This window comes from Nostoc sp. DedVER02, assembly GCF_034530675.2.
Classification (GTDB): domain Bacteria; phylum Cyanobacteriota; class Cyanobacteriia; order Cyanobacteriales; family Nostocaceae; genus Nostoc.
Genome location: NZ_JAVRCP020000023.1, coordinates 57,672 through 115,216 on the forward strand (window position 1 = coordinate 57,672; position 57,545 = coordinate 115,216).

At 41.3% G+C, this 57,545-nt stretch carries 41 protein-coding genes (1 of these 41 only partly in view); 27 read left to right on the plus strand and 14 right to left on the minus strand.

What is annotated here, in order from left to right; genetic code table 11:
- From RMZ41_RS21475 to ssuD, 4 genes are all read right to left on the minus strand, one after another.
- Positions 1–462: the start of a D-2-hydroxyacid dehydrogenase gene (locus tag RMZ41_RS21475; RefSeq protein ID WP_322641096.1), read on the minus strand. The gene continues 486 nt to the left of window position 1, outside the view; the window shows 462 of its 948 coding nt (coding positions 1–462); it begins with the start codon at positions 460–462; its stop codon lies off the left edge, out of view.
- 238 nt (positions 463–700) lie between these two features.
- Entirely contained in the window at positions 701–1,471 is a 771-nt protein-coding gene (locus tag RMZ41_RS21480; RefSeq protein WP_322641097.1) for an ATP-binding cassette domain-containing protein, read from the minus strand.
- A gap of 109 nt (positions 1,472–1,580) precedes the next feature.
- Entirely contained in the window at positions 1,581–2,408 is an 828-nt protein-coding gene (locus tag RMZ41_RS21485; RefSeq protein WP_322641098.1) for an ABC transporter permease subunit, read from the minus strand.
- Between the two features lie 138 nt (positions 2,409–2,546).
- The gene (gene ssuD, locus RMZ41_RS21490; RefSeq protein ID WP_322641099.1) at positions 2,547–3,698 is read right to left on the minus strand and encodes an FMNH2-dependent alkanesulfonate monooxygenase; all 1,152 of its coding nucleotides are present in this window, start codon (positions 3,696–3,698) and stop codon (positions 2,547–2,549) included.
- An 880-nt stretch (positions 3,699–4,578) separates the two neighbouring features.
- Here ssuD and RMZ41_RS21495 point away from each other — a divergent pair.
- The 14 genes from RMZ41_RS21495 to RMZ41_RS21560 all read left to right on the plus strand — a co-directional run bounded on the left by RMZ41_RS21495 (position 4,579) and on the right by RMZ41_RS21560 (position 24,033).
- The gene (locus RMZ41_RS21495) at positions 4,579–6,333 is read left to right on the plus strand and encodes an iron uptake porin (protein ID WP_409875720.1); all 1,755 of its coding nucleotides are present in this window, start codon (positions 4,579–4,581) and stop codon (positions 6,331–6,333) included.
- 719 nt (positions 6,334–7,052) lie between these two features.
- Positions 7,053–8,672 (plus strand): FAD-binding protein, encoded by a 1,620-nt coding sequence (locus RMZ41_RS21500; RefSeq protein ID WP_322641101.1) that lies wholly within the window; start codon positions 7,053–7,055, stop codon positions 8,670–8,672.
- Positions 8,669–8,998, plus strand: a complete 330-nt coding sequence (locus RMZ41_RS21505; protein ID WP_322641102.1) for a ferredoxin family protein — start codon at positions 8,669–8,671, stop codon at positions 8,996–8,998. The genes RMZ41_RS21500 and RMZ41_RS21505 overlap by 4 nt, the downstream gene beginning before the upstream one ends.
- A gap of 19 nt (positions 8,999–9,017) precedes the next feature.
- Positions 9,018–10,073, plus strand: coding sequence for an ABC transporter substrate-binding protein (locus RMZ41_RS21510; RefSeq protein WP_322641103.1), 1,056 nt, complete (start codon positions 9,018–9,020; stop codon positions 10,071–10,073).
- 251 nt (positions 10,074–10,324) lie between these two features.
- Positions 10,325–11,812, plus strand: coding sequence for an amidohydrolase family protein (locus tag RMZ41_RS21515; protein WP_322641104.1), 1,488 nt, complete (start codon positions 10,325–10,327; stop codon positions 11,810–11,812).
- A gap of 103 nt (positions 11,813–11,915) precedes the next feature.
- Positions 11,916–13,397 (plus strand): amidohydrolase family protein, encoded by a 1,482-nt coding sequence (locus tag RMZ41_RS21520; protein WP_322641105.1) that lies wholly within the window; start codon positions 11,916–11,918, stop codon positions 13,395–13,397.
- Positions 13,398–13,579: 182 nt separating this feature from the next.
- Positions 13,580–14,932, plus strand: coding sequence for an acyl-CoA dehydrogenase family protein (locus RMZ41_RS21525; RefSeq protein ID WP_322641106.1), 1,353 nt, complete (start codon positions 13,580–13,582; stop codon positions 14,930–14,932).
- Positions 14,933–14,988: 56 nt separating this feature from the next.
- Positions 14,989–15,810, plus strand: coding sequence for a class I SAM-dependent methyltransferase (locus tag RMZ41_RS21530; protein ID WP_322641107.1), 822 nt, complete (start codon positions 14,989–14,991; stop codon positions 15,808–15,810).
- Between the two features lie 291 nt (positions 15,811–16,101).
- Positions 16,102–17,196: an aliphatic sulfonate ABC transporter substrate-binding protein gene (locus RMZ41_RS21535; protein ID WP_322641108.1), complete on the plus strand. Its 1,095-nt coding sequence runs from the start codon at positions 16,102–16,104 to the stop codon at positions 17,194–17,196.
- A gap of 37 nt (positions 17,197–17,233) precedes the next feature.
- Complete coding sequence (locus RMZ41_RS21540) at positions 17,234–18,097, plus strand: TauD/TfdA family dioxygenase (RefSeq protein ID WP_322641109.1); 864 nt, start codon at positions 17,234–17,236, stop codon at positions 18,095–18,097.
- Between the two features lie 367 nt (positions 18,098–18,464).
- Complete coding sequence (locus RMZ41_RS21545) at positions 18,465–19,544, plus strand: aliphatic sulfonate ABC transporter substrate-binding protein (protein ID WP_322641110.1); 1,080 nt, start codon at positions 18,465–18,467, stop codon at positions 19,542–19,544.
- Positions 19,545–19,631: 87 nt separating this feature from the next.
- Positions 19,632–20,720, plus strand: a complete 1,089-nt coding sequence (locus RMZ41_RS21550) for a sulfonate ABC transporter substrate-binding protein (RefSeq protein ID WP_322641111.1) — start codon at positions 19,632–19,634, stop codon at positions 20,718–20,720.
- 593 nt (positions 20,721–21,313) lie between these two features.
- The gene (locus RMZ41_RS21555; protein ID WP_322641112.1) at positions 21,314–21,598 is read left to right on the plus strand and encodes a hypothetical protein; all 285 of its coding nucleotides are present in this window, start codon (positions 21,314–21,316) and stop codon (positions 21,596–21,598) included.
- Positions 21,599–21,834: 236 nt separating this feature from the next.
- Positions 21,835–24,033 (plus strand): CHASE2 domain-containing serine/threonine-protein kinase, encoded by a 2,199-nt coding sequence (locus tag RMZ41_RS21560; RefSeq protein ID WP_322641113.1) that lies wholly within the window; start codon positions 21,835–21,837, stop codon positions 24,031–24,033.
- Between the two features lie 72 nt (positions 24,034–24,105).
- Here the strand turns inward: RMZ41_RS21560 and RMZ41_RS21565 are convergent, their stop codons facing one another.
- A complete protein-coding gene (locus RMZ41_RS21565) occupies positions 24,106–25,566 on the minus strand; it encodes a TM0106 family RecB-like putative nuclease (RefSeq protein ID WP_322641114.1) in 1,461 nt (486 codons plus the stop codon).
- Positions 25,567–25,775: 209 nt separating this feature from the next.
- Here RMZ41_RS21565 and RMZ41_RS21570 point away from each other — a divergent pair, with 209 nt between their 5' ends.
- The 8 genes from RMZ41_RS21570 to RMZ41_RS21605 all read left to right on the plus strand — a co-directional run bounded on the left by RMZ41_RS21570 (position 25,776) and on the right by RMZ41_RS21605 (position 33,256).
- Complete coding sequence (locus tag RMZ41_RS21570; RefSeq protein WP_322641115.1) at positions 25,776–26,234, plus strand: HIT family protein; 459 nt, start codon at positions 25,776–25,778, stop codon at positions 26,232–26,234.
- Between the two features lie 97 nt (positions 26,235–26,331).
- Positions 26,332–27,525 carry an aminotransferase class V-fold PLP-dependent enzyme gene (locus tag RMZ41_RS21575; protein ID WP_322641116.1) on the plus strand — a complete coding sequence of 398 codons (1,194 nt, stop codon included), beginning with the start codon at positions 26,332–26,334 and terminating at the stop codon, positions 27,523–27,525.
- Positions 27,526–27,603: 78 nt separating this feature from the next.
- Positions 27,604–28,686: a glycosyl transferase gene (locus RMZ41_RS21580; RefSeq protein ID WP_322641135.1), complete on the plus strand. Its 1,083-nt coding sequence runs from the start codon at positions 27,604–27,606 to the stop codon at positions 28,684–28,686.
- Between the two features lie 117 nt (positions 28,687–28,803).
- The gene (locus RMZ41_RS21585) at positions 28,804–29,217 is read left to right on the plus strand and encodes a secondary thiamine-phosphate synthase enzyme YjbQ (RefSeq protein WP_322641117.1); all 414 of its coding nucleotides are present in this window, start codon (positions 28,804–28,806) and stop codon (positions 29,215–29,217) included.
- A 258-nt stretch (positions 29,218–29,475) separates the two neighbouring features.
- The gene (locus RMZ41_RS21590; protein WP_322641118.1) at positions 29,476–30,225 is read left to right on the plus strand and encodes a hypothetical protein; all 750 of its coding nucleotides are present in this window, start codon (positions 29,476–29,478) and stop codon (positions 30,223–30,225) included.
- A gap of 405 nt (positions 30,226–30,630) precedes the next feature.
- On the plus strand, positions 30,631–31,419 hold the full coding sequence (locus RMZ41_RS21595) for a Nif3-like dinuclear metal center hexameric protein (RefSeq protein ID WP_322641119.1): 789 nt from the start codon (positions 30,631–30,633) through the stop codon (positions 31,417–31,419).
- 347 nt (positions 31,420–31,766) lie between these two features.
- Entirely contained in the window at positions 31,767–31,985 is a 219-nt protein-coding gene (locus RMZ41_RS21600; protein WP_322641120.1) for a hypothetical protein, read from the plus strand.
- A gap of 959 nt (positions 31,986–32,944) precedes the next feature.
- Positions 32,945–33,256: a DUF6679 family protein gene (locus tag RMZ41_RS21605; RefSeq protein WP_012408115.1), complete on the plus strand. Its 312-nt coding sequence runs from the start codon at positions 32,945–32,947 to the stop codon at positions 33,254–33,256.
- A 106-nt stretch (positions 33,257–33,362) separates the two neighbouring features.
- On the opposite strand, the gene RMZ41_RS21610 is transcribed toward RMZ41_RS21605, so the two are convergent.
- From RMZ41_RS21610 to dnaG, 3 genes are all read right to left on the minus strand, one after another.
- Entirely contained in the window at positions 33,363–35,030 is a 1,668-nt protein-coding gene (locus RMZ41_RS21610) for an MBL fold metallo-hydrolase (RefSeq protein ID WP_322641121.1), read from the minus strand.
- A gap of 833 nt (positions 35,031–35,863) precedes the next feature.
- On the minus strand, positions 35,864–36,331 hold the full coding sequence (locus tag RMZ41_RS21615; RefSeq protein WP_322641122.1) for a DUF29 domain-containing protein: 468 nt from the start codon (positions 36,329–36,331) through the stop codon (positions 35,864–35,866).
- A 134-nt stretch (positions 36,332–36,465) separates the two neighbouring features.
- Complete coding sequence (dnaG, locus tag RMZ41_RS21620; RefSeq protein WP_322641123.1) at positions 36,466–38,409, minus strand: DNA primase; 1,944 nt, start codon at positions 38,407–38,409, stop codon at positions 36,466–36,468.
- 178 nt (positions 38,410–38,587) lie between these two features.
- Here dnaG and RMZ41_RS21625 point away from each other — a divergent pair, with 178 nt between their 5' ends.
- The 3 genes from RMZ41_RS21625 to RMZ41_RS21635 all read left to right on the plus strand — a co-directional run bounded on the left by RMZ41_RS21625 (position 38,588) and on the right by RMZ41_RS21635 (position 44,674).
- The gene (locus RMZ41_RS21625; protein ID WP_322641124.1) at positions 38,588–39,940 is read left to right on the plus strand and encodes an N-acetylmuramoyl-L-alanine amidase; all 1,353 of its coding nucleotides are present in this window, start codon (positions 38,588–38,590) and stop codon (positions 39,938–39,940) included.
- Between the two features lie 271 nt (positions 39,941–40,211).
- Positions 40,212–42,800 (plus strand): BsuBI/PstI family type II restriction endonuclease, encoded by a 2,589-nt coding sequence (locus RMZ41_RS21630; protein ID WP_322641125.1) that lies wholly within the window; start codon positions 40,212–40,214, stop codon positions 42,798–42,800.
- A 239-nt stretch (positions 42,801–43,039) separates the two neighbouring features.
- Positions 43,040–44,674 (plus strand): alpha-D-glucose phosphate-specific phosphoglucomutase, encoded by a 1,635-nt coding sequence (locus RMZ41_RS21635; RefSeq protein WP_322641126.1) that lies wholly within the window; start codon positions 43,040–43,042, stop codon positions 44,672–44,674.
- Positions 44,675–45,006: 332 nt separating this feature from the next.
- Here the strand turns inward: RMZ41_RS21635 and RMZ41_RS21640 are convergent, their stop codons facing one another.
- The 3 genes from RMZ41_RS21640 to RMZ41_RS21650 form a co-directional block, all read right to left on the minus strand.
- Positions 45,007–46,872 (minus strand): tetratricopeptide repeat protein, encoded by a 1,866-nt coding sequence (locus RMZ41_RS21640; protein ID WP_322641127.1) that lies wholly within the window; start codon positions 46,870–46,872, stop codon positions 45,007–45,009.
- A 318-nt stretch (positions 46,873–47,190) separates the two neighbouring features.
- On the minus strand, positions 47,191–50,397 hold the full coding sequence (locus RMZ41_RS21645) for a PAS domain S-box protein (protein WP_322641128.1): 3,207 nt from the start codon (positions 50,395–50,397) through the stop codon (positions 47,191–47,193).
- A 167-nt stretch (positions 50,398–50,564) separates the two neighbouring features.
- Positions 50,565–51,866 carry an adenylate/guanylate cyclase domain-containing protein gene (locus RMZ41_RS21650; protein ID WP_322641129.1) on the minus strand — a complete coding sequence of 434 codons (1,302 nt, stop codon included), beginning with the start codon at positions 51,864–51,866 and terminating at the stop codon, positions 50,565–50,567.
- A gap of 108 nt (positions 51,867–51,974) precedes the next feature.
- Between RMZ41_RS21650 and RMZ41_RS21655 the strand changes: the two genes are divergently transcribed.
- Positions 51,975–53,585 (plus strand): DEAD/DEAH box helicase family protein, encoded by a 1,611-nt coding sequence (locus tag RMZ41_RS21655; protein ID WP_322641130.1) that lies wholly within the window; start codon positions 51,975–51,977, stop codon positions 53,583–53,585.
- Positions 53,515–54,729, plus strand: coding sequence for a DUF790 family protein (locus RMZ41_RS21660; protein ID WP_322641131.1), 1,215 nt, complete (start codon positions 53,515–53,517; stop codon positions 54,727–54,729). Before RMZ41_RS21655 ends, RMZ41_RS21660 begins: the two co-directional genes overlap by 71 nt.
- 92 nt (positions 54,730–54,821) lie before the next feature.
- On the opposite strand, the gene cas6 is transcribed toward RMZ41_RS21660, so the two are convergent.
- The 3 genes from cas6 to RMZ41_RS21675 form a co-directional block, all read right to left on the minus strand.
- Entirely contained in the window at positions 54,822–55,961 is a 1,140-nt protein-coding gene (gene cas6 / locus RMZ41_RS21665) for a CRISPR-associated endoribonuclease Cas6 (RefSeq protein WP_322641132.1), read from the minus strand.
- Between the two features lie 411 nt (positions 55,962–56,372).
- Positions 56,373–56,642: a type II toxin-antitoxin system Phd/YefM family antitoxin gene (locus RMZ41_RS21670; protein ID WP_322641133.1), complete on the minus strand. Its 270-nt coding sequence runs from the start codon at positions 56,640–56,642 to the stop codon at positions 56,373–56,375.
- Between the two features lie 74 nt (positions 56,643–56,716).
- Positions 56,717–57,046 (minus strand): Txe/YoeB family addiction module toxin, encoded by a 330-nt coding sequence (locus tag RMZ41_RS21675; protein WP_322641134.1) that lies wholly within the window; start codon positions 57,044–57,046, stop codon positions 56,717–56,719.
- Positions 57,047–57,545 lie beyond the last annotated feature (499 nt).

Below are 57,545 nucleotides of genomic sequence, written 5' to 3' on the forward strand. Positions count from 1 at the left end.
AGATGCGATCGCTTGACCTATATTCCCTGTACCGAGAATTAATAAAGTTGCGTCTGCTAACTCTTCAAGAAACACTCCTCTTACCCAAGTGTGTGCATCCTGCAAAGTCTGCAATTTTCTCAGATTCTTGGCGTGATAGAGCATGAATGCCAATACAAATTCCGAAATGGGAATCGCATGAACCCCTGCGCCATTGGTGAGAACAATGTCTTTTTGTAAAAAAGTTGGTGTCAGGATGTGATTCACGCCAGCACTTGGCGACTGTTGCCAACGCACTCTGGGCGCTGCTGTCAGAACTTTTTCAAGGGTAGAAGCTTTCAGATAAAATCCGTTGACATAAACTTCTGCATCACTGACATCACCATCAAGATTACCTTCACTATCCACCTCTACAACATTTATATCAGATGGTAGATGTGGTCTAATATCACCAATGAGATGATCGGGTAAAATTAGTTTCATAATTTTCTACTCTCCCATTTCATTATGAACATTAAACTATACTCAGCGATAGCAATTCTAAATAACCCCTAAAATCTCTCTTTATTTTCTTTGCGTTCTCTGCGTCTCTGTGGTTCGTTAAAAAATTATTTTTCACAACCCCAATAAAATGCCTTATTAATAATCTTCATTCTCGAAGTAGCCTATTTTACCACAGCTACCCCAAGCATTATATTGATCAACAAAAAAAAGTTAAATCTCAACTACTCAACTGCAACAATTGGTTATCGGACTGAGTACTTTCATTACTCATTACTCGGTGGAGAACTGCTTCTCTAATATTGATAAATACTTCACTACTTCTATCTCGCGGGCGTGAAAGTTTCACAGAGAGATCGAGAGAAATATGTCCTTCATCGATCACTATCACTCGGTCTGCCAAAGCCACAGCTTCTTCTACATCATGAGTCACCAAAAAAGCAGTAAATCTTCGTTCTAACCATAAGTTTTCAATCAAATGCTGCATCTCTAAGCGAGTTAGAGCATCTAATGCTCCCAAAGGTTCATCTAACAACAACAAGCGGGGCTGACTGACTAACGCTCTTGCCAATGACACTCGTTGTCTTTGTCCACCAGATAAAACATAAGGCCACTCATCAGCCCGATCTTTGAGTCCGACTTTATCGAGTACCCATAAAGCTTTTTCTCGCCAATTACCTTCCAAGCCCAACCCCACATTCTGAACAACGCGCTTCCACGGTAGCAAGCGGGGATCTTGAAACATCACTGTTACAGAACGGCTGAGTCTCCGTAGTGGTTCTCCATCCAGTAGTATTCCGCCTGAAGTTGCTTTATCTAACCCTGACACAAGACGTAATAAAGTACTTTTCCCACAACCACTTCGTCCGACGATAGCGACAAATTCACCTGCTTCAACTTCTAAATTTAGTGAGTTTAAAACAGTTTTTTTACCAAAAGATTTCGTCAAATCCAAAATACTTAGTTGCGTACCCTGTACATTAGAAATCACTTGCAAAACTTCCTTTTTTTTAGAACAATAATGAGACGTTAAACAAAGCAAATCAAATTCAAAATCAATAGAAGTTAAAATTCAAAAAGTCTTGATTCTGAATTCTTCTTCAAGACCTTTGATAATTGGGGTTCCAAGCCAAGAATTTTGTTTCTAATCCTCTGGCAACCGCATCTGCTAATTTACCAAGCAATGCATAGATCAAAATACTCAAGACCACAACATCCGTTTGCATAAACTCACGGGCATTCATTGCCATATAACCAAGTCCCGAATCTGCTGCGATCGTTTCTGCCACAATTAGCGTCAGCCACATAATCCCTAAAGAAAAACGGACACCGACGAGAATTGAAGATAATGCTCCTGGAAAAATGATTTGCCACAGAAGTTGTGGGGTTTTCAATCCATAAACTTTTCCCATTTCAATCAGTCCCGGATCGACACTGCGGATACCATGAAATGTATTCAGATATAACGGGAAAAATACCCCCATAGATACTAGAAATAATCTAGCTTGATCGCCAATACCGAACCAGAGAATTACTAGGGGAATTAATGCCAAATTAGGAATAGTGCGGAGCATTTGTAGGGAACTATCTAATAACTTTTCTGCTATCCGGGAAAAGCCATTGAGCAATCCCAAACCAAACCCAATACTGCCACCAACGATAAAACCAGATATTGCCCGTCCAGCACTAATTCCTATATGTTGAAAAAGTTCTCCGGTGGAAGCTAACCTAATAGCTGTAGCGATTACACCACTAGGAGCAGGTAAAATTCTGCTTGAAAGTAAACCCGTTCTAGAAGCAAATTCCCAAAGCACTAGCACTAGAACGGGCACAATCCAGGGAACTATTTTATCTATTTGCGGGTTCTCTAATACCTCGCTCAGGGATATATGATTGTTTCTTTTGGTGTGTTTAAGGCTAAGAGTCATGTGATTTTAGATTTTAGATTGTTCCAAAGGATGAATCTAGCAGCATCATCAACATAATTCGTAATTTGCTCTTTAATTACGAATTACGTTAGCGTAGCGGTAGCGAGTCCGCGAGCGTCATTACGAACTACGAATTATTTATGAGGCACTCGTTAATTGTTTAGCAAATTTGTCATTGGTAACTATTTCGCTAACAGTACTCAAGACTGGTGGCGCTAGTAGCGGTGCAGTTTCCCTTTGCAAAGGTAAACGTGGAAATAATAATTCCGCTGTGCGATATGCTTCTTCTAAATGGGGATATCCAGAGAAAACAAAGGTTTCTATCCCTAAATTGTGATATTCCAGCATCCTCGCAGCAACAGTTTCGGGATCTCCAACTAAAGCCGTACCAGCACCACCCCGCACTAATCCAATTCCTGTCCATAGGTTGGGACTAATCTCTAGATTTTTTTGACTACCGCTATGTAGTTGGCTCATCCGTCGTTGTCCTTCGGAATCAGAATTAGCCAAGCTTTCCTGAGCTTTGGCGATCGCATTCTCATCCACGTATTTGATTAGCTCATTGGCTGCATCCCAAGCCGCAGACTCGGTTTCTCGCACAATTACATGCAAGCGAATCCCAAAGCGGACTGTTCTACCTTGTTCGGCTGCCAATCGTCTAACCTCGGCAATCTTTTGAGCAACTTGTTGTGGAGGTTCACCCCAAGTCAGATAAACATCTATATGTTTAGCAGCAACCCGCTTCGCAGCCGCAGATGAACCACCAAACCACAAGGGTGGATAGGGTTTTTGAACTGGTGGAAATAGGAGTTTACCACCTTTGATATCGAGGTAGTTTCCTTTAAAATCCACTGTTTCCCCACTGACAATACCCCGCCAAACTGTAAGAAATTCATCGGTTAAATCATAGCGATCGTCATGACTCAGATGTAAGCCATCGCCAGCTAGTTGCACCGGATCTCCACCTGTCACCACATTAATCAACAATCTTCCTTTAGAAATCCGATCAAATGTTGCTGCCATCCGTGCAGCAGCACCTGGAGAAGTAATTCCTGGACGAATTGCCACGAGAAACTTCATCTGCTTGGTGACAGATATAAAAGCGGCGGCAGTTATCCAAGCATCTTCACAAGAATTCCCTGTGGGTAACAATGCACCCGTGTAGCCTAAATTATCTACAGCTTGGGCAATTTGCTGCAAATAATCAGGTGTGGCAACACGAGAACCAATATCTGTGCCTAAATAGCGTCCGTCATGAGATCCAGTAGGAATAAACCAGAGAATTTGCATGTTGGTCAGGGTATGGGAGTACAATATACGATTATCCTATCGAATTACCGTATTTTATAGACAAAATTCTACCCGATATTCTCTAAAAATCAAGCCTAATTTAACCATTAGTAAAAAACGGCTGTCTGGATAACCAACTCCTTGGTTGCCAATTGTGACACTTTTGTGGTGAGAATTGCTGTGTTGGAAAATACAACTTTTCATTGAGTAAGCAAAATTTCTCAGCGATAGGCAGGGGGTAGGAGGAATACCTTTGTAGCGATCGCCTACAGGACGCTATGCGATCGCAGTTGCTTGGGTTGAGTTGACCTAGCCAAGAATTTCGATATATTTTTCCTTTCTAGATAAATACTAGGTCTTGCATTGTACCAAGCTCTATGCAAAGATAATTTTACGCAAAATCCGGTAAATCTATCGACTTATAGGTTTATAGGTTTTTCTTAACAATTGAGACTGTCAAATCTAGCTGCTTACAAATTAGTGTACTCAGCTAATATTAATTGTCAGATAATAGCTTGATTTCAATTCAAGCTTTAGTCAATATCAGTAGATATTGACTAAAGCTTGCTGCGCTGCCTTATCGATATCACTCCAATACAATCGCAAACAAAATTCTGAGTTATGAACTTTCTTTTGAGAATTTACTACGAGCTTTGCAGTCTAAATTCAGTTTATTAGTACTGCTTGCGATACTTATCGGAGATTTGTACTTTTCTCAATCGGGGAAATTTTACTAACTTTATTAGCTAATAACTTAGCACAAAGTTTTAGTCAAAATTTCCTGAGAATTCTGCTGTCCAATTTAGAGATAATTTATTCGTTTTTCAGGTTGAGGAGTTCAAGGGTAATGTCGAATTTACGCTCAAATTATAGATGGATAATGTTCCTGCTTTCGTTGCTAGATATTCTAGCTATTATGGTTTTTTATCCAGCCAAAAGTCACGCTGAACTACCTAAATCTGATTTACCTGCTGCTGAAGTAGAAGTTAACAAAACTCCAGAAACAGCTGAAAATCAAACAGTAGATAGTAAAAAGACTACAAACCTAGAACGAGTAACACCTGTCTCACAATTGTCAGATGTTGTATCGCCAACTGGTAAAAAACCAGCAAATAATTCTGCGGGACAAGTGACATCTGTCTCACAATTGTCAGATGTTTTGCCGACAGATTGGGCATTTCAAGCATTACAGTCACTAGTAGAGCGCTACGGTACAATTGCGGGATATACAGATAGCACATTTAAAGGGAATCGCGCCCTAACGCGATATGAATTTGCAGCTGGGTTGAATGCAGCTTTAGATCGCCTCAATGAATTAATAGCGACTTCAACGACAGATTTAGTCAAACAGGAAGACTTGGATACGATCAAAAAACTACAAGAACAATTTTCTCCAGAACTTGCTCAATTTCGGGGACGCTTAGATAGCTTGGAAACACGGACTGCGAAGTTAGAAGCAACTCAGTTTACAACCACAACCAAACTTATAGGTCGAGCGCAGATTGTTCTTGGCTCAGTTTTGGCTGGCAATAATGTCCTTACCAAAAGACCCGCACCTCGCAATGCCACACTCCAAGGTTCAACTTCTTTACGCTTAAACACCAGTTTTAACGGTAAAGATTCATTAAGCTTATCGCTTTCAGGTGGAAATATTGGCTCGTTGGGGCAAACAAGAGCCGGATTATTAGGAACTTTTGAGGGGAGAACTGCTGATAACTCCAGTATTACCTTTGCTGTTAATACTATTCTTCTCGGTGGTGTGCGTTATCGGTTTTTACCTAATCCAGATACCCAAGTTAACATTTATGCCCTGTCTGATGGAGCTAGTGAGATAGGTCTGTCTGGCCCGATTAATCCATATTTTGAATCGTCTTCTGCAACTGGCGCTAATGGAATTTCACGATTTTCACGGCGGTCTTTGGTCTATAACTATGGAGATAGTGGCCCCGGCATTGCCATACTCCAGCGATTAGGCAAACAACTTCAATTCGGGGTAGCGTACAGCGCACCAAACGGTGGAAATCCCACACCTAATAATGGATTTTTTACAGGCAGATATTTAGCTTTAGCACAGTTAATCTACTACTCTGGTAATCGGAATTTTCGGGTAGCGGCAACTTACGTCAATACTTATAGTCCACCAAACACCAGAGGTTTAAGCGGAACAAACTTCGGGCCAGCAGTCGGGAGTAATCTGGTAAACAGCACCGTGGCTGGAACGGGAACTGTAGCCAATCTTTATGGATTACAGGCGTTCTATCAAATTAATCCCAAGTTAGCAATTAATGGGTGGGTAAGTTATGGAGCGCATCGCTATTTGGGGCGTGGTGATGGCAGTGCAATGGATTGGGCTGTGGGACTGGCATTCCCGGATCTTTTTAAGGAAGGTGCTTTAGGAGGGCTTTTAGTTGGTATGGAGCCGAAACTCACCAGGCTCAGTCAAGGTGTAGATTTGGGAGCGGGTGCGGGACAAGCAGATAAAGATACCTCCCTGCACATTGAGGCATTTTACCAATATAAAATCGGAGATAATATTGAGGTGACACCAGGCTTTATCTGGATTACTGCACCAAACTCTGATTCTAATAACCCCGATAGTTTATTTGCTTGGGTTCGTACTGTCTTTAGGTTTTAAAACACACTAGCGGGAGCATGATAGCCTCAACGGAAGACTTTCGTTAGTATTGCATTCCTTTCTTTAGACCGGGGATGAAACGCGACATGGCAGGTTTTAACCTACCTGCCCCAATCCCGATTATTTTCAGAGCAGAAAATTTTATATAGGACTTATGCACTAGTACCGCAAGGCGGAATTAAAAATTGAAAATTAAAAATTAAAAATGAATACAGTGTAAGCGTTTCATAGATGTGAAATGGGTGGTTTACTTCCGCCGTGCTGTACTAGTAATAGAAAAATGAACCACGTTCGCGTAGTGGGGGATTGGGGACTGGGTGAAAAGTCTTTTTGTGTCTAAATTTCATCATCTGTTGATGTCCTAACCACCAAGGCTTTTGCTGTAATAAGAGTTTAAGAACCTTTTTCTATAAGCCCTGCTATAAAAAGCAAGTCTCTTTTGAGATATATAGAGTTTTATTGATATAAATTAACATTTAAATTTTTTGTTGGAATACTTGCTTTTTATTGAAAACTGTGAAAAACTTTGTTATGCCTAAACTACTGTTTATCGATCGAGTTATTGTACTTAATTGATGGTTTGGGTTAATGAGCCACAAATTGAGGCTATTGATAATAAGTCCTCAAGTAAATGGGTAAACAAATTTCTGAATATTTTGCAGCATCGATGGGGTGAAGACTTGATGCTTAAGACTTTATCGATGGGGGAGAAATTGTAAATGCTGAAGACGTTAATAACCGATTTTGAACTCGACCTAGAAGCAGATGTGCTTGTAATTGGAGGCGGGCCATCTGGAACTTGGGCGGCTTGGAGTGCTGCATCAAGTGGAGCTAGAGTTATCCTCGTAGACAAAGGATACTGTGGTACAACTGGATGTGCTGCGGCATCTGGTAATGGTGTGTGGTATGTGCCACCTGATCCAGAAGCGCGAGAAACTGCAAAGGCGAGTCGGGAATCGTTAGGTGGGTTTTTATCCGATCGCAATTGGATGGATCGAGTACTAGATCGGACTTATGAAAACGTTAATCAGTTAGCAGAATGGGGTTATCCCTTCCCTACCGACGATGAAGGTAAACCCTATCGGCGATCGCTGCAAGGCCCAGAATATATGCGGCTGATGCGGCGGCAAATTCAACGCGCAGGAGTGAAGATTTTAGACAACAGCCCCGCCTTAGAATTACTGGTAGATAACGATGGTGCTGTTGCTGGTGCAACAGGTGTGAACCGCCAGACTGGTAGTAAATGGATAGTGCGATCGCAGTCCACAATTATCGCAACTGGTGGCTGTGCGTTTCTCAGTAAAGCGTTAGGATGCAACGTTCTAACAGGGGATGGTTATTTAATGGCTGCTGAAGCAGGTGCCGAGATGTCAGGTATGGAATTTTCCAACGCTTACGGCATCTCCCCCGCTTTTTCTTCAGTTACCAAAACCCTGTTCTATAATTGGGCAACTTTCACCTACGAAGATGGGACTGTGATTCCGGGAGCAAGTTCTCATAGACGGTCAATAATTGCCCAGACATTACTGCAACAGCCAGTTTACGCCATCATAGACAAAGCGGCGGAATCGATGCGGCCATCTATGCGTTTAGCACAGCCCAACTTCTTTTTACCCTTTGACCGTGCAGGTATTGATCCCTTTACTCAACGTTTCCCCGTGACTCTGCGCTTAGAAGGAACTGTGCGCGGTACAGGAGGAATTCGGATTGTCGATGAGAGTTGTGCCAGTTCTGTACGAGGACTCTATGCGGCTGGAGATGCCGCCACACGCGAACTAATTTGTGGCGGATTTACTGGCGGTGGTAGTCATAATGCAGCTTGGGCAATATCTTCTGGCTATTGGTCGGGGAAATCGGCTGCTGAATATGCTCGTAGTTTGGGAGAATACAAAACTCAACGACTAGTTAAGGGTGTTGGAGAGGTAGGATTACAAAGCGATCGCTCTCAAACTTTAGCAACTGATGAAGTAATTCAAGCAGTCCAAGCCGAAGTATTTCCCTACGAAAAGAACTATTTCCGTACAGAACAAGGCTTAACTGAGTCTTTGGGTAAGCTAAATCATCTTTGGCAAGAACTCCGCAGTAGCCAAGTAACATCAGATAAAGAGTTAATTCGGGCGCGAGAAGCTGCGGCGATGGTAGCCACAGCGCGATGGATGTACAGCAGTGCCATTGAACGGAAAGAAACTCGTGGGATGCACAAACATCAAGATTATCCAGAACTTGATGCTAACCAGCAACATCATCTGATTAGTGGCGGATTAGATCGAGTCTGGGTGAAGAGTCAGCCTTTACATAGTACAGAAAAGTCGCAATCCAAAATAGGAGCATTAGTGTGATTGAGTTGGTCAGCGAATCGCGGTGCATAAAATGTAATATCTGCGTGAATATTTGTCCAACCAATGTGTTTGACAAAGTACCTGATGCACCGCCAACCATTGCCCGACAGAGTGATTGCCAAACCTGTTATATGTGCGAATTGTATTGTCCAGTTGATGCTCTTTATGTAGCACCAGAAAGCGATGTGAGGGCTTCAGTCAACGAGGCAGAATTGGCAGAAGTTGGGCTGCTGGGTAGTTATCGGGAAAACATCGGTTGGGGACATAAACGTACTTCAACAGCAAAAGCCGATCAAACATTCCAAATTTTGAAGCAGATGAAATAGTACGGCGGAGAAAATAGTCATGCTGTCGTTCAAAGTAGGAACAGGTTCTATCAGTAAAAATAAATTTCCTTCAAGATTATCAACTTCAGTAGCTTGTGTCCTACTGCTAGTAACTACAGCGTGTAGCCAAGGCGAAACTAAATCTGCTCAATCTCTTGAGGCTGTTAATGTTAATAATGCTGTTGCATCTAATAACATTTCTACCCTACGAATAGGTTATGTAGGTAGTTCAGAACCTACAGGATCGCTTGGTTGGGCAAAGAAAAAGGGAATATTAGAACGGGAGTTGCAAAAAGCGGGATTTAAAAATATTAACTTTGCAAGGTTTCCTAACGGGCCGGATCTAAATGAAGCGCTTGTCGCCGGACAATTAGATGTTGGTTCTTTAGGTGATACACCAGCCATAGTTTTGAGAGCAAGGGGTCAAGAAACCCGACTATTGCGGATCAGTCAATTTAATACAACAGCTTGGTTAGTGGCGAAGAAGAATGGTGCGCGATCGCTCGCTGAACTTAAGGGTCAAAAAGTAGCTACTCAAAAAGGTTCTTATATGCATAGATACCTGCTGGGTCTATTAGCTGAAGCTAAAATTGCCAAAGATGTAAAAGTTGTTCATTTGATGACTACTGAGGCAAAGGCGGCTTTAGAACGTGGTGATGTAGCTGCTTATGCAACCTCAAGCGATCTGGGGCCTTATTTGAAATCGCAAGGGTTTCCAGTAATTGATTCTTCTGCAAATCATCAGGGTCTTTCAGGGACATCATTAGTTGTCGCAACTGAAAGTTTTCTGGCGAAACAGCCTGATTTTCCAGAAAAATTTAATGCAATTTTGACAGAAGCAGCGAAGGATTTAAAAGCTAATTCTGAAGAATATTATCAGTATCATGCTCAAACTACTAAATATCCTATCGATATTATTAAAATATCGTTCCCACTAAAACAAGTATCAGAAGAACCATTACCAGCCGATGGTGTGAAACTTTTAGAGGGGACGAAGAAATTTTTAGTCTCGCAGGGTTTAGCAAAGTCGGACTTTAAATTAACAGATTGGGTTGTTAATGAACAGCCGCGTTAATTTTATTTATCTTGTTAATTAAAGTTTTTTTAACGAACCACAGAGGCGCAGAGAACGCAGAGAAAATTTATGGAGAAGGAAGTTATCAGTGAAACTGATTTTGGAGATTTTGTCTTTACTAAGCACGCCACATTAGATGTAAAGGAAAATTCCAACTTCTTCAAAAGAATTGCTGTTGAGAAGGGAGTAAACAAACTTCTGAATCAGCATTGACTATCTACCCAATCTAATTGAAAAATAAGGTAGAACCTATGACTATTGCATTAGACCGTCCCAGAAAAACTAAGTCTGCTCAAATTCGGGAAAAGCTGGGTTATCCCATTATCGACACTGATGTACATACCCAAGAGTTTCCCCCAGCATTCTTGGACTATTTAGAGCAAGTTGCTGGAACTGCGATCGCAGAGCGTTTTCAAGAACACTTACCCGGTGCATCTCGCTCTAAATGGTTTAAGCAATCTTGGGATGAACGCCGCACTTACCGCACCGCCCGTCCTCCTTTCTGGACTCGTCCCACTAACGATCCCCTAAATTTAGCTACCATTAGTTTGCCGAAGTTGCTGCACGAACGCTTACAAGAAGCTGGTACAGACTTTGCCGTTGTATACCCTAACTTGGCAACGATGGCTCCACACATCGGCAATGAAGAAATGCGGCGGGCTGTTTGCCGTGCAACTAACACGTATCATGCTGATATTTTCCGTCCTTATAGCGATCGCTTAACACCAATTGCTGCTATTCCCATGCATACGCCCGAAGAGGCGATCGCAGAATTGGAATATGCTGTAAATATTCTGGGACTCAAAGCAATTCAAATCCCCGGACATATCCGCCGCCCAATTCCCGCTTTTGAGAAGTATGGCGAAGAAGTAGCCAATGAAGCCATCTGGATTGATACCTTTGGCTTGGATAGTAAGTATGATTACGATCCCTTCTGGGCGAAGTGCGTAGAACTGAAAGTTGTCCCCACCACCCACTCCTCCGGTATGGGTTGGATCAATCGGCGTTCCATTAGCAATTACCAATACAACCATATTGGTCACTTTGCATCGGCTGGGGAAGCGCTGTGTAAATCTTTGTTCTTTGGTGGTGTAACTCACCGCTTCCCCACGCTCAAGTTTGCTTTCTTGGAAGGAGGTTCAGCTTGGGGTGCTAGTTTGTACACCGATTTGATCTGGCATTGGGATACTCGCAATAAAGATCATTTGGTGGAAAATAACAATCCCGCCAATATCGATCGCGAAGAATTGCTAGAACTCTATACCCGTTATGGTGGTGAATTAGTACACGGTCGTTTGGATCAACTAGGTAGCGGTCTAGGTTTCCACGCTGAGTTAGTAGCACCCTTAGAACCAGGTGATTTGGATGAATTCGCCGTTGCAGGAGTTACCAAGCCAGAGGATATCCGCGATCGCTTCTTGAATCATTTCTACTTCGGTACAGAATCAGATGATACCCGTGTAGCTCAAGCCTTTAACCGTAAAGCTAATCCCTATGGCGATCGCGTTAAAGCATTTTTGGGTTCTGATTCTGGTCATTGGGACGTACCTGATATTACTGCGATCGCAGCTAATACCTATTCAATGGTAGAGCGCAAGATTATCAGCGAAGAAGATTTGCAATATTTCCTGTCAATTCATCCCTTGGAGTTGTACACCAGCCTGAATCGTGACTTCTTTAAAGGTACGGCTGTGGAGAGAGCAGCAGATGAATTTTTGGCTGGGAAAGAGACGCGATAAATCGCCGTCTCTACAAAGGACTGATTATTGTAGAGACGGCGATTTATCGCGTCTTTGCTTTGCCAATCCCTACAAACATTTGAATAATTTAGGGTAAACTATCATGACGATCGCTCTAGACCGCCCACAAAAAACTAGGTCTGCTCAAATTCGAGAAAAACTTGGTTATCCGATCATTGACACCGATGTACATACCCAGGAATTTGAACCGGCAGTCTTGGATTATTTAGAGCAAGTTGGTGGAACTGAAATTGTCGAACGTTTCAAAGAAAATTTACCAGGAGCTTCCCGCTTTAAGTGGTATAAGCAAAGTTGGGAAGAACGTTTTGCTTATCGTACCAATCGCCCTAACTGGTGGGGTCGTCCAACCAAAAATACTTTGAATTTGGCTACCATTAGCTTGCCCAAGTTGTTGCACGAACGTTTACAAGAAGCAGGTACAGACTTTGCCGTTGTGTACCCCAACTTGGCAACAATGGCTCCGAATATCGGCAACGAAGAAATGCGGCGGGCTGTTTGTCGGGCAGTTAACACCTACCATGCTGATATTTTCCGTCCTTATAGCGATCGCTTAACACCCATTGCCGCTATCCCACTGCACACTCCCGAAGAAGGGATTGAAGAGTTGGAATATGCAGTAAATGTTTTAGGACTCAAAGCAATTCAAATTCCCGGTTATGTTCGTCGGCCAATTCCTGCCTTTGAGAAGTATGGCAAAGAAGTAGCTAACGAAGTGGTTTGGATTGATAACTTTGGCTTAGATAGCCAGTATGATTACGATCCATTCTGGGCGAAGTGCGTAGAACTGAAAGTTGTACCCACAACTCACGCTTCTAGCCAAGGTTGGACAACTCAGCGTTCTGTTACCAACGCCCAATATAATCACATTAATCACTTTGCCTTTGCAGCCGAAGCATTATGCAAATCGCTGTTCTTTGGTGGAGTTACCCGCCGCTTCCCGCAATTAAAGTTTGCCTTTTTGGAAGGTGGTTCCGCTTGGGGTGCTAGTCTATACGCTGATATTATTTGGCATTGGGAAACCCGTAACAAACAACATTTGTTATCAAATAACAATCCTGCTATTATCGACAAGGAAGCATTAGTAGAGTTATATACTCGCTACGGTGGCGAACTCGTAGATGGACGCTTAGATAAAATTGGTGATGGTTTAGGATTCCACCATCAACTATTAGCGCCAGAAGATCCAGGCGAACTTGATGAATTTGAACTAGCAGGAATAGAGAAACCAGAAGATGTGCGCGATCGCTTCTTGAATCATTTCTACTTCGGTACAGAATCAGACGATACCCGTGTCAGCCAAGCTTTTAATCGTGCTGCTAATCCCTTTGGCGACAGAATTAAAGCTTTCTTAGGTTCAGATTCCGGTCATTGGGATGTGCCTGATATCACCGCCGTTACTGCCAACGCCTACTCAATGGCAGAACGCGAAATCATTACCGAAGAAGACCTCCGCTACTTCCTCTCAATCCATCCCTTGGAGTTGTACACCAGTCTCAATCAAGACTTCTTCAAAGGTACAGGTGTTGAGAAAGCCGCAAACGAATATTTAGCGGCTAAGAAATAACTGTCATTAGTCATTAGTCATTTGCAAAGGACAAAGGACTAATGACAAAGGACAATTACAACGTTCCATGTTCCATTTCCTCTGTTCATTTGTAGGGTGGGTTTTACCCACTCTGCATTTCTCCTAAATTCTGTGTCTAATACCGACCATCTGCACCTTTATTGCATCGCTTTGCACCTTTGATGCATCGGTTTGTATCTTTATTGCATTGCTTTGCACCTTTGATGTATCAGTTTGTACCTTTGATGCATCGACTTGTACCTTTATTGCATCGGTTTGTGTCTTTGATGCATCGGTTTGTACCTTTATTGCATCGACTTGCAAAAACTAATCTACACAAAAATGATTTAATTATGGTACTAGATATTACAAAACCAAAGGATTACATTGACTTAGCAGCTTCTCTATCCAAGGAACTTGCTCAATCCGCAGTCGAACGGGATGCTAAAGCTGGAGTTCCAGACGAGGAAATTAATAAACTACGTGAAAGTGGACTGTTACCGCTAATTGTACCTAAGCAATATGGTGGAATTGGTGCAACTTGGATTGATGCTTTAAAAATTGTTAGAAAGCTATCAAAAGCAGATGGTTCAATTGGTCAATTGTATGGTAATCATCTCAACTTGACAGCTTTGGGTCACGTTTCCGGCACGCCGTCCCAAAAAGAAAAATATTATAGAGAAACTGCTAAAAATAATTTATTTTGGGCAAATGCCATCAATACAAAGGATACTAGGCTGAAAATAAATCCAGAAGGTGAGAACTTTCGTGTTAATGGTGTTAAAAGCTTTGGCACAGGTATTTCCGTTGCAGATTATCGGGTATTCTCTGCTTTGGAAGATGGTGTAGAATTACCTTTTATATTCATAATTCCCAAAGAAAGGGAAGGGTTAGTTTCCAATCAAGATTGGGACAATATTGGGCAACGTCGCACTGATAGCGGCAGTTATACATTTAACAATGTTTTAGTACAAAAAGATGAGATTTTGGGGCCACCAAATCCGCCTGATAGTGCCTTCTCAACTTTCCTTGGTATTATTGCCCAGCTAACAAAAACTAACGTTTATCTAGGAATTACTAAAGGAGCCTTTATTGCTGCTCGTGAATATACTAAAACTACTACTCAACCGTGGATTACATCAGGGGTAGATAGTGCTACTAAAGACCCCTATATTCTGCATCATTATGGTGACTTTTGGCTGGAAATTCAAGCCGCGATCGCTCTAGCCGACAAAGCAGCCGAAAAGGTGCAAGCAGCCTGGGAAAAGGATGCAGAACTGACTCATCAGGAGAGGGGAGAAGTTGCGATCGCAGTTTCCGCAGCCAAAGCATTAGCTACCCGTGTCGGTATAGATATAACCAACCGCATTTTTGAAGTTACCGGAACCCGCGCTACAGCAACCAAATACGGGTTTGATCGTTACTGGCGAGATTTGCGAACCTTTACCCTGCACGATCCTGTGGACTACAAATTGAGAGCGATCGGCGATTGGGTACTCAATGATGAATTACCCGTCATTACGCAATATTCTTAGCCAAAGACGCGATGAATCGCGTCTCTACAATCCAAAATCTAAAATCCAAAATTGATATGACTCAACTTAAAACACTTCCTACCTACGACCCAAGTTTATTTGAAGGAGCCGCAGAAGGCTACGCTCAATATAGAACCAAATACCCACCGATTGTATTCGACAAACTAGCCGAAATATTTCATCTCAATGGTCAAGGACGACTCCTTGACTTAGGTACTGGCCCAGGATTGATTTCAATTGGTCTGCGAACCCAATTTGAGGAAGTTGTGGCGATCGATCCCGATCCAGAAATGATTGCAGAAGCTAAACGGCAAGCAGCAGCAGTTGGAGCGAATAATATTACTTGGTTAGAACAAGGAGCAGAGTTAATCGACTCTAGTTTAGGGAAATTTAAGTTAACCACAATTGGTAGAGCCTTCCACTGGATGGAACGCGAATTAGTGCTAGAACGCCTTTATGAATTGCTGACTGATGATGGTGCGATCGCATTACTTAACACTGGTGATAACCCTTGGGAAAGCAATCTACCTTGGAAACAAGCTGCTGTTGGAGTAGTAAAGAAATGGTTAGGTGAAGAACGGCGGACTGGACAACGGGGACAAGGCACTCGTAAGCCACTCGATCCTCCTCATGAAGTCGTCATTGGCAATTCGGCTTTTGCTCGCCAAGAAACTTATGAAGTGCCATTTGAAAAATCTTGGACTGTCGATAGTTATCTCGGCTACTTATACACTACAGCCTTCTCTCTCAAGATTTTCTATGGCGATAACGCGCCAGCTTTTGAAAAGGATCTAAGAGAAGCGCTACTAGCAGTTGAGCCGTCTGGACATTTCACAGAAGAACTCAAAGCTACAATCCTAGTCGCTTGGAAGCACTAGCAAAATTGAACGCTACCCAGACAGACAAATTTTAATCTTCCACTAGCACGACATTGGAGTGGGCCCTCTCACTCCATTTCCTAAATTTTTGCCTCCTCAATACTAAAGTTTCAGTTCCTCGAGTCGTTGCGGAGTGGGTAATACCCACTCTCTTCTCTAATTTCATAAGTAAAGTTTTTGAATTACAAAAAACATCTATTGATTAGAGGTTTCAAATAAAGTTTTCGTTCTTGATATTGCAATCAATCACCATTGCTTTAACCATCTAAAAGGGAACCAATAAAATAACCCATGCCAGCTTTAAAAGGAAAGTTTGAATTCAGAAAAAGTCCAAGAACAACACGCCGTTCCTTGTTGTTTGCTCTCGGCTACTGCTTAATGCTATCGACAACCCTATCAAGTTGTAGTGAAGCCAAAAATAACGCTCAACAATCAGCAGCTTCGCCCGTATCTGTGGCTTCATCTAGCGCTACAGAGAAGCAAGTAGTACGGATTGTACGTTCAAAACAACTTTCCGCTTTAGCAGTTTTAGAAAAGCAGGGTTCCTTAGAAAAGCGATTAGAGCCTCTGGGTTTTAAAGTGCAGTGGGCTGAGTTTGCGGCTGGGCCACAACAGTTAGAAGCCTTAAATGCAAATGGATTGGATATTGCATCTACAGCCGAATCGCCTCCTATATTTTCCCAAGCAGCAGGAGCGCCCCTTGTTTATCTAGCTACTACACGCCCTAGTGGAAAAGCTATTTCACTTTTAGTTCCTGTAAATTCTCCGATTAAAACTGTTAGCGATTTGAAAGGCAAAAAAGTAGCTTTTCAGAAAGCCTCCATCGGTCACTACTTATTAGTTAAAGCATTAGAAGATGCGGGACTCAAACTGAGTGATGTCCAATCGATTTTTTTAGCACCAGCAGATGCAAATGCGGCATTCAGTCAAAATAAGGTGGATGCTTGGTATATTTGGGAGCCATTCGCTACTAGAAATGAACAAAATAAAATCGCTCGTGTTTTAGCAGATGGTGGAAAGTTGCGGGATACTGGGAACTTTTATTCAACCTCACGCCAATTTTATCAGGCTCATCCTGATGTAATCAAAGTGTTTTTGGAGGAGCTAGAAAAGTCAGAAATCTGGACTAAGGCTCATCCCAAAGAAGTAGCACAACTGCTTGCTCCTGTAACTCAGTTAGATCCGCCGACTTTAGAAAAAATGCATGATAAATATGATTATGGGCTAGTACCAATTACCGAGAAAGTCATTAACAAGCAACAAGAAGTTGCAGATAAGTGGTACAGCCTCGGACTTATCCCCAAAAAGGTGAATGTTAGAGACGGCTTTTTAACGCCTGAAGAGTACGCCAAAATTACTCCTTCTGAAGTGTTAGCAAATAAGTAGTTATCCCCAACAAAAAATTAAAATACAGCAGAATATTATGGCTACCTCGACTTTGACAAAGGTTAAAATTAGTCCTATCGATGCTCCATTGGGAGCGATAGTTACCGATATTGATGCCAGTCAAGCGATCGCACCAGAAGTTATATTACAACTTAAGGAAGCTTTGCGCGATCGCCATATCTTAATCTTCAAAGACCAAAAGCTCTCTGATGAACAGCTTTTGAACTTTGCTCTCTATTTTGGCGCACTATTTGTACCATCAGATGAAACTCCAGTATTAGCTTCTAAACCAGGAGAAACTCCGGTAGTGATTCCGATTTCTAATGTCGATGGCGGCTATACCGGTACTGGAGAATTAACTTTCCATTCCGATCACAAATGGACTCCCACACCATCTAGTGGTTCGCTTCTTTATGCTTTGGAAATACCAACTCATGGTGGAAATACTTATTGGTTAAATACTAATTTAGCTTATGAAGAATTAGATGAAACCACCAAAGAACGGATTGCAGATTTACAGCTAATTACCTACAACCCATTTTTGCGAGATCGAAATGCACCCCGCTCTTTATATCGTTTAGATCGGGATATTCCTTTAATAAGTCCTGTTTTCCCCCATCCTTTAGTTAGAACACATCCAGAGAGTGGTAGAAAGCATCTTTACTTAGATGTCGCTACAGAAGTGGAAGTTGTCGGGTTAGAACCGGAAGAAGGATCTAAACTGATTGAACAATTAAGGCAACATCTAAATCAACCCAAATTCTACTACCAACACAAATGGTCTGTAGGTGATATCGTCTACTGGGATAATCAAGCTACCTTGCACTACCGTCAAGCATTTGATCCAAATGAGCGACGAGTATTAAAGCGAGTTAGCCTTGCAGGTAGTCGTCCCTTTTAGGATTTATAGCTCAGAAGCTTAATTAAGTTAATGGGCGTTTAAACTATACATTTTATTGGTCAAGAGTCAAGAGCTATTCTAGATTTTTGACCAATAAAACTTGTCTAAATATCATCCTTTATACTTGAAAACCAAAATTATAAAAAAAGTTTTATTTAAAAACTAGTGTTAATGAATACTTTATTTTAGAAGCAAATTTGATACACTTTAAACTGAAAATGAGAGCTGTAATTACTCATTGAAAACGCTACATCGGCGAAAATTATTAAATTTAACCAGAAAAAATATTATGGTGCTTTTCAGAATTTTGCAAAGGCTAAATTTGTTTAGCAATAAACCGTTACAATCAAACATAACAAATACAAATATGTTCTATGAATATAGTCTAAATACTAAACATATATCTTTATTAATGACTGCTTGCACTCTCACCATACCAATGGTCATAGTTGGCTGTAGTCAAGAAACTAAAAATACTCAAAATCAAGTATCCTCAATTAGTACACAATCTCAAAGTCAAACAGTTTCTAATACTTCACAAAAACAAGAGTTACGCATTGTTTATTCTAAGCTTGGTTCTCTTGCGGTAATGAGAAAGCAAGGAACTCTAGAAAAAAGTTTGGCAGCAAAGAATTTTACTGTAAAGTGGCTAGAGTTTGCTGCTGGCCCGCAAGCTTTAGAAGCGTTAAATGCTGGTTCTCTTGACATCGCAGCCACAGCTGAATCGCCACCTATATTTGCTCAAGCCGCAGGTACGCCTCTTGTATATATTGCAACGACCCGATTTAATGGTAGAGGAGTTTCTTTTTTAGTACCAAAAAACTCTCCGATTAAAAGTGTTGCTGACTTTAAAGGCAAAAAAGTTTCTTTTCAAAAAGCTTCTATTGCTCATTATGTCTTGCTAAAAGCGTTACAAAAAGAGGGACTTAAACTGAGTGATGTAAAATCTCTTTTTCTCCCACCTCCAGATGCAAATGTGGCTTTTAGTCAAGGAGGAATTGATGTTTGGGTAATTTGGGAACCTTACATTACCAGAAATGTCCAAAAAAATATTGGTCGTGTATTAATAGATGGACAAGGACTTCAGGATATTGGTAGTTTTTATACTACCTCACGTAAGTTTGCTAACGAGCATCCTGAGATTCTGAAAGTTTTTTTAGAGGAGTTTATCAAAGCTGAAGATTGGTCGCATAAAAATATTGAGAAGTTAGCAGAACTTGAGGCAGGTGATGTTGGTATTGATGTACTTACTCTCAAAGCAATTCATAGTAAAGCAGTATATGGTCTGCTACCAATCACCGATGAAGTTGTTAAAAAACAACAACAAATAGCTGATTTATGGTATGCACAAGGGCTTCTACCAAAAAAAGTCAATGTCAAAGATGGAGTACTTACTCCAAAAGAATATGCAGCATTCACGCCTGATTCAATTAAATCTAATAAGTAAATAATTGTAATCAATTTTCAAAGTTAGATATTTTGTATTGATTAATATTTTGTTACTAGTATTTTTTCAAAAAATTGAGGTGCAAAAATGTTTAGTAATTTCGCACAATCTCAGACAAAAGTCATTAGTAAATTGGCTTTATTTGTACTACCTGGTTTTGTAGCTTTATCTACTACTTTAATCAGTTGTACGTCAACTGTATCTAATACAAATACAGGAACCGATCCTAAAGCAGAACCAGCAGGGGCTAAAACTATAACTTTTAAAACAAAGGTACTGCGAATAGGGTATCAAAGCTCTGGTGATTTAGTTAGAGTCAGAGGAGTTTTAGAAAAACGTTTGGAGCCTTTGGGCTTGAAAGTAGAGTGGTCACAATTTGCTCAAGGGCCGCAACTCATGGAAGCAATGAATGTGGGCAAAATTGACATTGGCTCAGTTGGAGAAACTCCTCCGATCTTTGCCCAAGCTGCGGGTGCAAGAATTATCTATTTGGCTGGTAGAAGACTTGGGCCTAATTCAGGTAAAGGTAGTGCGATCGCAGTTCCTAAAGATTCTCCAATTAAGAGTTTATCGCAAATCAAAGGACAAAAAGTAGTTTTTCAAAAAGGTTCGGCTTCTCACTATTTCATCATCAAAGCTTTAGAAGAAGTGGGATTAAAATATAGTGATATTCAAGTCTTAAGTATGCCCAATGTGGAAGCCCGTGGTGCATTTATTCAGGGCACTATTCCGGTTTGGGTAACTGGCGATCCTCATTTAGCTTTGGTAGAAAAACTCCACGGTGCGCGGGTGCTAAGAGATGCGACAAATATTGGTACTCCAGGCGGATATTATGTAGGAACACGGGAGTTTGCTAAGGAAAATCCCGAATTACTTCGGATTATCTTGGAAGAGATTGATAAAAATGGTCAATGGGCAGAAGCGAATCGCAAAGAGGTAGCCAAACTTATAGCACCTGTACTCAAAATTGATCTACCTATTCAAGAAATAATTTCTGGACGTGCTAATTATCGACTAAAAGGAATTACCCCAGAATTGATGCAAGCTCAACAAAGTGTTGCCGATTTATTTTATAACGAAAAAATCCTGCCCAAAAAGATTGATGTTCGGGAAGCACTGCTAACACCCAAAGAATATGCAGCTATTACTCCACCAACTCTAGTAAGTGAAAAATAGAAACTAATAAAATATTAGGACTTACGCAAAATCATGAGAAAACGAACCGCAAAGGACGCATAGACACGAAGTGGCTTCCCGAAGGGTAGGACACAAAGAAATAAGAGTTTTGGAGAGTTCTTGCGTAAGTCCTGGATATAGCAGAATTCAGAAATCTGATTGTGTCCGCGTAAAAGGGACTGGGGATTTGGTTCTCACTCCGATTAATAATGTTCTTGGCTTTAACCCCTCCCAAATTTTGAAATGTTTTCCCAGTCCCAAGTATTGAGTCCCCAATCACGGAGTAGCGTTCCTCCCCTACCAGTTGATTATTTTAGGGCTTACGTAAAACTACATTTTGTAGTTTTACGTAAGCCCTATACTTATTAAACTTGGGCATTAGAGGCTCTTCCCCATGCCCAAAAACTCCATCCCCTTGTGGGTATTTTTCATTTTCCTACTAGATATTGCGATATGGCAGATGCTATAACTCTGACTGCATCTATCTTATCTATACTTATAAAGGTTGTAAGTTGATGATTATGTACTACATCAACTATTATGCAAGCTATTTAAGCTAGTAATAGAGTTGTTTCAATCTAGGGGATAAGAATGTGAAGGTTTGGCTTGCTTGCTTTTTGGTGCTGTTTGCCTTGGCGGAACTGTTTGACTGGTTGCAAAAATTTAATCTGCCATTACCTATCTATATTTTGGGTGGTGCTTTTTTAGCTGTTGCTTCTAACTATGATAAGATTATTGGCTCCTATTTTGAGGATTCAAGTATGGAAGCATCGCTCGAACAACCACAGTTAGATTCGCTAACTCCATCTACTAATCCTATTTCTTTCCCAATTGCCAATCCTGTGGAAGATGCTCAAACATCTCAAACAGATAATTAGCCGCATAGCGCGACGCTTAATAGCCCGTTGTAGACATAGTTTATCTTAATTCTATGGTTGAGGCTGCGCGTCAATTTGCTTTAATAGTAGAAATATGTCAAGGTCTGTAATCAGTAAGTAAATTGCTACATTAATAGTGAAAGTGAAGCTCAGGTTAATTAGCTTTTAACCTAGAGTCTGAAAATCAACTTCTGCGCCTGCAACATCTACCCAATTCAGGCTACCGCCGCAATGCTGTGATTAGTGGATTATTAGAAAAACTCCGTGTGCCCTTTGTCAAAGTTCAGGATTCCCGTGAAACCTCCAAGGGCAAAAACTGGTTGCAAATTATTTTAGTTACCAGTGTGGGAGTAACCGCCTTTATCTGGGGAATTCGGGAACTCAAATGGTTGCAGCCTTGGGAATTAAGAGTTTACGATCAGATGTTGCGATCGCGTCCAGCACAAAAACCTGATAAACGAATTTTGCTGGTAAAAATTACTGACGACGATCTTAAACGAGATAAATGGACTCTATCAGATCGGACAATCAATCAGCTATTAAAGAAAATAGAGTCTTATCAACCGCGAATTGTTGGATTATATCTTTTCCAACCAGAAAACAATAATTTGGCAAATAATTTCCAAAATCAAGACAACATCGTTAGCACCTGTTCGTTCAGCAGCTTGGGTAGAGATGAAATTCCACCGCCGCTTAATTTTCCTATAGATAATGTTGGGTTTAGCGATGTGGTTGCTGACAATGAAAACGACCAAATTCTTCGTCGTACTTTGTTATTTGCTAACTCTACAGATAAAAAATGTACAACATCCTTTGCATTTGGGGCGCTAATAGCAATTAATTACCTGGACAAGCAAGGCATTGAATACCAGTTTACTAAGAAAGGAGATTTTGAGTTAGGTAAAACTCTGTTTCCACGGCTACAAGCTAATTCTGGTAGCTATCAACATTTGGATGCAGATGGCTATCAAATATTATTAAATTACCGTCACCCCAACAGCCTCGCCGATCAAGTAACCCTTACACAAGTCCTCAGAGATCAAGTCAACTCCAGTTTATTCAAAGATCGTCTTGTAATTATCGGCACTACGGCAGCTAATCTCCCCCCAGGTGGCTTTTATACACCCTACAGCACTTTGGCAGATCAACCACCTAGAATGCCTGCTCTGTTTATTCATGCACAGATAGCAAGTCAACTCATCAGTACAGTGTTGGATGGACGACCTCTAATTTGGTATTGGCCTGACTGGGTGGAACTTATTTGGATATGGGGCTGGGCACTATTAGGTAGTGTTTTAGCATGGAGGTGGCAAAATCCGTTACATTTGCTAGTGGTAGTAGGCATAACTCTACTTGGTTTAATAGGAATCTGCGTTGCTTTGTTTTTACAAGCCGGATGGATTCCTTTAATTCCCTCTGTTCTTACTTTGGTTATTAGTAGTATCTGCGTGATTGCTTATACTAGCTACCAAAATCAGCAACAAACTCAGGTGATTATTCTGCAAGTTGAAAAACAACAAGAAGCGATCGCACAATTAAATGTCCTCTTAGAAGACAAAACAGCAATTCCCGATTCATCTCTTGATTTCCCTACTCCAATTGATTCACTAGAAATAAAATCAGGTGATTTCCTTTTGGGTGGACGCTACAAAATCTCTCAAGTTCTTGGTGCAGGGGGATTTGGTCGCACTTATTTAGCAGAGGATACTCAACTACCGGGTAATCCGATTTGTGTAGTTAAAAAGTTGATGCCAGCCCGTCAAGATACACGCTTTTTGCAAATTGCCCGCAGATTGTTTAATAGTGAAGCTGAAATATTACAATCTTTAGGTAAACATCATCAAATTCCCGAACTACTAGCTTATTTTGAAGATGACCACGAATTCTATTTAATTCAACAATATATCGAAGGACATACTCTAAGTGAAGAGTTACCACCTGTGCAGAATGTCCAAAACGAATCATTTGTGATAGAAATGCTCAAACAAGTTTTAGAAGTTCTAGAATTTGTTCACCAGCATCGAGTAATTCATCGTGATATCAAACCTACTAATATTATTAGATGCGCTCAAGATAATCGCCTGGTATTAATTGACTTCGGTGCTGTGAAATTAATGCAACCACCAAGTAGCGAACAAACAGAATTAGCCACAGTAGCCATCGGGACGCGGGGTTATGCACCTCCAGAACAATTTGCCGGTCATCCCCGCTTATGCAGTGACATTTACGCTTTAGGAATGATTGGTATTCAAGCCATAACTGGGATACCACCACAAGAACTTTATCCACATCCAGAAACGGGCAATGTGATGTGGCGGGAAACGGTGCAAGTGAGTGAAGAATTAGCGGCAATTTTAGATAAAATGGTTTGCTATCATTTTAGCGATCGCTATCAATCAGCCACCGCCATTTTACAAGATTTGAAGCGGATCTAACCGTGATTTCTACCTGGTGCTATTTAAGCTAGATTCCAAGTAATTGTAAACCTTGAGAAAATCCAAAATTACTTAAGCTAGTTTCAACCCGTATTCATCCTGAAAAAAGTTTACCAGCCAATCTTTGACTCTGTGGGTAGCGCGACAGTCATCTTCGTTGTAGCTTTGGATAATTTCTAGTAAGGTGCGATCGCCTGTTTCTAGCCACTGATCGTACCAATAAATACATTTAGCACCACTAGCTTCTTTTTCTCGCCACTCAAATCCTAACCAACGTGCGATCGCTTTCAAGGCATAACTTTCTATAGGCAATGCTACACTTTCGGTTAATTGTTCATACACATCCACAAAGCGATTCAGTACTGGACGCACTGAGGAGTACGGAGTGTTGTAAAGTTTTGCCAGCCGTTTAACTGTATCAAGCTCGTAGGCACAAAAATGATAAATTGGCGCTTCGGGATATTGCCAAACTAAATCCAAAAATTGCTGCCAAATTAATTCTTCATCCTCTGGTTTATCTGCTAAAAACGAATAAAACTTTTCTGTGTTGGCAAGTCTATCAACAACTAAAACCCCCAAAAGATAATCTAAATCTAAGTCTGGCTGCGCCTCAATATCAAAGTAAAGTTCTATGGGTGCTGTGAATGTAATATTTTCTATTGGTAGCGGGTAGGGTAAAACTATGGGTCGTTTTTCCAATGCAGATTGAGCTTGCACTACTAGCTTCGGTGCTACTTTTCGGTCGAAACCAACGAGGTTTTCTAAAGTGCTGGGACTGGTATTAGCGAGAGATTCTAGCGTGGTAATGGCTACGTCTTGGAGTTGAGTGTAGCGAAGAGGTGTTATACCTGGTAATAGTGAGAGATGTTTTTCAGATTGAGCAACAGCATAACATTGACTATACCAATGGCAAAAATTACACTTTTGTCGAGAAATAAACACCTCTGGCGGATTCGGTAACTCTAAAACTCCAATAAACTCCTCCAGAATTTGCTGCATCCGTGGCATCCATTTGAACAAATCCACGAAATAATTGCTGTTTTTAGTTCGCAATATCAGCAAAGCTGTTTCTGGTACAACTCCCTGCACCGTTGCCAAAACTTGGGTATGAAATGCAGCAACAACTTGATATTCTTGCTTAGGGCGCTTACCCAATTCAATACTAGCCGGGACATACATCCAATCTCCAAAACGGGACTGTCCAGGCTGCTTTACCAGTAAATTTGGGCGACTCAGCAGGGTATATGCTTCAGAATAAGTTGCTAACAGTACTCCTTTATAGATGTACTCAACCCCACGTTCCATCAATTCTAAAGTTGCCTTCTCTGCCTTTTCCCAGTTTCCATAAGAATAATCTGGTTGGTGGTAACTCATCTGTGCCAAAGCACTTAGCTGATGAGCGATTTTGTCCTGTTGCAGTTTCCGCAGCAACTCATTAGGAGCATCGCGCTGACTTTTGTCACCGTGGATATCTAGAAAAGTCCGGCGTTTACAGCGTTGGTATTGCAGTAGAAGTTCAGCATTAATTAGCATTCTTTTAAGTTAACAAGAATTAGCACAATCTGGCAGTAACTCAGACAATTAAAGTTTTGAAGTGGCGATCAATTCTACACCTGATTTGCCGTTTATTTTATACTGTCAACAGCTAGCTCGTGACGTGAACAGATAGCGTTTGCGTTTCTGCTAAGTAACAGATGAGGGAAAATAACACAATTACGTTCTATCCATAATTACAAGGGTACATGACAGAACAACATGAGCCATGCCTCATTTGCGAGCGTCTCACACTCTGGAGAAGCGGTCAAAATCCTTACTTCATCCACGAATTCGAGCATTCAATCTTTGTAATTGGCGATCATCAGTTTCATCGCGGATACTCCCTTATTCTTCTGAAAAAACATATCAGAGAGTTGCATGAACTTCCCCCGTCTATCCAATCTGCCTTATTTCAAGAGGTGATGCTGGGAGGACAAGCGATCGTTAACGCTTTTAGTCCGTGGAAAATGAATTATGCATGTTATGGCAATAGTGAGCCACATATTCATTGGCATCTCTTCCCACGCTACGAGTCTGATCCCGATCGCCACGGGATACCTTGGCTTCATGCATCAGAATTCAAACACCATCTGATTACTCCTCAAACAGCGCAGAATCTAGGACAAAAAATCAGAGAGCATTTATGGTTACTAATTACAAGATAAGATTTGGCAGCGATCGCTTAAATTCATCTCATCCCAATTTTTAGGGTTGCTACTAGGACAAAATACAAATAACTCTTATATCAATAGCCTGTAAATTATGACTAGTATTTCTGTAGCGCAAACCGAGTTGCAAAGCCATCGAGAGCAATTTCCCGCTTTAGCCAACAAGACTTATTTCAATTATGGCGGACAAGGCCCTATGCCCCAAAGGGCAATGGATGCGATGGCCGAAACTCAGGCTTATGTTCAGCAAATAGGCCCCTTTGGTAATGAGGCGTATCGCTGGATAGCACCGCAGACTCAAGCTGCTAGAGATGCGATCGCTTCTGAGTTAAATGCACCAAGCGAAACAATTACCCTGACTCAAAATGTCACAGTTGGCTGTAATATCGCTATGTGGGGCATTGACTGGCATTCTGGCGACCATATACTGCTTTCAGACTGCGAACATCCAGGTGTGATTGCCACCACACAGGAAATCGCCCGGAGATTTGCGGTAGAAGTTACCACGTGTCCCCTGAAGGCGACTTTAAATGAGGGCGATTCTGTAAAAATTATTGCCCAGCACTTACGCCCTAATACCCGTCTTGTAATATTAAGTCATGTTTTCTGGAATACTGGTCAAGTTTTACCACTTGACAAAATTGCCGAAGTATGCAGAAATAATCATTCTTTTTTGTTGATAGATGCTGCCCAATCTGCTGGTTTGCTGCCTTTAAACTTGACAGAATTGGGTGCAGATTTTTATGCTTTCACCGGTCACAAATGGCTATGTGGCCCTGCGGGTGCTGGTGGTTTGTATGTTCGCCCAGAAGCGCGAGAAAGCCTGAAACCTACATTTATTGGCTTGAATGGCATTGTTGTAGATAGTCAATCTCAGCCTGTGGGTTGGCTTCCAGATGGGCGACGGTATGAAGTGTCTACATTAGCTTATCCGTTGTATGTTGGATTAAAGGAAGCGATCGCAATTCATCAGCAATGGGGAACATCACAGGAACGTTACGAGCAAATTTGTCAAAATAGCGAGTATCTTTGGCGGCGTTTAGTGGCGTTACCCGATATTAAATGTTTGCGAACTTCCCCGCCGGAAAGTGGTATAGTATCATTCCAACTTGTAAATAATCAGTCCCAAGCTAATCTCAAGTTAGTACAATTTTTAGACTCACAAAACATATTAACTCGGACAATTGCCGATCCTAGCTGTATACGCGCCACCGTCCATTACCTGACTTTAGAATCGGAAATCGATCAATTAGTTGAGGCGATTCAAAGCTTTTGCAAAAATAGTTAGTCATTATTTATTAGGAGTTAAAATCATAATTCCTAATGAATAATGACAAATGACAAATGACAAATGACAAACATAAAAATGGAACGCCCCATCTTATACTTGGCCATCACTAACCACGGCTTTGGACATGCTACCCGCATGGCTTCTGTCGCTGCGACAATTCAAAAATTATGTCCAGAAGTCCTGCTAATTCTTGTTACCACTGCCCCGCGCTGGTTGCTAGAGTGCTATATAGAAGGCGATTTTATCTATCGTCCCCGTGCATTTGATTTGGGTGTGGTACAAACCGATAGTTTGACAATGGATAAAGTAGCGACTTTAGAAAAGTTGCTAGATATTAAAAAACATCAAAATTCGCTCATTGCCTCAGAAGTGAGTTTTATCCGTCAAAATCGCGTTAATCTGATTTTGGCAGATATTCCTTTCCTGACTCCTGGGTTTGCCAAAGGTGCAAATATCCCTTGCTGGATGATGAGTAACTTTGGCTGGGACTTTATCTATCGAGATTGGGGGGGTGAATTTACAGCAGTTGCAGATTGGATTAGTGATTGGTACTCAAAGTGCGATCGCTTATTTCGTCTACCCTTCCACGAACCGATGCAAGCTTTTCACAATATCACAGATGTCGGCTTAACAGGCGGTTACCCCCATTACTCTGCTGATAATTTACGTTCTCTTTGGGGAATAACCGCACCTGTCGAAAAAACTATTTTATTGACATTTGGCGGCTTGGGTTTGCAGCAAATCCCCTACGATAACCTGCGGCGATTCCCAGATTGGCAATTTATCGTCTTCGATCAATCTGCGCCTGATTTACCTAATTTAGTGAAAATTAATGACCGTAAATACCGCCCTGTAGATTTTATGCCAATTTGTGGGCGAGTCGTCTCTAAACCTGGTTTCAGTACTTTTGCTGAAGCCACACTATTAGGAGTACCTATTGTTACTATCCCTCGTGAGGATTTTGCCGAAGCAGCTTTTATCGTAGAAGGCATAACAAATTATAACCAGCATCAAATTATCAGCCCATCTGAGTTTTTTCAAGGTACTTGGGATTTTCTCTATGAGTTACCCCAAGCACCAAAGCAATCTCAGCCAATTGCTAAGGATGGTAATGAAGCGATCGCTAATGCTATTCTCAATTATTTACAGACAAAATAAAGTTATTCAAAATAATATAAATTAATATATGAATGCTAACCATAATGATATAACGACCAGATTAAGCAAATTCAACTGCTAATTAGCTTTTACTATCATCAACAATTACTGTTTTAAATGAGTCACTACCAAAAGTTACTAAAAATTTCCACTGCTGCCAAATCTTTTTACAATATCACCCCTAAGATTGAAGCCGCAGTTGCAGAATCGGGAGTTGAAACTGGTCTTTGTACTTTATTTTTACGCCACACTTCAGCCAGTTTAGTCATCCAAGAAAATGCCGATCCTGATGTTCTTGTGGATTTAGCTAATTTTATGGCAAAACTCGTCCCAGAATCAGGCAAATACATCCACGATGCCGAAGGCCCTGATGATATGCCAGCGCATATTCGTACCGCACTCACCCACACTTCTGAACATATCCCTATTAATCGAGGTCATTTAGTACTGGGAACTTGGCAGGGAATTTATATCTGGGAACATCGCCAGCACAGTCATTTAAGAGAACTGGTTATCCACATTTCTGGATAGCTTATTTTCAGGTTTTATTTAAAGTGGAGTTTAAATACTCTGGTTCTACTGTCCACTCTTTTGATATAATCTCATAAACTAGCGGTGATATGTATTAAACAAGTATCGTCGTAATAGTTTTGTAATGATAATTATTGATGCAATATTAATTAGATAATTAGCGTTTAAAAGTTAAGTTTGTTTTTGCTTATTTAATAATCCCGTTACTTAGATATACACTAATAGTTAGTGTAAGCTGTTTGGGTTATTTCAACTACTATGAAGCAAGAACTGACACCAACTCATACTTTTCAATATATTGATGAAATCCTTGCCCAACAGTCTATTAATTTATTATCACTTAATCCTCAAAAGACATTAGTTACTAACTTCGCAAAATTAGAAAATTTAATTGTTCAAGAAAGCAGCGATATTCAAATCCTTACAACGCTTCAGGAAACTCTCGAATCTATAGTCCGTACTCAGTTACAAAACTTCCCAGAGAACATATTCTGGGATTTTGATTTTATGGTAAGCAGTATGCTCAGGCAGGCTTTGATTGCAGATGAGGGTGCTATTCCTTTTTTAAAGCTTTTTGGTGAAAAGATGGTTTCTCTGATGGAGATGTTCGGAATTAATACAGAAATCCGCTTCCGTTACGTTCACGATTTTATGTATGGGTTTGAGTGGGCTAGGTGGGTACAAAAGGAGCCGCAAAATCGCGCATCTGTAGAGCCTTTTGGTCTAGTATTTTTGGATTATTTGCTTGTCAAAGGTAAGGAACTTGTACAACGGATTAATCACGGTCAGGTCGTATCTTATAAACTATGTGATACAGGCTACCGTAATCCTTTCACCTTTTCTCGTGAACCAGAAGATGAATATCGTCTGCTAACTTATCTAGCTGAGGAGCAACTTATCCCAGTAGCGGTATGGAATTGGAATGCTAGCCCTGTATGGAACAAACCTTTTCAAGAAATGCGCCAGCAATTAGCATTAAAATTAAATATTCAACCACAGAAACACTGATTTATGAAGAAAGGGAAAGGGGGAAAGGGGAAAGGGTAAAGGGAACCAGTGACTTAAAAGCAGGGGTTTAAAATATGGACACTGGTTTTTATTGCACTACCTGTCTGAAAAATCTTCTTTTAAGATTTTCCATGTTTAAAAATACTTGCTCTATACCGTGTGGGAAAAGTTTTACTCTTTTTTTCCTTTACCTCTTCCCCCCGCCCCTTATCCCCAGAGAGGGCCCCACCTTCCCATTTTACCCTTTTCGGTAATAATGCTCTCTACGAGACACTAAAAGCGTAGCTTGCAACTCTTACAGAGTAAGTGGACTTGCTACCACTACGCTAACGTAATTCGTAATTAAGTAATATAACTGGGAATTAACCCCCCAGAATTGTTTGAAAGTTGCTGAAGAAAATAATTATGAAAATTGCTGATTTAATTACTTGGTTTGAAGCATGGGCAAATCCCGCTTGGTGCGAAAGCTGGGATAATTGTGGCTGGCAGATTGAACCAGGAGTTTTGCAGGAAAAAGCACGGGTTTTGGTATGTTTGACACCGACTTTGGCAGTAATGCAAGAAGCGATCGCTCTGAATGCTAATCTGATATTTGCCCATCATCCCTTGATTTTTAATCCTCTCAAATCTTTACGCACTGGTGAAGCGATCGCAGAAATGGTACGGTTAGCTTTTACCGAAAATATTGGTATTTACAGCGCTCACACCAATTTTGATCAAGTACAGGATGGTACTGCTGACGTTTTAGCTCAGATTTTAGAACTCAAAGAAGTTACCCCCATAGTACCGACACAAGAAGGCTTAGGATATGGTCGTGTTGGTTTCCTGGAGCCATTTTTAACACTACAGGAATTACTCGCAACCATTCAAAAGCGACTCGCTACCCCTAACTTGATTTTTTCCCCCAGTGCTGATTTACAGCAAACAATTTCACGAGTTGCTGTTTTGGGTGGTTCGGGGGCTGGTTACATTTCAGCCGTCGCCAAAACTGGTGCAACAGCTTATCTGACTTCTGATTGTAAATTTCATCAATTTCAAGAAAGCCGCGATCGCAATATTATCTTAATCGATGCCGGACATTACGCTACCGAACGCCCAGCTTGCGATCGTTTGGTGCAAAAATTCCAGTCTTTAAACCTAGACTGGGTGCAGCTAAGTCAAACAGATGAAGATTTCCGCCAGTTTTTTGCTTGATTGTTATATAGCAAGGGACTGGGGACTGGGTGAAAAGTCTTTTTGCGTCTAAGTTTCATCATCTGTTGATGTCCTAACCACCAAGGCTTGTGCTATATCTTCCTAGATTTTTTAGATGCCTATCTACCTGTTAAGTTTCACTATTAATACTGAATTTAAAGGTATTAAAAATTTCCGTACATATCAAGTATTATCATCAGAAATTGATGTTTTCTAGCATTTTCGTGATACGAATCACTGCTTAGTTGTAACTATAATCACATTCAAACAATGTTCTATATCAATAAATTGCACAAGAAAATGTTCCACACTTGAGATAATAAATTATTTACTCTGCGCTAACCAAGATGATTCGCACAATTATTGAATCTGCTTTCCAAACTGGATATCTTAGTGTTGAATCTGAGGGTTTACTTCATCAAGTACTCGCTACTAAATGCTATCAGCCAGAGGATTTGACAGCCCTTGCAACCCTATATGATGCAGTTCGTGCAGGTAAAATTAAACGAGAAGCATCCTCGTCGAACGTGCTTATGGAATTTCCTTTGCCACATAAATCTTGCTGATACTGCAAAAAAGCAGAAGAACTGAGGAAAAGCTTGTGTAAAATTTTATTTATCACCATTTTGTACTTATTAAATCCTCTAAATATATATAAGTAGAACAGCATAAATATTTGTAGTTGGATAAGGCAGGGAGCAGGGGGCAGGGAGCAGGGAGCAATAGAACTGTCCATAAATAACACTCTTCTATCACTCTCCGAAAACATTTGCCATTTCTGAATTTTAGAGCCTTTGTATAGCAAGAGATTGCGCGATTATTTTCTAATAACACATACAAGACCATTTTTTTCTAATAGTATAATTTGTATTGATTGCCTCATGAGGCTTCTAGCGATCGCTCCCCTGGAATGTGACAGAACCTATTTACGGACGCGCTTGCTTCCGTTATGGATGGAAGAAACAAGTACAGTCCTCTTCCCTTCTGCCCCTGCCCCCTGCCTCCTTTCCCTTCATCAGGCAAAAAATCTTAAAAATTAAAAACTCTTTGGGTGTTGTTGCTGAAAACTATCAAGGTCAGCAGAAGAATGAGTTAAGATCAGATACAAGTGGGTAAAAGTAAAGCCGAGTCCCCGGACTTCCCAGAAATGCCAATGAGTAAAAGTAGGGAAATTAAACAACCGCAATCCACGATTGTTTCGGAGTATTATCTATTACATAATGGTAAGAATGACTGACCAGGAAATATGATCCTGCTTAAGACAGGTTGCGAATTATCTGACTTCTATGAAGCAGATTATTGCATAGAACAAGCCAGAAGGAGATGATTTCATTGCAAGAACAACCGTTGATTTATGACTCAACATTTCTCGAGATTTTGACAACTCCAAGCAAATTTTGGGATTGGGTCGTGAAGCTTACTTGTTCTTAAAGGTGAAATTAACCTCTTAAAGGTGTAATGTAATGGGGTAGAACCCAGATTTTGAAAGGTTTAACTACGTTGTTTAAAAAGGCAGAAACAATACATGCTACACCGCAAGATTTATCAACTGTGTTGCGATGGGCGCGAGGTATGTGTTTTCTTGCGGGACCAGCAACGCTGGATTGAACGCGCCCGCATCATAGACATAGAGGGAGATTTAGTAACCCTACGCTATGAAACAGAAGAAGAGGACGAAGTTTGTTCTTGGGAAGAAATGGTTCGCCTCGAGAGCATTGGTGCTGTAACGCAAAAACTGGCTTCAGTACCGCGCGGAAATGTGGAACCTCTGATGACTGAAGATTGCCCTGAAGCAGAGCGCATCCACAACCGTTACACTGACTCGAATCCAGAATAAATTAGTCATTAGTCATTAGTCATTAGTCATTGGTCATCGGTCATTAGTCATCGGTCATTAGTTAAAAATGGCAAAGGACAAAGGACAAAGGACAAAGAGCTAATGACTATTGGCTATCATTCAAACCTTCAAAAGCAGGACAGTAACCTTCGAGAGTTACCTTAAAGTTATACAATGGCGAAGCTGGGTTCCAACATCTCTGCCCTCTTTGATGTCGGCAAGTACCGCAGCAGTCTACATCTGTCCATGTATAGCGATCGCTATTTTGGCTAAGAAGTTCTCGTTGAGACAATCCCCTTAAGACTAGTTCTTCACCTTGCCAACGAGCTTCGATTAAACCAGTATCGGCAAATTGCCGCCAACGCGGATCGGCTGTAATCATATTCTGTAGGGTGATTGTGATTACTGTTCCTAACTCTGTCAGTTCACCCTCGTAGTTAGTTTCTGGTGCTGCTGGTTGTAAAAATGTATCACCGATAGGCAGTTCTACTAAAGTGTTAGCCGCCGGAGAATGTATATGGTAGCGGTTTTGCAACTCCTCTAAGCTAGTCAAGTCTGCTAAGTAAGCAGGAGAACCGTGGACAAAAATGACATGCTGGGGTCGCAAGTTGTGAATTAGCTGCGTAGTACCAGGGCCATCGCTATGTTGAGCTAAGAGATAGGTTTCGACAGTGGTAGGTGCTAAATATTCTTTATTAACTTTTATATCAATTTTTTCTGGCAGAAGGATTAGCCAAGGGCCTGTATCTAGCTGGCAGTGCTTGTTCAAATCATCTGTAGAGTCGGTGAGAACAATACAAGGTGACTTGCCCACAGTGGGACGATGTTCTGCTTGTAAACGACGCACGCGGGGACGTACCCGTTCATCCCAAAATAAGGGTTGATGACGGGCAAAATTCTGTACAGATGGCGGGAGGTGGGGTAGCAGTTCTAGATACGCATCACAACCAGTAGCAACAGCACCATCTACCCAGATATCTAAATCTCGTCCGGTGAAGTGGTGATGAGAGCGTAATAGCATTAGCATCTCTTGACCCAATCCTAATGCAGGAGTGGGCAGGATGACAGAACAATGGTCAGCGATCGCGCGATTAATTCGTTCTGCTAGTTGATTTTCTTGGTTGCGGCGGTGAGGATGACGGGATGTGCCATAACTACCTTCAATAATTAGCACATCCAAATCTAAGCCCCGCAGTTCCTCTAAACGCAAACCTTCTACCAAGCGGGAGTTTGATAAGAAAAAATCTCCTGTGTACAGTAACTTGTAGGTACGTTGCTTGGTAGTGTAGGTAAGGAGAATTGCCACTGCCCCTGGTAGATGTCCGGCGGGAAATAATTCTGCTACCAAACCATCTTGGAATTCTACAGGCGATCGCAACGGCAAAGCATGACAAGATTTGGAAATTTCCTCAGCGTCTTGGTCTAACCAATTCAGTGGCAGTAATTTACTGGTTACTTCGCTACCATAAATAGGTAACTTGGGAAAAGCTTTATGCAGTGCCAGTAAGCCCCTAGCATGATCTGGGTGGGCATGACTAATCAAAACTAAATCTGCTGGCAAGCGCGAACTAGATTTACCTTCCGACTTCCTAAGCCCCTTAGCCAGCGATGAAACATCTTCCATACCACAATCCAATAGAATGCGGTGTGGGCCCATCTTCACCAGTAAACACACGCCCTCATTGTCATGCTGGACACTATAGGGCAAACATTCTAATTCACTACCCGCCTCCAGAGCATCTACGCCAGAGGATGCCGACAGATTATCCCTCATGCTCTCCTCCCCTCAAATCTCGTCATAGACATATCCCAAAATCCAAAAATTACACAAATTTTGGTTTTGTGACTTAGGGGTAAGTTTTATAGTGCGCCCCTACACCCTGAGAATACAGATTTTGATTGGGGAGGACACCTTTCCGAACCCGCACTGCTTCGGAAAGGTGGGCTAACTAAAAGCCATCAAACTAGGAGCTAAAGGAGTTTGCGTGTATTTTCCCTTTGCAAGTTCTGAGCTATCTTAGCTAACTCACCCTACGCGAAGCCGCATCTACAGATTGAAGTCAATGTGCAGAGCCATTTCCGTGATAGTTATCGGAATCATAGAATCCATTTTTCGTGCCAAAAAATAAGCACGAAAGCGTGAATATAACTGTTAATCCAGCTAGAATCAGCTTTACATCCATTTGCTTGCTGCCCCTTACTCAAGACTTTCTTATATTAATTTAGTGCTTTCGCAATCAAATGTAATCACTAGAAAATCTTTACTATGCTTATGTTGATTGGACAATAAGTAAATTTACTTGTAATCAGTCAGATTGTAAAACCTTTCGGTTCACCTGTCTATCCATTTAAATGTTAAGCAATGTAACAATGAAGAAAGGAAAGGGTAAAGGGGAAAGGGTAAAGGGTAAAGGGTACCAGTGACTTAAAAGCTCTTGTTTCAAATATGGACACTGATTTTTATTGCACTACGTGTCTTAAAAATCTTCTTTTAATATTTTCCATATTTAAAAATAGGGGCTTTATACCGTGTGGGAAAAGTTTTACTCTTTTTTTCCTTTACCCCTTCCCCCTTCCCCTTTACCCCTTTTCGGTAAGAGCAATCCTCTATAAGCCGTAAAAATCCTCATCTAGAATCTGGTCAATTGAAAAAGGACATACGGTGGGATACTCATTTTCGTGGGGTATGCGAACCCCAAACTTAACTAGCTTGCTTTCTTTAATCCCTAGCTTGCGAGCGTCTGGGTAGGCTTTTTCCACTGCCTTTAAGAGAAAACTTTTTAGAGAAGGAGTATCTGCTAAATTATTCAGAACTCGCTGACGATGTTCAAGTATTGAGCTAAACCTGCTTCCTTTCATACTATCGGGTACATCATGCTGAACTCGTAACTTGAGTAAATGTGCCAACAGAATTGTCAGATTGCTTTTCAGGGCATTTTTCTCTGCCTTACCTAAATCAACTAGCTCCTCAATCAAATGCTCAATATCCAACGCCTCAAATTCATGATTTTGTAACTGTTGAATGGTTTGCTCAATCCATAATTGCAAATCTTGATCGTATAGCGTGTTAGGCATTTTTCAGATCAACTCCTAGTGATTTAAGATTCCAGTTAGCCCCGAAACCCGATTTGATCATAGCGATGAAAGCGATCGCACATCCAACGCTAACTTGATTTTTGAGATAAATAGACTCCCTGCTGAGGATATTTCTACAACAAGTCTGTGATGGAAAACAGCCGTTGCCTGTCTATTTTCTGAAGCTTAATTTTTTCGGCGTAGAAAGCCTGATAATAAGACTGATAACGCTCTGGTTCGGCTTCTGGATCGGTTTGTTGCCATAGTTCTAAAAAGTGACGATAGCGTTTTTCCAACATCACCAAATCCATGCAAGCGATCGCAGCTTGAACTACTTGCGGAGTCCGAAGTATTTCTTTCTGATTCTTTTCATTTACATGGAATAAATGGGAAATTAACCCCATCTCGCTGCTAAATTCTAAAAAATGGTCTTGCAAGCGGGAAATTAAATCTGGTTGAGACGCAAAATTTCTCGTCTCTTCATCACCGGATGAAATTTCTAAAATCTGTTGCCATAAAAATCGGTGGTGAGAAAGGCTAAATTGCAAATCTCGCTCCTCTAGTTCGGCAATAATCGCTTGACGCTGTTCAGGACAATGCAAGTAAATTCGCAGTAATAAGGCTTCTGCGTGTTCTAAAAGGCTGCGTTCTGTAGGAATTGGAGAGTGGGAAACTTGGCTATTCCCCCATGCTTTTTTTGCTGATACAGGCTTAATGTATGCAGCCGCAGCCGGAGCAATTTGAGTTAGCAGATTTTCGACTCTCAGGGGTATAAGTCGGGTATCTCCCAAGCTGAGTATTTCTGCACAGTAGGAAACGTAATAATTTCTTGTATCACTGTTAGCTATATTTTTAAGTAATTTGACTAATTGCTGAGTTACTTGCTGAAAATCAGTAGCCTGTTTCAAATCCCGATCTTGAATAATCTGCTGAATCTGCCAGTCTAACCAAAGTGGGGCATTTTTTAGCAGTTCTGCATAATCTTCTGGAGTATGGCTATGCAAATATTCATCAGCATCTTTACCATCGGGTAAATTCAGAATTTTTAGTTGAACTTCGCCCTTGTATGCTAGTTCGGCGATTTCCCCGATCGCACGTTCGGCGGCATTGGTTCCAGCTTTATCAGCATCAAAGTTGAGTACTAATTGTTTAGATTCGGTATAGCGTAATATCAGCCGGACTTGTTCTAAGCTTAAAGCTGTACCGAGGGAAGCAACGGCGTTATTAATACCAGCAGCGTGGAGAGCGATCGCATCAAAATATCCCTCTACCACCACGGCTTGATCGAGTTGGGAGATTCCACCCTTGGCTTGATCGAGGGCAAATAATGTTTTACCTTTACTAAAAAGTTCCGTTTCTGGGGAATTCAGATATTTAGGTTGTTCATCAGTCAGAGTTCTGCCACCAAAGGCAATGACACGCCCTTGGACATCGCGGATGGGAATCATTAGGCGATCGCGGAATACATCATAATAACCGCCTCCTTCCTTGCGTGGCTTGATTAATCCCGCTTTTTCTAGTATCTGCGCTGGGTAATGTTTATCTTGTACAAGATAACGATAGAGAGTTTCCCAACCTGCGGGGGCATAACCTAAGCCAAATTGTTGTATAGTTTCTTGTTTGAGTTGGCGGTTAGATTGCAAATATTCAAGTGCTTTTTGTCCTTGAGATTGTCTGAGGGCATGTTGATAAAATTGTGCTGAGGAAGCCAAAACTTCATATAACTGCTCGCGCAAAGATAGCTGACGCTGTAATTCTTGGCGTTGTTCGGGTTCGAGGGTTTGTACAGGTACTTGGTAACGCCGCGCTAAATCCAGGACTACATCAGCAAAAGAGCGTTTTCCCAATTCCATGACAAACTTAATCGCATTTCCCCCAGCTTGACAGCCGAAGCAATAGTACATTTGCTTAGTTTGGCTGACTGTGAAACTGGGAGATTTTTCATCGTGGAAGGGACACAAACCAATAAAATCCTTCCCACGTTTGCGTAAAACTACGTACTCAGAGACGACATCTACAATATCAGCCCGTAGTTTAACTTCCTCAATTGTATCTGGGTGCAAGCGGGGGATTTGCATATTTTGTCATTAGTCATTAGTCATTGGTCATTAGTCATTGGTCATTGGGCATTAACTTTGAAAAAAGGACAAAGGACACAGGACAAATGACTTCTGATAGCTATTATATTCTTGTTGCTAGACCAAGAATGACTAATATAATTGCTTACACTTAATTTTATCAGAGGAAATACTGAGGATGGGACGTATTTTTATTTCTGCGGCTCATGGAGGCAAAGAAGCTGGAGGGGTCGATCCAGGTGCGATCGCAGGTGGTACAACTGAAGCTAAAGAAATGATTCTGCTGCGAGATTTGATTGTTACGGAACTGAGGGCGCGGAATTTGGAAATTTTGGCGGTTCCCGATGACTTGAGTGCCGCCCAAACCATCACTTGGATCAATTCTCGTGGACGGCGGGGTGATGTTGCCTTGGAAATTGAATCTAATGCGGCTAATAGCCCTTCTGTGCGTGGGGCTAGCGTCTTTTATATTGCGAATAATAGCGATCGCAGGAGCAATGGTGAACAATTGTTAGTGGCATTGTTGCGTCGCGTACCCCAATTACCGAATCGGGGAGTAAAGCCAGATACAGATAGTGGATTAGGTAGTTTAGCATTTTGTCGCCAAACAACGCTTCCAGCTTTGGTGATGCAAGTGGCGTTTCTTAGCAATCCAGAAGATCGGGCTTTGCTGCAAACTCGTCGCCGTGATTTTGCTTTAGGAATTGCCGATGGATTGGTAACTTGGAGTCGCGTAATTGATCCCACCCCTGGAACTCCAGCCGAAGCAAATTATCCGCCAATAAATATTAATATTAATGGACAGAATTACTCAGAGAAAGGAGTTTTAGTAAATGGAAATGCTTACATTCCTATTGATTTAGTAGACCTTCTACGGATTGACCTTTCAAAAGCAGCTAATGTCAATCGGATTACTTATCATAAAATAGTTTATGTCAAAGCCATTGAACTGCGAGATTTTAATGTCGCAGTCACTTGGGATGCTGGAACTCGTACTGTCAGTTTGCGATCGAATTTGATGGTTTGTCCTGGTCAATTTTCGCGCGTGATGTCAAACGGTAATACTTCAGAAGTCCAGTTACAATTATTTCTCAGAAACAATAATGAAAATGCTTTGGCGAAGTTTCCTGACATCCCAAAACTTTATCGAGAAGAATCAGGGATAGAAGGAGTTAACTATGATATTGCCTTTTGCCAAATGTGTGTAGAAACTGGATTTTTAAGGTTTGGTGGTGATATTAAACCAGAGCAAAATAACTTTGCAGGCTTAGGTGCGATCGGTGGTGGTTCAGAGGCTGCATCTTTTCCAAGTGCCAGAATTGGGGTGAGGGCGCATATCCAACATTTAAAAGCTTACGCTAGTTTAGAACCTTTGGTACAGGAAGTAGTAGATCCAAGATTTCGCTTTGTGACGAGAGGAATCGCACCATTAATCGATCAGTTATCAGGACGGTGGTCAGCAGATTTAGAGTATGGTACAAAGATTTCAGCAATGCTCAAACGATTATATGAGTCAGCAGGACTTCTTTGAGTCAAACTTGCACTAATTACTTACTCCCTCTCTTCCTTGGCGTACTTGGCGGTTCGTTTAATAACCTCATAGCAAAATGATATAAGGTTCTGCACAGTGCGATCCGCTTTAGACATCAGGATGCCGTAAATTTGTTATAGCAATCCTGTTAATCTGTGAAAATTATTTTGTTTAACGAACCGCCAAGGACGCAGAGGGCGCGAAGTGTAAAAAGAGAAGATTTTATAACTGATTTAGGATTGTTATATAAACTTGATAGCAATTAAAGAAAATGACCGCGATCGTTCCATCAAGTAGTAGAGCGTTAGTAGCAAGTCATAACAGTAGTTTTAACTTCATCAGTCTTGCAGAAATATCAAGTGGAAACTTGCTTGCACAAGTGGATCTTCATCGTGCTATAGCAAGTTTAAAGCTAAGGCAAGACAAAAAAGCATCAATGGGTCAATTTTTGACTCCCGCCTCAGTAGCACAATTGATGGCTGAGATGTTTAATTGGCTGGATTTGCCTGAAATATCCTTGCTTGATGCTGGTGCAGGAATTGGTTCGTTACTAGCCGCTTTTGTAGCAAAAGTATGCCAGCAGCCACAACACACATCAAGTTTGCGTGTTGTAGCTTATGAAATTGATCCTTTTCTAATTGGATATTTGCATCAAACTCTAGAGCTATGTAACAAGGAATGTCAACGTGTGGATATTTTCTTCAATTACGAAATTCGTGAGACTGATTTTATCGAAGATGCAGTTAAATTGCTTCAGGTTGGTTTATTGAATAGTGCAAACACAACAGAATTTACCCATGCTATTCTCAATCCGCCTTATTTAAAAATTAATGCTAATTCCAAGATGCGCGAATTGCTGCGTTCCATTGGTCTAGAAACTAGCAATCTTTATACTGGTTTTATGACTGCTACAGCGCAGCTTCTAAAACCAAGGGGAGAGTTTGTAGCGATTACGCCGCGCAGTTTTTGCAATGGGCCATATTTCCGTGACTTCCGCAAAATGTTTTTAGAAATGATGGCTTTACAAAAAGTACATCTTTTTGAATCGCGGCAAGAAGCATTTAGTGACGATGATGTTCTCCAAGAAACTATTATCATCCAAGCTACAAAACAAAGGCAAAAATATAGCAATGTCATCATTAATACCAGTTCGGGTGCTAATGATGACTTAATAATGTCACACTCTGTCCCATATACAGCCTTAGTTAAACCTGATGATCTAGAGCAGTTTATTCATATTATTCCAGATAATATTAGCCAACAAATCGTTCAGATAATGGAACTTTTAACATGTACGTTGAAAGATTTGGGGCTAACAGTTTCAACCGGACGGGTAGTAGATTTTCGAGCAAAAGAGTACTTAAAGACAAATTTAGAAAACAATACCGTTCCTTTAATTTATCCGGCGAATTTATCGGATGGATATGTAGAATACCCAAAAATAAATAAAAAGCCTCAAGCGATAATGCATATAGAAGAAACAGCAAATCTTCTAATACAAAATGAGCATTACGTCTTATGTAAAAGGTTCTCATCGAAAGAAGAAAAAAGGCGTATTGTTGCAGTGGTCTATGATGCCGACCAATTTAATTATGCCTATGTCGGCTTTGAAAATCATTTAAATTACTTTCATGAAAATGGGCGGGGACTTAGCCTTACATTGGCTCGTGGGCTTGCTGTTTATCTAAATTCAACCCTAGTTGATGCTTTTTTCCGGTTGTTCAATGGGCATACTCAGGTCAATGCAACAGATTTGCGAAAATTAAAGTACCCCAATTTGGAACAGTTATTGTCTTTAGGGACAGCGATAAAAGAGCGGTCTCCTTCGTTGGAAAAAATTGATGAACTTATAGAAAATCAGCTGTTGGGTATGTCGAATCAGCCAGAAAACAATCCAATTGGAACTAAGTCTAGAATTGATGAAGCATTGCAAATTTTGACACAATTAGGCTTTCCACGAACACAACTTAACGAGCGATCAGCTTTAACTCTCCTGGCGTTGCTTGACTTAAAACCAACAGACTCTTGGCAATTAGCAACTTCCCCTTTGGTGGGAATTACGCAAATGATGGATTTTATGGCTCAATATTATGGCAAAACCTATAAGCCCAACACGCGGGAAACAGTTCGCCGCCAGACAGTCCATCAATTTCTGGATGCAGCTTTGATAGTTGCTAATCCAGATAATTTAAGCCGCCCTATTAATAGTCCCAAAACTGTATACCAGATTGAAGAAAGTGCGCTGGTGCTATTACGAACCTACGGTACTGACGAATGGGAAAAGAGCATAAGCACATACCTTGCTTCGGTTGAAACCCTGAAAAAAAAGTATGCTCAAGAACGTGTGATGTCTCGTATTCCAATAGTGATTGCAGGGGAAATCAAGACTTTATCACCAGGTGGACAAAATATTCTAATTGAAAAAATTATTAATGATTTTGCTCCTCGTTTTACTCCAGGTGGGAAGCTGATCTATGTTGGCGATACAGATGAAAAGTTCATCCACTTCGATGAAGCAGCATTGGCAGATTTGGGCGTTAATATTGATTCTCACGGTAAAATGCCAGATGCGATTATTCACTTCACAAAAAATAACTGGTTGGTGTTGATTGAAGCTGTAACGTCACATGGCCCAATTAATCCTAAACGCAAGAAGGAACTTGAAGTTTTATTCAGAAGTGCCCAAATACCTTTGGTGATGGTGACAACATTTCTCAGCCGTAAGGCAATGGTGGCATATCTGGCAGAGATTGCTTGGGAAACAGATGTTTGGGTTGCTGAAGATTCAACTCACCTAATTCATTTCAATGGTGAATCTTTATTGCAGGCTTACCAAATAGAAAAGAAGCAAAGTTCCTGAGCATATAGCAGAATTGAGGTGTCTGGTTAAATTTTCAACGCAAAGGGGCGCAGAGGTACGCGCAGAGGCACGCAGAGAATTTACTACGAATTAATGAAATGGTGTATTTAGTAAAGCTTTGCGTAAAAACGAACGACTCCAGAGGTACAGAGGATACACAAAGGTTTAATACGGGGCAATTTTTTTTGTAACGAACTTATGCAAAGCTGTAAGAGAAAATGCCTTGTTAAACACGATCTATGAATATCCGTAAAGTCTCTACTACTCCCTTTAGCGACCAAAAGCCCGGTACTTCTGGGCTGCGGAAAGCAGTTAAGCCTTTTCAGCAGCCCCACTACTTGGAAAATTTTATCCAATCTATCTTCGATTCTGTGGGGGAATTACAGGGGCAAACTCTAGTTCTGGGTGGTGATGGTCGTTATTACAATCGCCAAGCCATTCAAATCATTTTGAAAATGGCTGCTGCTAATGGCATTGGGCGGATTAAAGTTGGCCAGGGGGGGATTTTGTCTACTCCTGCAACTTCCGCTATTATTCGCAAGTACCAGGCTATTGGTGGCATCATCTTGTCTGCTAGTCATAATCCGGGCGGGCCAAATGGTGACTTTGGTGTGAAATATAACATTGGCAACGGCGGCCCAGCACCAGAAAAGGTGACAGAGGCGATCTACGATCGCAGTAAAGTAATTGATAGCTACCAAATTCTGGAAGCACCAGATGTAGATTTAGAAACCTTGGGTGAGTCACATTTGGGAGAGACTGTAGTTGAGGTGATTGACTCTGTGCAAGATTATCAAGAGTTAATGGAGTCCTTGTTTGATTTCGATCGCATTCACCAACTGTTGACTTCTGGCAATTTTCGGATCAGCATCGATGCCTTACATGCGGTAGCTGGCCCCTATGCCCATGCCATTTTTGAGAAACGTTTGGGCGCACCAGTGGGAACTGTGCGTAATGGTACACCCCTAGAAGACTTTGGGGGCGGACATCCCGATCCAAATCTGGTTTATGCCCATGAGTTGGTGGATATTTTGTACGGTGACAATGCGCCAGATTTTGGAGCAGCTTTTGATGGAGATGGCGATCGCAATATGATCTTAGGGCGTAGATTCTTTGTCACTCCTAGCGATAGCCTCGCAATCTTAGCCGCAAACGCCAAGCTAGTCCCTGGTTATAGTTCGGGTTTAGCTGGTGTAGCGCGATCGATGCCTACTAGTCAAGCTGTAGATCGAGTGGCGGCTCAGATTGGAATTGAATCTTATGAAACGCCTACTGGTTGGAAGTTTTTCGGCAACCTTTTAGATGCGGGTAAAGCGACTCTCTGCGGTGAAGAAAGCTTTGGTACTAGTTCTAATCATATCCGCGAAAAAGATGGGGTATGGGCTGTTCTGTTCTGGTTGAATATTTTGGCAGTGCGGCAACAATCTGTTGAGCAAATTGTCCGGGAACATTGGCAAACTTATGGACGCAATTATTACTCCCGCCATGACTATGAAGGGATTGAAATTGAGCCAGCAAACACTTTAATCGCAAGATTGCATTCTTTATTGCCAACTCTTAAAGGTAAGCAATTCGGTAACTATCAAGTTGAATACAGCGATGACTTTAGTTATACCGATCCTGTTGATGGCAGCATTAGCGAAAAACAGGGTATTCGTATTGGCTTTACCGATGGTTCGCGCATTGTGGTGCGACTTTCTGGGACGGGGACTCAAGGTGCAACGCTAAGAGTTTATATAGAAAGTTATGAGGCAGATCCCGCTAAACATAATCTCGATCCACAGGAAGCACTTGCTTTTTTGATCGCTATTGTTGAGGAGATAGCCCAGATCCGCGAACTTACAGGGCGGGAACAACCAACTGTTATTACTTAGTAATAAGTTAGGAGTTAGGAATTGGGAGTTAGGAGTTAGGAGTTATTATTTTCTTCTTTAATTTCTATCTTCTGTTTCCTATCTCTCAATACTGTTCGGTTAAGGCAAGAGACGCGATGAATCGCCGTCTCTACAATAATCATTTCGTTTTGACGGCTATTTATCGCATCTTTGGGATCTATAATTTCCATCAAAAAACCTTAAACCGAACTGTATGATCTTGACTCCTGCCTCGTTCTACCAATTCACTCAAATTTTGAAACAGATCCAAATCCAGAAAACCTTGTCAAATATGGATTTCTTAATTTTGAATTTTGAATTTTGAATTGATATTACATATCTTGCTTGTATACTTCTAATAATTTGGGAATGTAATCATAGCCATCTACACCAATTACTGCAATGATTTTAGGGCGATGTTGCTGTAAGAAATTTTGGAATGCTTCTGTGCCGATTTGCCCCTGTAAAATTGTCAGTAAACCTGCTGCTTGTCGCCACTCATTAGAAGCTATTTGCTCTAAAAGATACATTCCCAAGCAACCTGTGTAAACGGTTTTTTCAGCATTTTGGAGATAATAATAAGCTTCTGCTAAATAAGCTAAGTTCCGCCCTTGGAGATATAAGTCGCCAGAAACTTGCGCTGTTTTAAAGCCATCTTCAAGATATTTAATTGCAGTTTGGTGTTCTCCAATTACTAAATAAGCGATTCCTAAGCTGCTGACGCATAAAGCTTTACTTTGAATATCGCCTAATTTTTCTGATAATTTTAAACCTTGTTCTAAATAGTTAATTGCGGCTTCATAAGTTTCTGGTTCTAGATTTTCCAGTTCTTGAGCCTGCATGACTTCGCTGTAACCTAAGTTTACTAGTGCGTTTGCTTCACCTGTGCGTTGGCTTTGCCCGCCGTAGGCATCGCCTGCTTGCCGACTCAATATTAATGCTCGTTGGCTGTAGTTAATTGCCTCAGCATAACTTTGCTGTTGCACATAAGTACGGCTGAGGTGGTTGAGATTGGCAATTTCACAGGCGCGATCGCCTGCATTTCTGGCTATCTCTAATGCCTGCTGATGAAAATCAATTGAGCGCTGGTATTGTCCTAAAGCACGCTGGGAATAACCTAAAAGGGTCAAAATTCGCGCCTTTTCTTGAGTTCCCTCGCCTCGTCGCAATGGTTCATCCAAATAATCGAGGGCATCTCGCAAATAAGTGCCAGTGAAAGAGGCAAAAATCCCGCCATAAAAGGGGAAATATGGACGCTGGGCAAAGGTTCGCAAAATCTGGAGCATGATTTGAGAACAAGCATCAGCGTATACTGCCGAAAAGCTTCCAAAACCACTTGCTAATTGACTCCAAATTACTGCAAAGGTCAAAAAAGTGGAAATGGACAACTTTGGCCCCGCCTTAACATCGTAAGCTTGTTGGTCAAACCAGTTAATTAGCCCCCGTTGCAAGAACTGTAAAATCAATGCCATTTCCACCCAATCTCTGAGGGTGATTCCCCGTTGTCGCTGGGCAAACTCAATTGCGGATTCTTCCATCGCTAAGGTGCGAAGCAGTGCTTTGGGTAACTCGCTATTGAGTTGTTTTGCCCAACTTGCCCAAGGGCCACGTTCTCCAGGTACGCCGCCAAATCCTAAAGCTTCTTTTTGCTCGTACATCCAACTGAGCAAGTTATCTTGCAATCGTTGCCAAGAAGCTAAACCACGGGTAATCCCTTCGGAAAACTGTTGTAAATCAGCATCTGCCTGGGCAAATTGCTGTAATGCTTTTGATAATTGCTGTAACTGTTGCAAATTTAGCGGATACTTCTGATTGGGATCTGTAATCCGTAAAAATGTCGCTAGACGCTCGTCAGCCAGGGCTGTAGTAATTTCTGTAACGGCGGAAGCGATCGCTTCTGTGGTTTTGTTTTGCTCTTGCCAACGCTGCCATTGGCTTTGAATAGTCTTAATGGCTCTCAAACTGCGAGTAGCCTTAGCTTTCTTGAGTTCATCTTTTTCACTATCTACTTGGCTTTGAAGGGCATTTAGGCGATCGCTCAAAACTAACTCAAAGACTTCCCCTGTACCGGAAGTAATTCCTTTAAGCAGCATTTGATACACCATTTCAACAGAGCTAATTTTGCCCTTGAGGGTGGTTTCGACAATTTCATCGATTAAAGCAAGATAGCGATCGCGCAATGGCAGAGAATCTGACACTTTAGCTATTAAGAAACGTCACGTCAATTCTAATTCTAGCCCCCGTCAAGGGACTTCCAACAACAATATCCCTCGCTGTCTAGGCAGGGGAGCAGGGGGCAGGAGGCAGGGGGAGAAAGAAAAATATTATCTGAGTAAATTGGATAGTTCAGGACTTACGCAAGAACCCTCTAAAACTCTTATTCCTTTGTGTCCTACCCTTCGGGAAGCCACTTCGTGTCTATGCGTCCTTTGCGGTTCGTTTTCTCATGATTTTGCGTAAGTCCTAAGATGGATTCAATATTTCTTTTTAATTTTTAATTTTTAATTTTTAATTCTTCAAGTGCGTCCAGTGAGGTTGGCAACTACAGCAGCTAACTCGGCGGGATTCACTGGCTTAGGGACGTGGAGTTGAAAGCCTGCTAACAACGCTTGTGTGCGATCTTCCGCTCTAGCATAAGCTGTCAGCGCCACTGCTGGAACCCGCCCTCCTCGTTCTGCTGGTAGTGCCCTCACTTGCCGAATTAGTGCATAGCCATCTTCTTGTGGCATACCGATGTCGCTCACCATTATATGAGGACAAACTTTTTGTAAAGCAAGCAGTGCTTCACTTGCAGATGCAACTGCTATAACTTGCGCCCCATACTGTTCGAGAATTGTGGTGAGTAAATGACGCGCATCTGGCTCATCATCAACGATCAGCACTCGCAAGTCATCTAGTCTGGGTAGGTAATTGTTAGCCTCTTGGATATTTGTTAGAGATGAAAGCTGCTCTGGTGTATTAGCTTCTACATAAATTGCTTTCATGGGCAGATTGACAATGAATATCGCTCCCTGCCCGATTCCTGGACTTTCCACGGAGACTGTGCCACCGTGTAATTCTACCAAGTGGCGGACGATCGCTAACCCTAATCCTAGTCCGCCGTGCGATCGCGTAATCGAACTGTCAGCTTGACGGAAGCGCTCAAATACATGGGGGAGAAATTCAGCAGCAATCCCCATTCCTGTATCGCTGACTCGAATTTGCACGGAAGATTCAATTCGTTCTAATTGCACATCAACTCTGCCGCCCTTGGGTGTAAACTTGACGGCGTTGGAGAGCAAATTCCACACAACCTGTTGTAAGCGGTGTGTATCACCCACAATTACCCCGACTTCACCATCAAATCTACAGTTGATGCTAATTTCTTTAGCCTCGGCTGCTGGGCGCACAGTATCGATTGCCGCTTCTACAAGTGGTACAAGTTTTATCCGATGCATACTTAGATGAAGTGTGCCTCTAATAACCCGTGATACATCTAGAACATCTTCAATCAGTTGTGCCAGGGATCTAGTGTTACGCTCAATTGTCTCTAGGGCACGTGCAGTAGTAGTTTCATCAAACTTGCGACTCCTAAGTAGCTGCGTCCAACCTAGTATGGCGTTTAAGGGTGTGCGGAGTTCGTGGGAGAGGGTGGCGAGAAATTCATCCTTCATCCGGTTTGCAGCTTCTGCATCAGCGCGTGCTGCTTGTTCGCGCTCAAGCAATTGTTCGCGTTCTTGCTCTGCTTGTTTGCGATCGGTAATATCGAGCATAAATCCATGTAGTAGCTGCGGCCCATTCTCATCCCGCACGACATTAACAATGTCATATAGCCAGACGATTCTGCCATCAGCAGCTAACATTCTGTATTCAAATTCATAATTATTCAGTGTTAAAGAAGATTCTTGACAATACTGGATAGCCCACTTCCGATCTTCTAGATGCATGTGTTTTTCCCAGAAATTATCGATGTACCAATCTGACAATGGATAGCCAAGAATCTCAACAGTTTGCGGCCCTACATAAGTAAAATTTCCGGTATTGGCATTTACCTCCCAAGGAATCATGCGGACTTTTTCGGTTAGTGCTTTTAACCGTTTCTCACTCTGTTTGAGGGCTGCTTCTGCTAATTTATGAAGTGTAATATCTGTGATTAGAGCAACAAATCCTTCAACTTTTCCTTGCTGATTGAATTGGGGAACGTAATTTACATTTATGTAATGGTGTGTGCCATCTTTATGGGGTAATTGGGTTTCGTAAGTTACTTGTTCTCCTGAAAGTACTACTTCTACATAAGGAAGAATTGACTGATAAACCGACTCTCCGAGAATTTCTCTAATGTGTTTACCATAAATTTCGGAAGCGGGTAGTCCATACCAATCTTCATATCCCTTGTTATTAAAGCGATAACGCTGCTGGGTATCAACATAAGAAATCTGGACAGGTACTGCATTTGTAATTAGCCGTAGTTCATCTTCTCGTTGATGTAATGTTGCTTCGGCTCGTTTGCGTTCTGTGATGTCGCGTTGAGTTCCCCAGGCTCTAACTAAAAGCCCATTTTCGACAATTCCCACCAGATTATTCAAAAAATATTTAGAATTACCTTGCTTATCTATTTCGTGAGATTCTGCATCAATTAGTCGGTAGTTAGAACGGATAAAATTACGCAGGTATTCAATATTATGTGGATCGGAGGGAACGAGAAAGTCTCCTAATCTGGCGTTGATAATTTCTTCGGCACGAGAACAGCCATACATCTGCGCCATCACATTGTTGCATTCTGCTAAGTAAACATATTGATAAAAATGTTGAATTTGTTCATCTTCTGGACAGTCTTGCGAAATTGGTACTTCTAGCTCGATGCACCAAATACCTTCTGAACTCTGCTCTAAAAAAGTGCGGTAGCGTTCTTCGCTTTTGCATAGGGCAAGCTCCATCTGTTTGCGATCGCTTAAATCAAGTGCAAAAGAGATAATATCGTGAGAATTATTCTCTAACAAAGCAGAACCTAACAAGATGGGAACACAGGTTTGATCTTTGCGGATGTATTCGTTCTCAAAAGGCTGACATACACCTTTGGCTTTGAGTTGTGCGATCGCGCTGTTGTTTGCTTCAATATATTTTGGTGAGATCATATCGCGCCATCGAACCCGCCCGGCAACTAAATCTTCTTGCGAATAACCTACTATTCGTAAAAAAGCATCATTCGCTTCTGCGATCGCTCCGTCCATATTGGCTACAATTACCCCAATAATATTGGACTCTACCAACCTTCTCAGCTTTGCTTCACTCACCTGTAACTTCTGTAAACTGACTTGAAGATGTTGTTTGGCAGTGCGTAACTCTGAATTTAGCAAGCTGATGAATGTCGTCACCAAAACAAACAAGCCTAACCGTCTGACGCTATCTAGATTCGCAACCGAAAGCGAAAAAACAGGCTCTAAGAAAAAATAGGTGACGGCTAAAGTAGACAAAGCACTAGCCATCAACCCTGCTTCCATACCGCCATACGAGGCACTAACCGCCACGGCAGCAAAAAACAGCAAGAAAATAGTTGGTTTCAGTAGTGGCTGTAGCAATAGCGTTAGCAGCAATGCGCTACTAACAGCCAATAATGCCACAGCATAAGGTGATAGAAGGGAACGTGTTCCTTTCAATGTGGCCTCTCCTTGTATGCAGCTAGCTAAAGGATTATTCCCAAAATCAGCTAGATAATGCGACTCCGAATAGCCCGTCGTAGACATCGCTCAACATTTATTATGCATCGGAAAAATACACATCAAAGCAGTTGGGTCTTGTGAATCTATCTAAAGTAGTAAAACTCAGCTTTAGCAGATGTTCAATAGCTAATATTTATCACTCTAATTATAGACTTTAGATTTTGGTATATCTTTCAAACAGTATAGTTACATTAAATTTTTAAATTCATTCCTTTGAGGATATAAGTCATCATTTCTCCTTTACCTTTAACCTGAATTAAACCTCGTTTTTCCAACAAGTATTTATCCTTTAAAACCTGATAAGTTGCTTCACAAACCTGGATACTACCTGCTATTCCATGTGATTCCATTCTACTAGCAGTATTTACTGTATCTCCCCAGAGATCGTAAGCAAACTTTTTCAGACCAATTACCCCTGCTACTACTGGCCCTGTACTTATACCAATACGGATGCTAAATAATTGATTGTTTTCTGCATTGAAGGTAGCTATAGCATTTTGCATATCCAACGCCATATCAGCTATTACTGAAGCATGATTTATAGACTGATTCGGTAATCCGGCAACAGCCATATATGCATCGCCAATAGTCTTGATTTTCTCTACCCCGTGAACTTCTGCTAATTGGTCGAACAAACAGAATATTGTATTTAATAACTCGACTAATTCCGCAGGAGATGTCCGAGTTGAAAGCTCTGTAAAACCAACAATATCGGCGAATAGTACTGTAACTTCCAGAAAGCTATCGGCAATAGTTGTAGGCTGTTGTTTTAATTGTTCTGCAATCATCTCTGGCAGGATATTTAGTAACAGCCGTTCAGATTTTTGCTGCGCTAGTTCCATTGCTTTACGCGCGTAAAACTCTTTTTCTCGCAAACGCTCGTATAAATAGACGGAGAATACACAAATTATGCAAGTCCAAAAAAAGTATAATCCTTGTTCAACATAAAAAGCTGAGGGATTTTTCAAGATGGGATTATATAAGAGATATAAGGTTAAATAGCAAATTATAGTTCCGAGTTGAGATATTAAATGCATCCACCATTGAACTGGAATGATTGTTGCCTGAGTGAGAAACATCAAAGTCCAAATATTGGTTCTAGGTTCCAGATTATTAAACAGCAAAGCTATATCAATTTGGACAACACAAGTTACAGCCCAGGATAAACTCAAAAAAATTAAGTCAGGATAGCGGCGGCCGATAGGAGTTTTACATAAACCCCAGCAAAGAAGAATGAATAATTCTACTACAGCCCCAATTTTAAAGGCGTATATCTTGGCTTCTAGAGATGAATTTGCCCAAAGGAAAAAAGCGATTAAAGTCAAGCCAGCTACCGAAAGAATCTGCGCTTGCAATTGCAGCCGTTTTAGTAAAAAGCTCTTTCGTTGTTCTTGATAGGATGCCGCAAGGTTATTCTTGGTTTGCCGATGGGACATTCCATGACTAATGAGCGCATCTAGTTGGGTTTTATCTGAGTTACTTGGATGAATCATGCACTTTTTGCGTTATTAGTAATCAAGGGACTAGGGAATGGGACATGGCGAATCAAATTACCCATGCCCAATGCCCAATTCCCAATTTCCAATTTCCAATCCCCATAAATGGCTCGTACCCCTACACTAAATTTTGATCGTGGCACATTAATTTTGCATCCACCACCACGCGGTAAAGGTTGGATGGATTATGCTACGTGGGATGATAGAGTTGAAAAATTCCGCATTCCAGCAATTAGATACCGATCGCTAGTGGAAGCACTACAAGCGGAAGATGTGTATTTTATCGATGAGGCAAAGCAATTTTATCCTGTAGATTTGGTTCCCACTCTGGAAATGGAACCCTATCCCCACCAGACTGAGGCGCTAGCAGCTTGGAAACTGGCGGGTAGGCAGGGGGTAGTTGTGCTTCCCACGGCGGCGGGAAAGACTTATTTAGCACAAATGGCGATGCAGTCAACGCCGCGCACAACGCTAATTGTTGTGCCAACTTTAGATTTAATGCATCAGTGGTATGCACACTTAGTAGCAGCTTTCCCCGATGCTGAGGTGGGATTGCTAGGGGGTGGTTCGCGGGATAGAACAGCTATCTTAGTTGCAACTTATGATAGTGCAGCAATTAACGCTGAGGCGTTAGGGAATCAATATGCGTTGATTGTTTTTGATGAATGCCATCATTTACCGACAGATTTTAATCGGGTGATCGCTGAATATGCGATCGCACCCTATCGTCTGGGACTCTCTGCTACACCAGAACGCACCGATGGTAAACACGCTGACTTAAATATCCTTATTGGTCAAGAAGTATATCGCAAACGCGCCGAAGATTTGGCGGGGAAGGCGTTAGCAGAACATGAAATTGTCCAAATTAAGGTGAAGTTATCGCAACTTGAACGGGAAAGATATAACCAGTTAATTCAAACGCGCAACGACTTTTTGAAGCAATCTAAAATTTCTTTAGGGAGTCTGCAAGGTTGGCAAATGTTTGTGCAAATGAGTGCGCGATCGCAATCTGGAAGGAGAGCAATGTTAGCGCATCGAGAAGCGAAAGATATCGCTTTGGGTACTGATGGAAAGTTGCGAATTTTGATTAATTTATTGGCAGAACATTATCCGGCAAGAATTTTGATTTTTACTGCTGATAATGCGACGGTTTACCGCATTTCTCAAGAGTTGCTAATTCCGGCAATTACTCATCAAACTCCTGTGAAGGAACGGCATGAGATATTAACCAAGTTTCGAGAGGGTAAATATAATACTTTGGTTGCTTCTCATGTGTTGAATGAAGGGGTTGATGTACCTGCGGCAACTGTGGCAATTATTTTATCTGGTACGGGTTCGGCTAGGGAGTATACTCAGCGCTTGGGGAGGGTTTTACGGAAGGGGAATATTGAGAATAAGCAGGCGATTTTGTATGAGGTGGTGGCGGAGGATACCAGTGAGGAGGGGACTTCGGCTAGGAGAAGAGGACAAGGGGACAAGGAGACAAGGGGACAAAGGGAGAAGAAAGGGAATTTGCAGGTTGTGTATGGGAGTGGGAAGGAACGGAGTTTGAAGGCTGCGGAACAGTTAGAAATTAATTATTCAGTCCAAAATCCAAAACTTGTACTGAGCGAAATCGAAGTATCTAAAATCCAAAATTCAGCAGATGTTACCAACAGATTTACTGATGCATCGCCAAAACGGAGAGGAGATCATTCCGAAGAGACTGAAGATTGATAACAAAACTTCGGAGTTGGCGATTGAGTTAATTAATTATTTTCAATCAGCTGTGGGGAAAACTCAAGGTGTGCTTGAGCGACAGTTGACTGATTTTGAAGGAGATTCTACAGATTATCGGGTAAAGCGGGGATTAGCTTATATTCTCAAAAGTAGTTTTTGCACTTTTGAGGTGGTTAGTCCTTTGGAACCACAAATGTTAAGAGAACGGGTGTTTTCTCTGGCTGCAAAGTCTGTTTCTAGTCGAGAATCCACACAAGTTACTCTGAGTAAAATTGCTGATGAGTTAACTCAAGAACTTGAACGAGAAGTTTTAATGGAACAGGTTCGCAATGGGTTATATGCTGATTTATCTGAAAATAAAATTTTGACTGTTTTTGATGCACCAACAGCGCCAGATTTGTTAAATAGATATAACTTATCTCAGGTGCAGGGTGTATTTTATAAGGCCAGTCAACTGGTGTTAAATGCTCATCGCAATGTTCCAGGTGAATATAAGCTGTTATTTCGCTATCTAAAGTTATTTCAATTGATGGCTTATATTGAGGGCGATGCTGACCACGGGTTTACAATTACGATAGACGGGCCGACCAGTTTGTTTAATCCTAGTACGCGATATGGGTTAGCGATCGCTAAACTTATTCCCGCTTTACTTCACGTTACGAAATGGAGTCTTTCTTCTATTCTCCAAACCCGCGACGCTTATACAAATACTTGGAAAACTGGACGTTTCACCCTGAATTCCGAATGTGGTTTAGTATCGCACTATCCACCAGGGAAACCCTACGATAGTATGTTAGAAGCATCCTTTGCTGATAAATGGGATGCGTTGAAAAGCGGTTGGGCGTTAGAGCGAGAAGTTGATTTAATCCCAATTCCTGGTAGCGTGATGATTCCCGATTTTCGCTTAGTGCATTCTGATGGACGTACCTTCTTATTAGAAATCGTTGGTTATTGGCGGCCAGAATATTTACAAAAGAAGTTTTCTCAGGTGCGCCGGGCTGGACGTGACGACTTAATTTTAGCAATTTCTGAACGACTTAATTTAGAAAAGGCGGGAGTAAAATTAAATGATGTCCCCGCGAGAATTGTTTGGTTTAAAGATAAGTTATTACCGAAAGCTGTGTTAGCTGTAATGGATTGAAAAAGGAAAAATTAGATGAAAGCTATAGAAACAATTGCCATCGTTACTAAAGATGGTAAAATCACAGCGCAATTATAAATTTCCTTTATTATTCAAATAGAATTATCCTTGAGCATCCGCCGAGCTAATTTTACATAAGTTTTCACGGTAGCGTAGGGCATTTCTAAATCTTGGGATATAACTTGCAATGATTCTCCCATCTCCCGGCGTGCTAAGATAGTTGCCCATGTAGAAGCAATTTTATCAGTGCGATCGCCTCCTGTGCGTTTTCGTTGTGCGGTGAATAGCGCTGTCAATTCATCAATGCGTTCTCCCAGCAGATTTGTTAGCACCTGAGTTGGTGAGTTTACCTCTGATTCCACCCAATCTAAGCGAGTTTGTCCCAATCCAAAAGTAGTTTTGTGCCCCGTACCGCAATAGGGAGCCAGTCGAGCTAAAGCATAAAACAATCGCGTAAACTCAGAGTTAGCCAAAGCAGCCTTACTTAAACCACAGGACATTACCCCTGTGAACCCAGTCACCGAACCCCGTTTACCTGCTGCTACCTTCATCGATTCCAACCGATGCTGATGGATAATTACCCCTTCATCTATCCAGTCGAGAAAAGCTTCTTGTTCAATAGGGATTCCCGAAAAGTCATTCCAGCGTCGCAGGTAGCTATGAAAGAGATTAACAGGTACTGGGAGGGGAAAATGATGACCCTTACGGCGAAAGCTGGTAGGCGAGACAAAGCTGAAATTGACATTAGAGGGTTTTTCTGGTGATAACTGCAATAGTTGCGCGTAGGTAGCCGATGGATGGGCGATACTTACCTGTTTTATTTGCAGAGGAGCATCTCTTAAATCCACAATTTGGGGTAGTTGGGTTAACCATTGTTTGAGAAACTGCACCACTCTTTGAGATAAAGCATTAACGTGCCAGCGATAAATTTGCTTGGCTTCTAATTGCAATTGTCTACCACTGGCGAGAAGTTGACCTGACAGCGCAGAAATATTGAAGGGCTTTTCCGACTCTCCATCGTGCAGATATGCAGAAAGTTCTGGGTTGAGTTGCCGTACTTGGTCAAGAAACCACGCATGGAGTCCAATTGTGTACTGTGAGTAAAGGGAAGTGGAAGTGCTTGGCTCAAGTTCAAACACCAATCCCACTAGTTCAGTGTCGTCTGCCCATGTAGGAAGAGACTCTGGCTGTGGCTTAGTTTTGCGCCTAGTTGATGTAGCTGCTTTTGACATCGCTGATTGCTATACAAACGATGTCAAGTATTGTACTTAATTTCCATCCCCTTGGGGGGAGGAAGGCGCATTAATCTAATTATTTTTGTCCCCTTTCAGGGATGAGATATGCAGAAAGTTAAAAGGCGATCACACTTTCTGGTTTACCTAGAAATATCTTCAGTAAGAGGCTAGCTTTTCGGTTTAGTCCCCTTGCGGGGAAGTGGTGAAGACCGAATCAACTGTTCAATCACCATACTAGAGCTGTGTTTTAATCCCCTTACGGGGAATATTAGAAAAACACTTAATTACTCTAGTCAATTTAGACAATAGTTGAATATTTTGCAAAAGTCAAGCCACTAGAAATTGAATAAAAAATAGCATCATATCTCTGAGTACTTCCTCACTAATTCTTCTCGTTCACGTATCAATTTATAATTCATCGAACAACTCATCAATGCTTTGAGGTTGAACTATGTGAGCTTTAGCTTGCTCTATAGCAGTATGTAGACGAGCTGCATTAGCTGGGGAGCTAAGTAAGTATATAGTTTCTTCCATACTGCTTAACTCATCAGCAGCAATTAGTGCAACATTGTCACCACCCTCTATCTCTATAATAAGAGTATCCCGGTTATGAACTACTTGCTTGCAGAGTTCGTCTAGGTTAGCTTGAGCTTCTTCGTAAGTTATTTGAATTGACATTTTTGGTATTTCCCAATGATGTAATGCTCTCTTCTACACAAAAGGCTTTAGAGCTACATCACTAGCTTTTGCCTTTACATGTCGTCGTAATGAAATCGAGCTTGAAGAAAATCAATTTGGTCAACACTTACCAAATAGACAATACGGTGCTTTTCATCTATTTTGCGCGACCAAACATCAGAACCTTGATACTTAAGAGGTTTTGGATGTCCCTTACCTTTAAATGGATCTTGCATGATACCCTCCATTAGCTGGCGGATACGAGCTAACTTTTTGGGCGATGTCTTTTTCCAATAATTGATATCTTGTTTGAATTGGTCATTAAAGACCGATTTACGTAAACTTTCTTCTAATTGGTCATCGTGGCGAACATAATCTTGATCATCTGAAGGGTACTTCTTCATAACTATTGCTCTCTTTATTTGAGGATGTTTTAAAAGTCGCAAAGTATACTAGAAACCCCTCGCCAAACTTCTCCTTCAGTGGGGGAGAGGCTTTGAAACCTCCCTTCCTTGTGATGGTATGGGGACTAGGGGGGTTAGGTTTTAGAGGTTTTGTGTTACCAACAATACTTTTAAAATCTCCTCTAAAATACAATCTAGATGATGCTTGAATAGTTGATTCAGTCGCTCTATATGAGGCTTGAAGAGTTGGTTCGGGTGAATATAAAGGTTTAAGTCTATACATATATCCATGTCTCCTGGTACAGCATTGAAATTTGCATTACTAACAGAAAATTATTTGAAGTATAAATCCTATATTACAAGCATTACACTGAAAATAACCATAAATAAATTAAAGTTGTTAATTTTTCAGTCAGTACATTTAATACCAATTTAATATGAAGCTGCATAGAAAAGAGCTTCTAAAATAAAGTTATAAGATGAGATAGATATTACCTCA

Coding starts and splice junctions, on each gene's coding strand:
- RMZ41_RS21500 (WP_322641101.1), top strand. CDS start 7,053: ATGCTGAAGACGTTAATAACCGATTTTGAACTCGACCTAGAAGCAGAT.
- RMZ41_RS21630 (WP_322641125.1), top strand. CDS start 40,212: ATGACCGCGATCGTTCCATCAAGTAGTAGAGCGTTAGTAGCAAGTCAT.
- RMZ41_RS21510 (WP_322641103.1), top strand. CDS start 9,018: ATGCTGTCGTTCAAAGTAGGAACAGGTTCTATCAGTAAAAATAAATTT.
- RMZ41_RS21605 (WP_012408115.1), top strand. CDS start 32,945: ATGCTACACCGCAAGATTTATCAACTGTGTTGCGATGGGCGCGAGGTA.
- RMZ41_RS21655 (WP_322641130.1), top strand. CDS start 51,975: ATGGCTCGTACCCCTACACTAAATTTTGATCGTGGCACATTAATTTTG.
- dnaG (WP_322641123.1), bottom strand. CDS start 38,409: ATGCAAATCCCCCGCTTGCACCCAGATACAATTGAGGAAGTTAAACTA.
- RMZ41_RS21575 (WP_322641116.1), top strand. CDS start 26,332: ATGACTAGTATTTCTGTAGCGCAAACCGAGTTGCAAAGCCATCGAGAG.
- RMZ41_RS21635 (WP_322641126.1), top strand. CDS start 43,040: ATGAATATCCGTAAAGTCTCTACTACTCCCTTTAGCGACCAAAAGCCC.
- RMZ41_RS21645 (WP_322641128.1), bottom strand. CDS start 50,397: ATGTCTACGACGGGCTATTCGGAGTCGCATTATCTAGCTGATTTTGGG.
- RMZ41_RS21670 (WP_322641133.1), bottom strand. CDS start 56,642: ATGTCAATTCAAATAACTTACGAAGAAGCTCAAGCTAACCTAGACGAA.
- RMZ41_RS21615 (WP_322641122.1), bottom strand. CDS start 36,331: ATGCCTAACACGCTATACGATCAAGATTTGCAATTATGGATTGAGCAA.
- RMZ41_RS21485 (WP_322641098.1), bottom strand. CDS start 2,408: ATGACTCTTAGCCTTAAACACACCAAAAGAAACAATCATATATCCCTG.
- RMZ41_RS21610 (WP_322641121.1), bottom strand. CDS start 35,030: ATGAGGGATAATCTGTCGGCATCCTCTGGCGTAGATGCTCTGGAGGCG.
- RMZ41_RS21530 (WP_322641107.1), top strand. CDS start 14,989: ATGACTCAACTTAAAACACTTCCTACCTACGACCCAAGTTTATTTGAA.
- RMZ41_RS21540 (WP_322641109.1), top strand. CDS start 17,234: ATGGCTACCTCGACTTTGACAAAGGTTAAAATTAGTCCTATCGATGCT.
- RMZ41_RS21675 (WP_322641134.1), bottom strand. CDS start 57,046: ATGAAGAAGTACCCTTCAGATGATCAAGATTATGTTCGCCACGATGAC.
- RMZ41_RS21625 (WP_322641124.1), top strand. CDS start 38,588: ATGGGACGTATTTTTATTTCTGCGGCTCATGGAGGCAAAGAAGCTGGA.
- RMZ41_RS21520 (WP_322641105.1), top strand. CDS start 11,916: ATGACGATCGCTCTAGACCGCCCACAAAAAACTAGGTCTGCTCAAATT.
- RMZ41_RS21550 (WP_322641111.1), top strand. CDS start 19,632: ATGTTTAGTAATTTCGCACAATCTCAGACAAAAGTCATTAGTAAATTG.
- RMZ41_RS21580 (WP_322641135.1), top strand. CDS start 27,604: ATGGAACGCCCCATCTTATACTTGGCCATCACTAACCACGGCTTTGGA.
- RMZ41_RS21660 (WP_322641131.1), top strand. CDS start 53,515: ATGTTACCAACAGATTTACTGATGCATCGCCAAAACGGAGAGGAGATC.
- RMZ41_RS21535 (WP_322641108.1), top strand. CDS start 16,102: ATGCCAGCTTTAAAAGGAAAGTTTGAATTCAGAAAAAGTCCAAGAACA.
- RMZ41_RS21565 (WP_322641114.1), bottom strand. CDS start 25,566: ATGCTAATTAATGCTGAACTTCTACTGCAATACCAACGCTGTAAACGC.
- cas6 (WP_322641132.1), bottom strand. CDS start 55,961: ATGTCAAAAGCAGCTACATCAACTAGGCGCAAAACTAAGCCACAGCCA.
- RMZ41_RS21570 (WP_322641115.1), top strand. CDS start 25,776: ATGACAGAACAACATGAGCCATGCCTCATTTGCGAGCGTCTCACACTC.
- RMZ41_RS21545 (WP_322641110.1), top strand. CDS start 18,465: ATGTTCTATGAATATAGTCTAAATACTAAACATATATCTTTATTAATG.
- RMZ41_RS21585 (WP_322641117.1), top strand. CDS start 28,804: ATGAGTCACTACCAAAAGTTACTAAAAATTTCCACTGCTGCCAAATCT.
- RMZ41_RS21525 (WP_322641106.1), top strand. CDS start 13,580: ATGCATCGGTTTGTATCTTTATTGCATTGCTTTGCACCTTTGATGTAT.
- ssuD (WP_322641099.1), bottom strand. CDS start 3,698: ATGCAAATTCTCTGGTTTATTCCTACTGGATCTCATGACGGACGCTAT.
- RMZ41_RS21650 (WP_322641129.1), bottom strand. CDS start 51,866: ATGATTCATCCAAGTAACTCAGATAAAACCCAACTAGATGCGCTCATT.
- RMZ41_RS21515 (WP_322641104.1), top strand. CDS start 10,325: ATGACTATTGCATTAGACCGTCCCAGAAAAACTAAGTCTGCTCAAATT.
- RMZ41_RS21495 (WP_409875720.1), top strand. CDS start 4,579: ATGTTCCTGCTTTCGTTGCTAGATATTCTAGCTATTATGGTTTTTTAT.
- RMZ41_RS21595 (WP_322641119.1), top strand. CDS start 30,631: ATGAAAATTGCTGATTTAATTACTTGGTTTGAAGCATGGGCAAATCCC.
- RMZ41_RS21600 (WP_322641120.1), top strand. CDS start 31,767: ATGATTCGCACAATTATTGAATCTGCTTTCCAAACTGGATATCTTAGT.
- RMZ41_RS21590 (WP_322641118.1), top strand. CDS start 29,476: ATGAAGCAAGAACTGACACCAACTCATACTTTTCAATATATTGATGAA.